Origin of the sequence: Acinetobacter venetianus RAG-1 = CIP 110063 (assembly GCF_000368585.1) — a bacterium.
GTDB classification, from domain to species: Bacteria; Pseudomonadota; Gammaproteobacteria; order Pseudomonadales; family Moraxellaceae; genus Acinetobacter; species Acinetobacter venetianus.
This window is the reverse complement of the sequence record NZ_KB849558.1, coordinates 1-57,671: the sequence shown is the minus strand read 5'-3', so window position 1 is coordinate 57,671 and position 57,671 is coordinate 1. Positions and strand designations below refer to the sequence as shown.

47 protein-coding genes, 1 tRNA gene and 1 pseudogene (1 of these 49 running past the window's edge) are annotated in these 57,671 nt (G+C 37.9%); 22 read left to right on the top strand and 27 right to left on the bottom strand.

What is annotated here, in order from left to right:
- From F959_RS05730 to F959_RS05700, 6 genes are all read right to left on the bottom strand, one after another.
- A protein-coding gene (locus F959_RS05730; protein WP_004878321.1) for a type II and III secretion system protein family protein crosses the window boundary here: on the bottom strand, positions 1-872 show its 5' portion. The gene continues 478 nt to the left of window position 1, outside the view; only the first 872 of its 1,350 coding nucleotides appear in the window; it begins with the start codon at positions 870-872; its stop codon lies beyond the left edge, outside the window.
- Complete coding sequence (cpaB, locus tag F959_RS05725; RefSeq protein WP_004878320.1) at positions 865-1,701, bottom strand: Flp pilus assembly protein CpaB; 837 nt, start codon at positions 1,699-1,701, stop codon at positions 865-867. The genes F959_RS05730 and cpaB overlap by 8 nt, the downstream gene beginning before the upstream one ends.
- A gap of 196 nt (positions 1,702-1,897) precedes the next feature.
- Positions 1,898-2,530, bottom strand: a complete 633-nt coding sequence (locus F959_RS05715; RefSeq protein WP_004878318.1) for a hypothetical protein — start codon at positions 2,528-2,530, stop codon at positions 1,898-1,900.
- Positions 2,527-3,258 carry a hypothetical protein gene (locus F959_RS05710; RefSeq protein WP_004878317.1) on the bottom strand — a complete coding sequence of 244 codons (732 nt, stop codon included), beginning with the start codon at positions 3,256-3,258 and terminating at the stop codon, positions 2,527-2,529. Before F959_RS05710 ends, F959_RS05715 begins: the two co-directional genes overlap by 4 nt.
- 2 nt (positions 3,259-3,260) lie before the next feature.
- Positions 3,261-4,625, bottom strand: a complete 1,365-nt coding sequence (locus F959_RS05705) for a Tad domain-containing protein (RefSeq protein WP_004878316.1) — start codon at positions 4,623-4,625, stop codon at positions 3,261-3,263.
- Between the two features lie 93 nt (positions 4,626-4,718).
- On the bottom strand, positions 4,719-4,982 hold the full coding sequence (locus F959_RS05700) for a Flp family type IVb pilin (protein WP_004878315.1): 264 nt from the start codon (positions 4,980-4,982) through the stop codon (positions 4,719-4,721).
- 150 nt (positions 4,983-5,132) lie between these two features.
- Here F959_RS05700 and F959_RS05695 point away from each other — a divergent pair, with 150 nt between their 5' ends.
- Genes F959_RS05695 through F959_RS05680 form a run of 4 tightly spaced genes read left to right on the top strand, consistent with a single transcriptional unit; the run spans position 5,133 to position 11,518 of the window.
- A complete protein-coding gene (locus F959_RS05695) occupies positions 5,133-6,197 on the top strand; it encodes a TadE family protein (protein ID WP_004878314.1) in 1,065 nt (354 codons plus the stop codon).
- A gap of 22 nt (positions 6,198-6,219) precedes the next feature.
- A complete protein-coding gene (locus F959_RS05690; protein WP_004878313.1) occupies positions 6,220-11,004 on the top strand; it encodes a glycohydrolase toxin TNT-related protein in 4,785 nt (1,594 codons plus the stop codon).
- Between the two features lie 16 nt (positions 11,005-11,020).
- Entirely contained in the window at positions 11,021-11,254 is a 234-nt protein-coding gene (locus F959_RS05685) for a hypothetical protein (RefSeq protein ID WP_004878312.1), read from the top strand.
- A gap of 12 nt (positions 11,255-11,266) precedes the next feature.
- A complete protein-coding gene (locus tag F959_RS05680) occupies positions 11,267-11,518 on the top strand; it encodes a hypothetical protein (RefSeq protein ID WP_004878311.1) in 252 nt (83 codons plus the stop codon).
- A 233-nt stretch (positions 11,519-11,751) separates the two neighbouring features.
- On the opposite strand, the pseudogene F959_RS05675 reads toward F959_RS05680, so the two are convergent.
- Positions 11,752-12,622: pseudogene (locus F959_RS05675) on the bottom strand (IS982 family transposase).
- Between the two features lie 355 nt (positions 12,623-12,977).
- Here F959_RS05675 and F959_RS16990 point away from each other — a divergent pair.
- The 3 genes from F959_RS16990 to F959_RS16700 all read left to right on the top strand — a co-directional run bounded on the left by F959_RS16990 (position 12,978) and on the right by F959_RS16700 (position 13,904).
- Positions 12,978-13,232: a transposase gene (locus tag F959_RS16990; protein ID WP_373278715.1), complete on the top strand. Its 255-nt coding sequence runs from the start codon at positions 12,978-12,980 to the stop codon at positions 13,230-13,232.
- Between the two features lie 27 nt (positions 13,233-13,259).
- Positions 13,260-13,511 (top strand): hypothetical protein, encoded by a 252-nt coding sequence (locus tag F959_RS16985; RefSeq protein ID WP_373278714.1) that lies wholly within the window; start codon positions 13,260-13,262, stop codon positions 13,509-13,511.
- Between the two features lie 216 nt (positions 13,512-13,727).
- Positions 13,728-13,904, top strand: coding sequence for a hypothetical protein (locus F959_RS16700; RefSeq protein ID WP_004878308.1), 177 nt, complete (start codon positions 13,728-13,730; stop codon positions 13,902-13,904).
- 313 nt (positions 13,905-14,217) lie between these two features.
- On the opposite strand, the gene F959_RS05665 is transcribed toward F959_RS16700, so the two are convergent.
- Both F959_RS05665 and greB read right to left on the bottom strand, forming a co-directional pair.
- Positions 14,218-14,307, bottom strand: a tRNA-Ser gene (locus tag F959_RS05665).
- A 90-nt stretch (positions 14,308-14,397) separates the two neighbouring features.
- Positions 14,398-14,892, bottom strand: coding sequence for a transcription elongation factor GreB (gene greB, locus F959_RS05660; protein WP_004878307.1), 495 nt, complete (start codon positions 14,890-14,892; stop codon positions 14,398-14,400).
- Positions 14,893-15,264: 372 nt separating this feature from the next.
- On the opposite strand from greB, the gene F959_RS05655 reads away from it, so the two are divergent.
- A complete protein-coding gene (locus F959_RS05655; protein WP_004878306.1) occupies positions 15,265-16,374 on the top strand; it encodes a transglycosylase SLT domain-containing protein in 1,110 nt (369 codons plus the stop codon).
- 57 nt (positions 16,375-16,431) lie between these two features.
- Here the strand turns inward: F959_RS05655 and F959_RS05650 are convergent, their stop codons facing one another.
- Positions 16,432-16,815, bottom strand: a complete 384-nt coding sequence (locus tag F959_RS05650; protein WP_004651955.1) for an SCP2 sterol-binding domain-containing protein — start codon at positions 16,813-16,815, stop codon at positions 16,432-16,434.
- Between the two features lie 196 nt (positions 16,816-17,011).
- Positions 17,012-17,917: a tRNA 2-thiocytidine(32) synthetase TtcA gene (ttcA, locus tag F959_RS05645; protein WP_004878305.1), complete on the bottom strand. Its 906-nt coding sequence runs from the start codon at positions 17,915-17,917 to the stop codon at positions 17,012-17,014.
- A 496-nt stretch (positions 17,918-18,413) separates the two neighbouring features.
- On the opposite strand from ttcA, the gene F959_RS05640 reads away from it, so the two are divergent.
- Both F959_RS05640 and htpX read left to right on the top strand, forming a co-directional pair.
- Positions 18,414-19,295, top strand: a complete 882-nt coding sequence (locus tag F959_RS05640; protein WP_004878304.1) for a lytic transglycosylase domain-containing protein — start codon at positions 18,414-18,416, stop codon at positions 19,293-19,295.
- 214 nt (positions 19,296-19,509) lie between these two features.
- A complete protein-coding gene (gene htpX, locus F959_RS05635; protein WP_004878303.1) occupies positions 19,510-20,415 on the top strand; it encodes a protease HtpX in 906 nt (301 codons plus the stop codon).
- A 62-nt stretch (positions 20,416-20,477) separates the two neighbouring features.
- Here htpX and F959_RS05630 read toward each other — a convergent pair whose 3' ends face one another.
- The 3 genes from F959_RS05630 to F959_RS05620 all read right to left on the bottom strand — a co-directional run bounded on the left by F959_RS05630 (position 20,478) and on the right by F959_RS05620 (position 25,895).
- Positions 20,478-21,071, bottom strand: coding sequence for a DUF4112 domain-containing protein (locus tag F959_RS05630; RefSeq protein ID WP_004878301.1), 594 nt, complete (start codon positions 21,069-21,071; stop codon positions 20,478-20,480).
- A 78-nt stretch (positions 21,072-21,149) separates the two neighbouring features.
- Positions 21,150-22,487 carry a magnesium transporter gene (gene mgtE / locus F959_RS05625; protein ID WP_004878299.1) on the bottom strand — a complete coding sequence of 446 codons (1,338 nt, stop codon included), beginning with the start codon at positions 22,485-22,487 and terminating at the stop codon, positions 21,150-21,152.
- A 303-nt stretch (positions 22,488-22,790) separates the two neighbouring features.
- A complete protein-coding gene (locus F959_RS05620; RefSeq protein ID WP_004878298.1) occupies positions 22,791-25,895 on the bottom strand; it encodes an efflux RND transporter permease subunit in 3,105 nt (1,034 codons plus the stop codon).
- Positions 25,896-26,221: 326 nt separating this feature from the next.
- Between F959_RS05620 and F959_RS05615 the strand changes: the two genes are divergently transcribed.
- Positions 26,222-27,835 (top strand): phosphoethanolamine transferase, encoded by a 1,614-nt coding sequence (locus F959_RS05615; protein WP_004878297.1) that lies wholly within the window; start codon positions 26,222-26,224, stop codon positions 27,833-27,835.
- A 171-nt stretch (positions 27,836-28,006) separates the two neighbouring features.
- Positions 28,007-29,143, top strand: a complete 1,137-nt coding sequence (locus tag F959_RS05610; protein ID WP_004878296.1) for a glycerophosphodiester phosphodiesterase — start codon at positions 28,007-28,009, stop codon at positions 29,141-29,143.
- A 35-nt stretch (positions 29,144-29,178) separates the two neighbouring features.
- On the opposite strand, the gene pnuC is transcribed toward F959_RS05610, so the two are convergent.
- The gene (pnuC, locus tag F959_RS05605; RefSeq protein ID WP_017196857.1) at positions 29,179-29,757 is read right to left on the bottom strand and encodes a nicotinamide riboside transporter PnuC; all 579 of its coding nucleotides are present in this window, start codon (positions 29,755-29,757) and stop codon (positions 29,179-29,181) included.
- A 405-nt stretch (positions 29,758-30,162) separates the two neighbouring features.
- Between pnuC and F959_RS05600 the strand changes: the two genes are divergently transcribed.
- Together F959_RS05600 and F959_RS05595 are read left to right on the top strand one after the other, a co-directional pair.
- Entirely contained in the window at positions 30,163-31,113 is a 951-nt protein-coding gene (locus tag F959_RS05600) for a DMT family transporter (protein WP_004878294.1), read from the top strand.
- Between the two features lie 113 nt (positions 31,114-31,226).
- A complete protein-coding gene (locus F959_RS05595) occupies positions 31,227-32,810 on the top strand; it encodes an alpha/beta hydrolase family protein (protein ID WP_004878292.1) in 1,584 nt (527 codons plus the stop codon).
- Positions 32,811-32,846: 36 nt separating this feature from the next.
- Here F959_RS05595 and F959_RS05590 read toward each other — a convergent pair whose 3' ends face one another.
- The 6 genes from F959_RS05590 to rlmE all read right to left on the bottom strand — a co-directional run bounded on the left by F959_RS05590 (position 32,847) and on the right by rlmE (position 39,745).
- Positions 32,847-33,161 carry a DUF5713 family protein gene (locus tag F959_RS05590; RefSeq protein WP_004878291.1) on the bottom strand — a complete coding sequence of 105 codons (315 nt, stop codon included), beginning with the start codon at positions 33,159-33,161 and terminating at the stop codon, positions 32,847-32,849.
- 167 nt (positions 33,162-33,328) lie between these two features.
- Complete coding sequence (locus tag F959_RS05585) at positions 33,329-34,237, bottom strand: pyridoxal-phosphate dependent enzyme (protein WP_227499185.1); 909 nt, start codon at positions 34,235-34,237, stop codon at positions 33,329-33,331.
- A gap of 85 nt (positions 34,238-34,322) precedes the next feature.
- Entirely contained in the window at positions 34,323-35,948 is a 1,626-nt protein-coding gene (locus tag F959_RS05580; RefSeq protein ID WP_004878289.1) for a vWA domain-containing protein, read from the bottom strand.
- A gap of 125 nt (positions 35,949-36,073) precedes the next feature.
- Entirely contained in the window at positions 36,074-36,928 is an 855-nt protein-coding gene (folP, locus tag F959_RS05575) for a dihydropteroate synthase (RefSeq protein ID WP_004878288.1), read from the bottom strand.
- 133 nt (positions 36,929-37,061) lie between these two features.
- Positions 37,062-38,957: an ATP-dependent zinc metalloprotease FtsH gene (gene ftsH / locus F959_RS05570; RefSeq protein WP_004878287.1), complete on the bottom strand. Its 1,896-nt coding sequence runs from the start codon at positions 38,955-38,957 to the stop codon at positions 37,062-37,064.
- A 137-nt stretch (positions 38,958-39,094) separates the two neighbouring features.
- The gene (gene rlmE / locus F959_RS05565; protein ID WP_004878286.1) at positions 39,095-39,745 is read right to left on the bottom strand and encodes a 23S rRNA (uridine(2552)-2'-O)-methyltransferase RlmE; all 651 of its coding nucleotides are present in this window, start codon (positions 39,743-39,745) and stop codon (positions 39,095-39,097) included.
- A gap of 230 nt (positions 39,746-39,975) precedes the next feature.
- Between rlmE and yhbY the strand changes: the two genes are divergently transcribed.
- Together yhbY and F959_RS05555 are read left to right on the top strand one after the other, a co-directional pair.
- Positions 39,976-40,302, top strand: a complete 327-nt coding sequence (gene yhbY / locus F959_RS05560; RefSeq protein WP_004878285.1) for a ribosome assembly RNA-binding protein YhbY — start codon at positions 39,976-39,978, stop codon at positions 40,300-40,302.
- 5 nt (positions 40,303-40,307) lie between these two features.
- Positions 40,308-40,844 carry a DOMON-like domain-containing protein gene (locus tag F959_RS05555; RefSeq protein ID WP_004878284.1) on the top strand — a complete coding sequence of 179 codons (537 nt, stop codon included), beginning with the start codon at positions 40,308-40,310 and terminating at the stop codon, positions 40,842-40,844.
- A 58-nt stretch (positions 40,845-40,902) separates the two neighbouring features.
- On the opposite strand, the gene F959_RS05550 is transcribed toward F959_RS05555, so the two are convergent.
- The gene (locus tag F959_RS05550) at positions 40,903-41,514 is read right to left on the bottom strand and encodes a hypothetical protein (RefSeq protein ID WP_004878283.1); all 612 of its coding nucleotides are present in this window, start codon (positions 41,512-41,514) and stop codon (positions 40,903-40,905) included.
- 360 nt (positions 41,515-41,874) lie between these two features.
- Between F959_RS05550 and carA the strand changes: the two genes are divergently transcribed.
- From carA to F959_RS05525, 5 genes are all read left to right on the top strand, one after another.
- Positions 41,875-43,014, top strand: coding sequence for a glutamine-hydrolyzing carbamoyl-phosphate synthase small subunit (carA, locus tag F959_RS05545; RefSeq protein ID WP_004878282.1), 1,140 nt, complete (start codon positions 41,875-41,877; stop codon positions 43,012-43,014).
- A 14-nt stretch (positions 43,015-43,028) separates the two neighbouring features.
- A complete protein-coding gene (carB, locus tag F959_RS05540) occupies positions 43,029-46,262 on the top strand; it encodes a carbamoyl-phosphate synthase large subunit (RefSeq protein WP_004878281.1) in 3,234 nt (1,077 codons plus the stop codon).
- Positions 46,263-46,354: 92 nt separating this feature from the next.
- Entirely contained in the window at positions 46,355-46,831 is a 477-nt protein-coding gene (greA, locus tag F959_RS05535; protein ID WP_004878279.1) for a transcription elongation factor GreA, read from the top strand.
- Between the two features lie 62 nt (positions 46,832-46,893).
- A complete protein-coding gene (locus tag F959_RS05530; RefSeq protein WP_004878278.1) occupies positions 46,894-47,517 on the top strand; it encodes a CatB-related O-acetyltransferase in 624 nt (207 codons plus the stop codon).
- Between the two features lie 228 nt (positions 47,518-47,745).
- Positions 47,746-48,183 (top strand): universal stress protein, encoded by a 438-nt coding sequence (locus F959_RS05525; RefSeq protein WP_004878276.1) that lies wholly within the window; start codon positions 47,746-47,748, stop codon positions 48,181-48,183.
- A gap of 89 nt (positions 48,184-48,272) precedes the next feature.
- Here F959_RS05525 and F959_RS05520 read toward each other — a convergent pair whose 3' ends face one another.
- Both F959_RS05520 and F959_RS05515 read right to left on the bottom strand, forming a co-directional pair.
- Positions 48,273-48,785: a hypothetical protein gene (locus F959_RS05520; RefSeq protein WP_004878275.1), complete on the bottom strand. Its 513-nt coding sequence runs from the start codon at positions 48,783-48,785 to the stop codon at positions 48,273-48,275.
- Between the two features lie 106 nt (positions 48,786-48,891).
- Entirely contained in the window at positions 48,892-49,209 is a 318-nt protein-coding gene (locus F959_RS05515; RefSeq protein WP_004878274.1) for an MGMT family protein, read from the bottom strand.
- Between the two features lie 92 nt (positions 49,210-49,301).
- Here F959_RS05515 and F959_RS05510 point away from each other — a divergent pair, with 92 nt between their 5' ends.
- A complete protein-coding gene (locus F959_RS05510; protein WP_004878273.1) occupies positions 49,302-50,030 on the top strand; it encodes a zinc metalloprotease in 729 nt (242 codons plus the stop codon).
- Here the strand turns inward: F959_RS05510 and F959_RS05505 are convergent.
- The 3 genes from F959_RS05505 to F959_RS05495 form a co-directional block, all read right to left on the bottom strand.
- Complete coding sequence (locus F959_RS05505) at positions 50,027-51,733, bottom strand: CapA family protein (protein ID WP_004878272.1); 1,707 nt, start codon at positions 51,731-51,733, stop codon at positions 50,027-50,029. The genes F959_RS05510 and F959_RS05505 overlap by 4 nt on opposite strands.
- 16 nt (positions 51,734-51,749) lie before the next feature.
- The gene (locus F959_RS05500) at positions 51,750-53,417 is read right to left on the bottom strand and encodes a glycoside hydrolase family protein (RefSeq protein ID WP_004878271.1); all 1,668 of its coding nucleotides are present in this window, start codon (positions 53,415-53,417) and stop codon (positions 51,750-51,752) included.
- Positions 53,418-53,528: 111 nt separating this feature from the next.
- On the bottom strand, positions 53,529-57,671 hold a 4,143-nt coding region (locus tag F959_RS05495; RefSeq protein ID WP_154649193.1), incomplete at its 5' end, for a beta strand repeat-containing protein.

The following is a 57,671-nucleotide window of genomic DNA, read 5'->3' as shown; positions in this document are numbered from 1 at the left end:
ATAGATGGCGTACCTGTTGCACCAGAAGACTGGTAAGGGATTTGACCTCCTGAAAGGAATGTCGCATTCCCACCATTTTTACAAGACAGTAACGGACGCGCGATAATTTTAGCGGTGCCATTTTCCTGCAACAAATTGATTTTACTATCAATAAAACTAGCTAAACCGAAATATGTTTGAAAAGGACTAATCTTTGCTAAAGGTGCAATCTGCTCTGCCAAAGGATGATTTGAACCAGTGAAAATATCACTCCGTTTAAAATCACCAAGCACTCCAAACTTTGGTCCGTCGACTGATGCAGTGTTCCACTTAATCCCTATTTCTTTGGTCGAAGATGTTGATATCTCAACAATTCGAACATCCAAGTAAATCATTTTTTGTTTTTCTTGGAGGTTATTTTCCTTTGTCTTCGCAAAGTTAACGACATTTTTAAAAAGATGAGCATAGCCATCTACCCTTTCTTTTTCTTCAAGCGTTAAGTCTTTACCCTGTAATAGGACATTATCCCCCACTAACTGTATAGATAATTTTGGTATATCTCTTAACGCAGTCTGCAAATCTTCAAGCGTTTTCTTTACATTACTTGGATAAACATGAATTTCCGATGTGAAATAACGATTACCGTTCCAAACCTTTAACGTTGTGTCCCCGGCAGCTACTCCAGTTAAGGCAATACCTTTGTTTCCTACTTTTTTAGCTTTGACAATTTGATCATTTCCAATTACTACATCGGTAACAGTTGGATCATTCAAATAAATCGTTTCACCAATGTAAAGCTGATCTGACATTGCATGTGAGTTGACTGCTATTAAGCACATAAGCAAAGGTAGATAAGCACTTTTAAAATTTTGATAACCAACAAATTTATTCATCTTTATTTCCATAGATAATATTAAAATCTGAACGACTGCTATTTGTTTTAATCTCAGACCTTATTTCTGGTCTAATTGTTGGTATCGAAATTGGTTGCACATTTTTACTGGCTTGCTCTTTTTGAGTATTAATAAGCTGTATAAAACCACTGGTATCGCTCATGACTTGATCATCAGGATTTCTTAATATCGCCGAAATTCGCCCCATGCTTGTAGCTAAGGTAATATTTTTCGCATCATCAGCACTTACATCTAAAGTGATATTGGTATAACCCGTAGTCCCGCTAACTTCATCACTTACATCTGTTTGCTTACCCGTCGCTAAGATCTTTACACCTTGCATTAAAGGCACTGTCGCTGTTTTCTCCGCACTTTGCAGTGTCACCATTAAATCAATTAAGTCTCCTGGTTTAAGCATTGTTGAAATTGAGCTTTCATCATCAACAGGAATCGTTAATGCTCTTCTTCCAAGAGGAATAAGTTTGGCTATATCTTTCTTAGTATCGACCATCGAATACATAATGATGTCACCAGGTTTTAGATCTACCTTTAATGGTAATCCATCAATTGAACCAAAATCAGTAGCCAAAACTGCATTAGACTGCTGATAATCCGATGGAATATTCCTTTGCGAAACGGTATCTGTCGAAATCAGACCTCCAGCTAAAAGCTCTTTACTTGCAACAACATATGCAACTCCTGGACCCTTTTGCGTCATACTTTCTACTTTATTGTCGAAAGCTGTCTTAAACCCCCAGATACTTAATACTCCAACTAAAATTGAAACAAGAAGTGCTACAAACTTTTTATTAATATTCGGTAAATTCATTATGGGATTGCATCCATATTCAAAATTGTTGCATTAAATTTATTCATAAATAATTCGTATGCATTCTTAAAAATTAGAAATATACTTTTGTCTCCAAAAATACCATTCCCAAGTAATAGCGGCCCTACTAGTATAATAAAGACAAAGGTCAAACAGATTAAATACTCTATTGATGTATTACCATTTAATTTATTTCTCATTTAAATGATCCTTTTTTAATATTAACAAAAACCAATGTGCTGATTGACTTACGAGCATCAAAAATCAAGTTAATCTCATTACCTTCACCTAAATCAAAATATGAAAATGCATCATTTACATCACTAACTTTTGATTTTTTTTGCAACTGAGTAATTAAATTTTGGTAGTCCATTCGCTTGAATCTTTTGAATACCATCGTTCTATTTACTTCACCATAATCTTCACTTTGAAAGTCCGTGGTTGCTTTGGGAAGTTTTATATAATCTGGTGATTGTAATAACTTATACTTAGTTTGTGATGGACAGACAACCCTGCCAGAAAATGATTGTTGATTCGCTGAAAAAATTTGAATTGTAGTTCCGCCATTTTCTACAATATAGAAAAGAGAACCTTGTTTAGAAAATCTAATATTTTTTTTATCCAAAAAATTCATATAACATTCCAAGCTACAAGAACGTGATATTAAGTCATACATTTGAATAGATGATCCATTCAAAATAGTGTTTTTACCAATCTGAATTAGATGCATATGTTTTTCTTTAAAATTATTAACAAGACAAGCATTCACACTTGAAGCTTGCATTAATAAAAGAATAAAAAATAATAAAAAATAATTTCTCTTCATCATTTTAAAGTCGCTTTACGATCATTAGGAACGACTTCCATTTTATAAATACCGTCTTTTTGAATCTTTTTTTCAAACCCCATAGAAGCAACAGCGGCATTATAAACCTTATTAATATTCACCTGTACCAGCTCATAAGGTTTCAAATATACAGAATTTTTTACGGTTGTTTTTATCTCTGCCGAATTATTAGCTGCCCAATTATTTCTTAACGTTCCTGCCGAACTTTTAATATCAAATGACTGTGCAAGTGGAAAATCACGAATACCTGTTACAAAATTTACAGGGACTGCCACTTCAACGGTATATTGACCATTGGACTTTATACTCTTAAATGGTTTAGCAACTACATCCAAAGGATCAGCACCTAAGGTTTTGGTATATTTTTCCTTTGTTTGCCTTGCTGTAACCCTGACTGAATCCCAATGAACCAAAGAGTTTCCAGACATATCCTGATCTGCTGCATCATCACAATCTGCATTACGATCACTCAAAATGTCCGCACCCGTTCGTGCAAAGAAACGTTGTCCAACTTCTCGTGAAAGCGTCTCTTGATCGTTGATATTAATCCCTTTATTAACACGCCATGCAACATAATCTGCTGCCTGCTCAGATTTTAACTTAACAGTTGCAAGCTTCGAAACCATAGGGATTGCAATTAACAGCATACTCAAAACGACTGCTGCGATCGCAAATTCAGCAATAGATTGTCCTTGTTGATTTTTAATCATACTCAATTCACCAATGCTGATTCTGTGTTGACTAATGCTCTCTGTGCAGCATTCATATCATCTGATAATCTTGTTTTCCAATACGGACTAAACAAAGAACCATGCTCATGATTGATTTGATTACCCGAAACTTCTAATTCCCATGGCCGCTGGAAATATACTTCTGCTTGAGTAATTGCTTGCATATCACCATTACTCAGTGTGCCCCGCTCTAAGGTGTCGTAATTATCTAAAACAGTAAAATCTTTACCCATTTTCAGGTTTGAATTTCGATTTGTAGTTGCCAGTTTATTGCGTGATTTTCTTACAGAAACTACTAATGGGAATATATTTTCTTTATTATTTAGGTCTTTTAACTCATAAAATTTAGGAATACCCGCACCAGTAATGGCACCGCCATAGTTTCTGACATCCCATTGCGGTGTATTTCTTTCAGCATACCCTCTAGATTTAGGATTGGTTGAGCTTGCACCACCATAACTACCCGACTTTGAGGCTTTATCTCGCCCTAATTGACTACCTAATGCACTCCCCCAACCAATTGGAATTTCATCATGCTTCTTTCGAATTTTAAACCTTTTAATAGTCTTATAGTAATGATGAATAGCTAAGGTATCGACCCCTTTCCATTCATCTAATTGTACTAACTCGGTCCCACCTGCTTTATGAATACGATACTCATTCCACCCTCCAGGAGCTAAAACTAGTTTAGGGAAAATATCATTTTTACTACGATTAGTAATAAATGGATCAGCAGAACTAAGAACAACTTCCGCCATCCTCTGCCGCTCTTGGGCTGTATATTTTTTAATAATTTGTGCTGGAAATTTAGAAGCGCTTACGATAAGACGAATATCGTAATCTGAACTATTGGCCTTTGCCAAACTACCAAATTCTTGAGGTGAATTCAAAATTGTTGCATTACTCACAAGATTTAAACTGTCCTGTGCTACTTCTAAAGCTTTAACTTCAATACCGTACCCCTCAATATAGATACCTAAAGAATCAGCAAAATAGTTTAAGCCTGTACCAATATTAGAGAATACTGCACTTACAGGAGGAAACCATGAAGTTGCACGACTAATATTTGTAGAAGTTTGCGCTGCATATTTTGACCATGAAGCAGTACTTACTCCTTGAGCGATTGCTAATTGATTCGCAATTTGTGTTCGATTTATATAAGCATTAAGATTTAAAAGGCGTGCCTGTCGTGTTGCTGTTGCATACGCAGACTGGTCAGCAAGCATTTTGGCTTGCTGTCGTTCTGATAATAATTGAGAAGTATTAAATATAAAAACAATGGTCAGCATCAATATCAAAGACATGACCAGCATTAACAAAGTTGACTGTCCAGATTGATGCTTCATTTCAACCTCTTATAATAAAAAACATGACTACTTTTAAGTTAAAAATAAAAAGTAGTCATTTTTTAGAAATTAAATAATTAATTCTTTTATTTGTTATTTTTGTTGCTCATATGTGCCTAACTTTTTATCAACTGTTCCTTCTTGTGTTGCTTTATTAGCATTTGCAGTAGCTTGAGTACGACCAGTTGCTGAAGATTGCCCACCTAATTCTGCGGCAGCAACTGCAACTTGAGAACGTGCAGTATTGCCATAATAGCGAAATACACCAATTGCTGCGACGGCAATTAATGCAACAATAATAATGTATTCAGTCATGCCTTGACCTTGAATACGTTTTGGTTTCAACAGTATAGACATATTTATAACACTCATAATAGACCCTATAAATAAAATGAATTTATTTTGCAACTTTAGTAACACTGTGTATTTTTTGTGTACCCATGTATACTATACTGTTCAGTATATGAAAAACAACTATCTTCTAAAAAAAAAGGATTAGTGGTAAAAATGAGAAAATTTAAGCAAATAGGGGTTTCTCTTACTGAATTTATCATTATTGCGCCTTTGCTTTTATTTATTGGTCTTGTCGGTATTCAATATGGACTGATTTATGTGGCACGTTTAAATGTGACTTATGCAGCTTATGAAGCCGCTAGAGCTGGCGCAATCTATAATGCTGATCCAGCAAGGATTCAAAATGCTTTTTTTAAAGGTTTAGTCCCATATTTCGCAACCCCTGGAATTTATTTACCAGGAAATAATCATGTTAAAAGTACAATCACAAGTAAAGATCCTAATTTGGCACAAGTTGCATTACAAGGTCTAGCATTAAAAGAAATAATTAAAAAAACAGAATCTGCTTTTGTTCATATTCATATGATTAATCCATCTAAAGCCTCATTTGACGATTGGAATGATGTCACCTTAGCAAAAGCCTATCGTATTAAAACTGGGCAAAATGTACGTATTATTTCAAATGATAATTTAGATACTAGAGCAACGACCGTTAAAGAAAAATCTAAACAGAATATTCAAGATGCCAATGTACTAAAGCTCCGTTTTATTTATGGGTATGAACCAAGAATTCCTTTGATGAAAAATGTTTTTAGTTCTTTAACCTCATTTTTTACCAGTAACCGTGATGCCGCCAACTTAAGAATGTTAGCTGCGGGTCGAATTCCTATTGTTGTCGATATTTCTGCACAAATGTTGAGTCCTGCAATTGAAGGTGGCTTACTAACAAATACAGTAAACAGAAATGGTTATCTTGTTGGTGAAGACTTAATCAATCGTTTTCAGGAAAATCAAGCCATGCAATGGCAAGTAGGACAAAAGAAAAATAATCTTTTAGAAGGCATTCAAGATTCAGCTGAACAGTCCGCAATTTCTCAGTTTGAAAAGGATGCAACTAATCTCAACGCAATTGGTGATATTGGTTCTGCCCTAGTTGGGGGATTGGCGGGTAATAACTCGCCAACAGGTCATACAGGCTCCACAACAAATAGCATTATTGGGGATACAAATAACCTCATCAGCTGCAGTTCTGGTCAAACCATCACTAACTTTTATTAATTTAAAATTTATAGAACTTAATATGAAAAATACGATTCTCAAAGCAGGGTTATTTAACCTTGGACTTTCCGTTTTAGGATTAAATTCAACATTAACTCAGGCTGGGGTTGTAGATTTTAGCAAATGTGGTGTTAGCTCCTCCTTCGCAGTTATCACTCAAAGCGAAGGACCAACCTATGCCTGTGGCGGTATCAATAATGGTGTCGGAAACCCAATCAATGTACTCAATGGTAATAAGTTTGAAGCTGTTGAAGATTTTAAAGAACTGCCTGCCTTTAAAGGGCTCTCTTTCTCTCGTTTTTATAATAGCCAGAGCAATGCCAATACCTCTCTTGGTTATGGATGGTATAGTTCTTTTGATATCAAACTCTATGAGCAACCTGAGATTATCCAGATTCGTCTTGAATCAGGACAGCGTATCAATTTCAAAAAAAATAAGATCAGTTTAGGTAATAATCAGTTTGTGATTCGGGCCTTACCCCTTAATCCTGCCGATGGCTGGATTGAAAAGAAGATTGATGGCTCCGGATGGGTCTGGCATAAAACCCAATCCAATCAGGATTATTTGTTTCAGTATTTAGGCGGTAAAGACCCTAGTCTGGCGCATATCACTAAAATCTCTGCTTTATCTGATTTGGATAAAAGTAACCCTGCTCTTAATTTTTCTTTTATATATAATTCACAGCAACGCCTTGCTGTGGTGAAGAATGGGCAAGGTCAGCAGCTTTCTTTTGCTTATTTAACCACTCGATTTGGGTTACCCCAAATGACTTTAACCACGCCTCTCGGAAAATATTATTATTTTCTTGATCGTAATAACAATCTGGCTCAGGTTGTTTATCCTGATGGGCGTCGCTTTAAGTATAGTTACGATCCTAAGTTTCAAGGGGGGGATATTCATAATCTGACAGCAAAGTCTGTGTTCGATCCAGATCAAAAGAAATACAGGTTAATTTCCCAGTGGCAGTATGATCAGCAAGATCGGGCTATCCTCAGTCAACATGCCAAAGGTATGGAAAAAGTCACCATTCAATTTGATCCACGTACCCATAAAGATATGCCTGCAAACTACGCTGCCAATAAACCTGTGTTTAAAAATGTGGTCACCAACAGTTTGGGGCAGAAAACGACTTATTCCTATCAGGTTGTCGGTACACAGTTTCAGTTATTGGAAAGCTTTGGGGCAGGTTGTGCTAGTTGTGGTGAAGTCAATAAACGTTATCGCTTTAATGCTCAAGGTTTGGTCTCTTATGCCGCTGATTTAGATTCTTCAGGGAAAGTGATTCGTGCCATTGCGTTGAAATATAATGATCTGGGTGAAGTGATTGCTAGAACTGTATCAGGTATCGGTATTCAGTCTCAGACCACGGCCTATACCTATGAATCTTATCGGGTTCAACAAGGGAATGTGGCTGATGACTTGGCGAATGCATCCTCTCCTCTACTGGTACAGCTTAATCAACAGAATTATCGTCGGTTAAAGGCGGAGTCTCGTGCCAGTGTAATCACAGGTAAACAGTATCGTAAACATTATCTTTATAATCAAAACCATCAACTGATCTCTGTTAAGGAAACTGGATTCTCCCCCCTCGGTGACACCCTAGTTCGGGAAACCAGATATGGTTATGACCAACAGGGACGTTTGAGCTGGGAAGATGGTCCTCTGCCAAATGGTCCAACTAACTCTCCTCAGGATAGTGATATTACACAATATATTTATAATGCTACAAATCCTGAGTTAATCGATCACATCGTATACCCTCAAGGTTTATCAGCAAAGTTTCAATATGATCAACATGGTCGTTTAATTAAATATACCGGAATAGACCATCTCCAAGCTGAATTAATTTATAACGCCCAAGGCGAAATAAGCCAGTTTAAATATGCTGGGGTATCAACTCATCTTGACTATACCCATAACGGAAAGTTAAAGGCCATTCTTAACCAGTTAGGTCAAAGAATGAATTTTAATTATGATGAAACTGGACAGTTATTATCCTTGTACGATGGACAAAATAATCAGATTAAGCTCATTAAAAATTCTGAAAATCAGGTCAGTCAAGCTCAACTACTAAATCCAGATGGATCAATCGCACAAGAACGTAAGTATGACTTAAATGATCATCAAGTGAATGATCCTGTTCTCTCTGCATTAAAGAATACGTCAACTACAATGAATGACACGGTAGGCAATATCGCTCGTCCTGACCCACAAGGAATGTCTGCGTTTAGACTCAATAATTTATTAGCCTCACCCCAGCATTTAAATTGGTCTGTACCCGTTCAGGCTAAAAATACAGATCAGGATTCTCAGAATCGTTCAACCTATTATTTCTACAATGACTTTGGTGAGATTGTTAAACTTCAGAGTCCTGTTACGGGAATCACCACCTATCAATATAATGCAAGTGGCTTGATCATTGGTCAACAGCGTCAAGATGGAAGCTCAGCCCGTTATATTCGAGATGCTGCCCAACGTGTGATTGAGATCAAATCATTGAATGCTCAAAAGCAGCTAGATGAACAGGGTAAAATTGTTTGGGGAAAATATAACAAGCCAAGTCGTATTCAATTTAAGGCTGGTGAAGAGCGCTTTTTTTATAATGAAAACGCTCAACTGTTAAAACATGAACTCATTGTTGATGGTCAACATTTTAGTGTCAGCTATGAGTTTAATCAGAATGCACAATTAATTGGACGAACTTTACCTAATGGGCAACAGCTAGAATATCGTTATCGATCAGAAAATGCAGCTCGTGCTGGTCTATTGGAGTCGATTCAACTTAAACGTGGTCCGTTAGGCATTGTTTCTCAGTCTGTTATTGAGAATCTAAATAGTGCAACAGACACATCCGTTAATTATGGTTATCAATTTGGCAATGGTCTAGAGCATCGTGAAAAACTTGATAAACAAGGCCGTATTGTTAGTTCAGGTAACGTCTACACGGGTGAAACCGCTCTGGATTATCTCAATCAGGAACCCTCCCCAAATAAAGTCAATTATCATTATAAATCTGAAGTAGGTTCTCAAGCACCGCAACAATTTAGTCCAGGGTTTTCAGATCGTTTGCTTCAACTCGATCTATTTAGAAAGCAATCAGAAATCCAACTTTTACCTGTCACTGCATCTTCTTCTCAACACTTCAACCATAGCTTTAAAGTGACTGCACAGTATGGCAGTGAATATGATCAGCTTGGTCGTAAGCGTTGGGCAATTGAGAACGATAAGGTCCTGTTCTTTAGTTATGACAGTGTTGATCGTCTAGTTAAAGTGGAATATCTCAAGCCGAATGAACAGGTTAAAACAGTTAGTGATTATGTTACTCAAGATACTCAACTGAATAAACAAACCTTGGCTGAGTATAAATATAATCTATTTGGTCAACGTATCCAGAAAACAGTAGCCTCAACGACAGGGAAAGGCACCAAGACCACTTATTATTTTTACGATGGCAGTCAGCTTCTTGCAGAAGCCGATGACCAAGGCAAAGTAGATAAATCCTATATCTGGATGAATCAAACGCCTGTTGGCATGATTGCCAATAATGAGTTGTACTACATTCATGTCGACCATCGTCAGGCGCCTATTTCTCTCACCAACGCCCAACGTAAAGTGGTTTGGCAAGCTGAACTCAGTGACAACTTATATGCTTCTCCCCTTGCCTATAATCATGGTCGATTCGGTTTTATTGAGTTTAATTTACGAGGTTCTAATCAGTACTTTGATGCTGAGACCAATTTACATTACAACACCAATCGTTATTTCGATGCCAAGAATGAAAAGTACATTACACCTGACCCATTAGGTTTAGCCGTTGGTCCTGATCTGTATGCTTTTGCACTAGAGCAACCCCACTCATTTAATGATCCGCTGGGATTGGCTCCTAATTTAGTTACAGATAATCAAGTTAAAAATGCCTCATTTAATCAGAAAGTACAGGACATTATTCTAAGAGCAGCTCCTCAATTACCTAGTATCATAGGTAATGCATTGCTGGAAATGGTCCAACCAGCAAATTTAGCAACAATGGGAATCATATTGGGAGTTTGGGCAGTAGCCCAAGCAACTCCTGCAGGATGGCTTGCAGATCTCGCATTGCTTGGTTATTCAATCTATACATTAGGATCTGGAATTATAGATCTTTATAAAATGTTTGTTAATTTGAATAATGATGCTAAATGTGCAAAAAATATAAGTGATCTAAATAAAGCTGCAAATAGACTAGCTCATTCCTTAGTAACCAGTACAGGCGAAATTGTAGGTGGACTAACAGGAATGTGGGGAATTAAAGCTACAGGTGGCTTTGAAAGAATTGCTAAAGGGCTTAAAGCTGTTTTTGCATATGGGAAGAGACAAGTTGCAAAAGTATCTATCAATATACTTAAACTGACAATCAAGAGACCAGACACAAATAATGTTAAGTATCCTGATAGCGTTCTAAAAAATATGTCTGATCCAAGTAAAGTAGTTTGGCCTCCACAGTCACTATATCCAAATGGAGCTGTTAAGGGCTCAGCCAAAGATATAACTTTACCTGTTGGAACCATATTAGATAGATTTGGCAGTCCTAGAGGTAGGTTTTTAGGAGTGTATGGCACTCCATATGAAATGAGATCATTACCTCCAACATCATTAGATGATATCTATTATGTATATAGAGTTCTTAAACCATTACCAGTAGAGTCTGGTACAATTGCACCATGGTTTGGTATGAAAGGTGGAGGTATTCAATATTTTAGCAAGACCAATGTCGAAACACTTGTCAAACAAGGTTATCTAGAAATTGTAGCTGGACCTATTAAATAATTTTGGAATAAAACATATGACTTTTAAGTTTTTGCAAGCATGTTATGGTTCACAACCAGTAATTTATCAAGATATAGATTTATGGAAAGTTGACTGGGAAGAATCTAATGAACCACAAATCTTACTAGAACCACGACTAGGAGAAAAATATTTATTCGATATTTACTATACAAATATTAATAAAATGAAAGTTAAATTCGCATTTCAAGAGGTCACAAATAATGTTTATGTTTTTTTTATCGATGAATAGTCTAAAATAAATATGAAATTTAAATTCTTACAAAGTTCGTTTGAGAATCAACCAACCTATTATAAAGGTTATGATTTATGGAAAATTCAATGGAAAAATAAAGATGGTATTAATCAATGTGAAGAAGTATGGCTTGATTCAGCAAGTCAAAAATATTCTTTAAATGTGTACGAGGCAATTTTACCCAATAATGCCAAAATAGTTTTTTTAGCTGGAGAACTATCAAATGGAGTATATGGTTTTTTCGTCCCCAATGACGAATAGAACCTACTGTAATTTTTATTTATTAGCTCATATATTTTACTAAAAAATTAATTATTTTATCCTATCTAGAATAGCTCTAGATAGGACAGGTATTAAAATTTTAAATTAGTTAAAAAAACATTGACTCTATTAAATATGGCTAGGATCAGCATCTTTCAAATGCTGTCCAGTAGGACATGGAGTACATAAAAGAAAAAGCTAACCTTTAGAAACTTAATTAACCTGAATCCTGTTTAAGCTAGCGCTTCACTCACTTGAACCGTTGGCTTATTTTGATGGCAAAGCTGATAAGCACATAATGATGCATAAATCCCTGCAAAATATCATGTGACACTTCGAGCTTTGCTTGTTACTAGATTGTATGTTCCTTTGAGCAAGCTAAATAAAGTTTCTATTTTATTCCGTTGTTTTAAGTGATATTCATCTTCTTTTGATAATTGAACCAACTGCATGTTTCTACAATGATATGTAATCAAATCAATGTATTGATCCTTCAGTTTTAATTTTAGTTCTTGACTGATATATCCACGATCAGCATAGAGTTTTGCTTTTAGTCCTTCGACTAACTGCTCAACCATTTTGATATCTGCTGTATGCCCATTCGATAAAGCTGTACTCACAATGTCACCGGACTGATTCATCATTATTAAATGTAACTTACAACCAAAGAACCAGCCCATTGAACTTTTACCACGCGTTGCAATCGATATCATAGATTTATGTCTTTGAATCCGCTGATTTTTGCAAACAGGTAATGTTGTTGAATCAATCCATAGATAATGACTTTTATGCTTTTTCATCAAAGCATAATGCAAGGCATGTGAAGCCAATTGATGTGTATTGATTAGATGAATCATACGTTGGTAACAAGGTAGGCTTTTGAATAAATGGGAATAATTATGCTTCAGCGCTGTAAAGAATGCTTTGAAGTTATTGAAGTGAGAATTTATACCAAATTGCAATAAAGACAATTTCAGAAATACTGAGCCGTGCGGAGCGAATTCTTAAGCATCTAAAGTTCTGCTTTAAGAATTTCCAATAAATTGGTTCAAATTTTAGAAAGAAATCATCAATTAGACAGAATAATTGCGTACTATCGAACATAAGGACTAGGGTTGTTAGTTTTGTGTGGTAACTCAACTGATGGCTCTAGTCCTCTTTTTTTCAAGTCAATTTATTATCCGCGATTCGGGTTAATTATAAAAATAATTAGTCGATAGTTACTATCCTTATCTACCAAGTATACAATTAAATTTAGATTAGGCTTAAGATTTATTACCCGAGTATTCAATCAACTAACACTATGAATTGGCTTTGTTGCATAAAAGGAATTCACCCCCATACACTTTAGATGAATACAGAATCAAAAAGCCGATACAAAACAACCAACTGGGCTGAGTACAATCAAGCTTCACGCCAACGGTCGTGTTATCACTATTTGGTTTGATCACCAAATGCAATGGTATGCAATGCCTACAGGCAAAAAAGATGTCAACCGACCTACTCTGATACTGCCATTCAGTTTACCCTGACCATACGAAACCTATTCCAACTGGCTTTACGTCAAACACAGGGTTTTATTCAAAACCTCTTTCAACTAGCTCACCTCAATTGGAATGTTCCAGATTTCTCAACATTGAGTCAGCGAGCAAATATACTCCAAACACTTCTACATAGATCAGAAAAAAACCACAGGAAGCCCTGCATATTTTAGTTGATAGCATAGGGATCAAAGTCACAGGTGATGGAGAGTGGGAGAGCAACGAATCATGCGGTAAAAGAGTATTGGACCAAGGGTCGAAAGCAGTGGAAAAGAGAGATTGGTTACCATCAACGCTCACATATAGAAGCCAAGATGTTTGCATTTAAACGGCTTGAACAAGGTGTGTCTAGTCGATGCTTTACTCGTCAGGTAGTCGACTTGCAACTAAGAGTCGATATTTTGAATAAATTTACTCAACTCGGTACAGCTCAAATAGTGGCTGTTGCATAAATATCGGGAAGATAGACAGACTCATCTTTATTTTTATTTATGCAACAAAGCCGATGCAGCAGGAAATGGAACACCAGGATGAATAGTTACCAATTTTATAGACACCTTGAAGTTAGATAAAATGACTAATAAACGAGGTGCTTATAAGCAGTAAAAGATACCCAGAAAATCCACTCTTTATAGAGATTACATGTTGTCTTAGGAACGATCCCATCAATGAATACAGGGATATTACTCTTGTACCAGTCTCAGGAGCATAACTATTACGATCTCAATCAACTCTATGTCGGAGAACGATTGAAAGTGTTAAAAGCTCAACTCATTGGTTCTGATTTTTGGACTCGAATTGATGACCATAATCCAACAGTCAGTATCGAACGTAAACTTTATTAAAAAAACAGTGACTCTACTAAGTTGAATCGACCCTCAGTCTCTCGTAGAGACTGAAGGTCATTTTTATGTAGAGCAATAAGAATAATCTATATTTTTCATATAAGCACAAAATAAAATTTTCAGGGTCTTTCATCTTAATTTTTGTTCTATTATTTTTGGATGGAATTACCAACTGTTTAATTCACTTTCCAATTCTGTCCTTACTAATCCAAATTTGTTGAATTTAATCCAACATTTGATGTGGGGTAAGTTGAGGGGTAAAAGTACAGATAAAAAATAAGCCCTTGTAAAAACAAGGGCTTATTTAGGTATTTGGCGGAAGCGGTGAGATTCGAACTCACGGAGGACTCACACCCTCGTCGGTTTTCAAGACCGGTGCATTAAACCGCTCTGCCACGCTTCCAATGGCGGCTATCATATAAATAAAAATTCAACTTGGCAAATCTTTTATTTAAAAAATCACATCGAACGCTCAAAATAAAAACAAAAACAGCTAATTTGATGAATTTTCGTGCTTTTCATATCGAATTGAATTGATATACCAAAGTTTTTTTCCTAATGGCGTATAAACTTCGACCTCATCATCGACTTGTTTACTGAGTAAAGCTTTAGCCATTGGAGACTCAATTGAGATATGCTGTGGATGATGGTCATAAATTTCATCAACTCCAACAATTCTGAGTGTTTTCTGCTCACCCTGATCATTTTCTATTTCAACCCAAGCCCCAAAATATACTTTTCCGTCCTGTTCGGGCACATAATCGACAATTTTTAATTCTTCTAAGCGCTTACCTAGATATCTAACACGTCGATCAATTTTCCTAAGCAACTGTTTATTATACTGATAATCTGCATTTTCCGATCGATCGCCTAAACTTGCTGCCCAATTTACTTTTTTGGTAATTTCAGGTCGCTCGTCATGCCAAAGTTTTTTTAGCTCAGCAACTAATAAATCATGTCCAGTGCGAGTAATTAAATTCGATTTCATAGTTAAAAATACGCTAATACAACATTTTACTTACAAGTTTTTGCATTGTATTCCTTATTTAACCATCGCTAAAGTGTATAAATTTTATTCTTTTTCAAATCAGATATTTGTGATGTATTTCTCTCTTTTTTATTGTTCAAAATTTGACAATCACTTTTTTGACGCTTATTATGCGCCCCTAAGTTAGTTTTTGTTTATTTTTTATACTTTTTGTAAATGTTGTGAAACATTTACATTGCGTCCCTTTAACTCAATGTCATTTTGAATGACGTTCATGACTTGCCCACCCCTTATTGAATTTATCAACTTTAAAAAGCTAAAGCCGTGTTTTGCTGAGCTTTTAGGGCATAAATTACCTGTAGCGGAGACAACATGCACAGTAATTCAAGTTCTGGGTCTAGGCCTAGCCTTAACTCTTTATCTTCCAAACGTCCATTTCAAGCTCTAGCCTTAGGTGTTGCGATTCTACCTTTTAATAGCTTGAATGCAGAAAAATCGCATCAATACAACACTGTTGTAAACACAAATGTTTTAACTGTCGTTGCAGTTGAAAATCCAACCACAGTTTTTAAAGAAGGTCAGTTCTTACATGGTTTTGGTTATGACTTAGCACGTAACTACGCACAAAGCCTGAATGTAAAACTTGATTTTAAAACCGTACCTGATAATACCACCGCATTAAAATGGGTAGCACAAGGTAAAGCAAATCTTGCGATGACTACAGCGAACCTTGCTTCGATTGAGGCTAAACAGCTTGTTTCATTTTCAGCGAGTTGTGGCGATCAAGGTACTTTAAGTAAAAATGGTTTAAATCCTCAATTGAATTGGGTCTTTAAACAAGCAGATGATCCTCTTACTTTAACAGCAAGTGGTTTTGTTTGCCAAAGTAAGCAAGCTGGTACTACACAACAGTTAGCATCTTTTTATAATCGAAATGTGGTAAAACCAGAGTCATGGTCAACGATTCAGAAAGATTTAAATCAGCGTTTACCGATTTATAAAGCCAGCTTTAAGCAAAGTGCTGCAAAGTATGATTTGGATTGGCATCTCTTAGCCGCGATTGGTTATCAAGAGTCTTATCTAAAACCTACATCGGTGTCTCCCACGGGTGTACGAGGCCTAATGATGCTAACGAGCGGTACTGCTCGAGCAATGGGTGTGACTAATCGTACTGATCCGGTACAGAGTATCCAAGGTGGTGCTAAGTATTATGATTTGATGTTAGATCAATACGATGACATCCCTTTTCCGGATCGTAACTGGTATGCCCTAGTCGCTTATAATATGGGGCCTGGTGCAGTGAACCAGATTCAGAAACGTATCAAAGCACAAGGCAAAGATCCGAAGCAGTGGGTCAACTTATATGACTATTTAGAGCGTAACAAAGCGCGTAATGGTCGTTATAAGCAAGCTTTACAATATGTCACGCGTATCCGTACTTATTTAGAGCACATGAAAACCAATAATCGTATTGAGATCTAACCCAATAGGCATAAAAAAAGCTTACCATTTAGTAAGCTTTTTTTATGCGAAAATAAATTAAGCAGTTTGCTCAAGTACTTTCTTGAATAAATCTTTTTGCTCTTGGCTTGGCTTAGCAGTTTGTAAAGCCATAAGCTGAGACATGTCGCCTTGTACTTTGATTTTGCCAGTCATGAATGCTTGCATCGCAGCAGCCATATCAAACTCAAGAAAAACTTTACGCAAAGTTTCAGCATCCATATTTAGAGTTGTTTTAGCATTTGAAGACAAACCCTTTTGGATTTTACCTGCATCTAAAGCTAATTCGGTGTTACCAGCTGCATCTGTTACAACTAAGTTAATCGCTAAATTCGCAAGCGCTGGTGGTAAGTTTAAATCACCCGCTTCAGCAGTAAGTTTTTCAACAGTTGCAAACCAATCATCAGTTAAAAATGCAGCCATGATTATTCCTCAAATGTATTTGTTCAATTTCTTGTGCCGGCTATCCAGACGACATCTCATGAAGCAATTTGCTCGTGCCCTGTTATAGCATGTAATTTTTATTTTAGGCTATGATTTTTTGTACGCACTATTCAATTTTTAAAAAAATTATAAAAAAAAGACACTTAATAAAGTGCCTTTTAAAAAATTTTACATTTTACTCAGCTGCAAAACTCAGATTTACCACATCAAGACGGTTTTTCATCTCTTCTGGATCTTTCATATCAAACTCACGTTGACCATCCAATGCCTCAAAATCGAATAAATCACGATCCGCTAATTGCGACGGTGAAACGTTCTGTAAAGCGCCGAAGATACTGTGTAAACGTTTTGGATGCTGCTTATCCCATTCACGTAACATATCATTGATAATCGCACGCTGTAAGTTCTCTTGGGAACCACATAAGTTACAAGGAATGATTGGGAACTGACGTAATTCAGCATATTTAATGATGTCCTTTTCTTCTACATACGCTAAAGGACGAATCAAGATATTCTTTTTATCCGATGAAAGAAGTTTTGGCGGCATCGCTTTTAAACTTCCTCCATGGAATAGGTTCAAGAAGAAAGTCGCCATGATGTCGTCACGGTGATGGCCTAATGCAACTTTAGTTGCACCAATCTCTTGAGCAAAGCCATAAAGCGAACCACGACGTAAACGCGAGCACACAGCACAATATGTTTTGCCTTCAGGTGTTAAACGTTTAGTAATGGTATAGGTATCTTTTTCAAGAATGTAATATGGAATCTTGTTCTCTTCCATATAACGTGGCAAAACGTCCTCAGGAAAACCTGGTTGCTTTTGGTCAAGGTTTACCGCAACAATGTCAAAATTGATTGGTGCAATACGTTTGAACTGCAACAAAATATCGAGCAAGGTATAACTGTCTTTCCCGCCAGATACGCAAACCATGACTTTATCGCCATCTTCGATCATGTTGTAATCACGAATTGCATGCCCTACTTGACGACGAAGCTTTTTCAACAAACGATAATACGCTGAACTTGTCGGAAGTTCTGGCTTGAAATTAAATCCTTGGTTGGACTCCACTGGCGCGTACATAGACGTGATTTACTCATAAACAAAATAACCGACAGATTTTATCTCATTCCGAAAAATTGCGCATCTAAAGAATTTTTCAATTTCTTTCAATCGTCATATTTCGATTTCATACTAGATAAATTGTGATCAAAATAAGTACAAATTGTCTGGATTGCTTATATTTCAAACTTTTCCACAGTTTTCCACAAAAGCTGTGGATAAAATTGTGGATTTCTTAGCTATTGACAAAGTGCTTTTATCTTAAAATAAGGCTTCGCATTAAATTGATCATTTTTTAACCAATGTTTTTATTAAAATAAAATCAATAACTTAAATAAGTCAATAGTTACTTTTCAAAAAAAATATTTAATTTTTTTTTGCTGAACATTCGAACAAAATGACTTGCTTTTTGTTAGACAGTGAAAAATAAAAAAATTGTAGTCAAAGTACTTTTTATGATTTTTTTTGTTAAACTGCTGTGAAGAACTTAAGCATATGTTTTGTGAATATTATAACGATGGATAAAACAACTTATTTTTTTGCCCTTTGCTTGGGGACAATCGGTTTTCTAAATAGTTCAGTGTCAGCTTACGCTGGGCAGACGATTTATCAATTTAAAGATACCAATGGCACAACCCTACTCACAAACAAGAAGAAAGCTGAATATAGTCATTTAAAAGTTGTCAAAGCAACTTACTACCCTGATAGTAATATTCATAGCTATTCAAATTGGGGAGCAAGTGAAGCATCTGTATTGCCTAGTTATAGCCGCAATAAAAATGCTTTTGATCAGCTGATTCGACAAGCCGCACAACAACATGGTGTTTCAGAAGGCCTCATTAAAGCCGTTATGCATACTGAGTCTGGTTTTAATATCAAGGCACGTTCGCCTGTAGGTGCTCAAGGATTGATGCAATTAATGCCTGCCACTGCGCGTCGTTTTAATGTCAGCAATGCTTATGATCCGCAACAAAATATCTTTGCAGGGGCCAAATACCTTAGTTGGCTTCTCAAGCGTTTTAATGGTGATACACGTCTTGCAATCGCAGCGTATAACGCAGGTGAAGGCAATGTTGATAAATACGGCGGGATTCCCCCTTTCCGTGAAACACAGGATTACGTCCGTCGCGTTACCAGTAGATACCAAAATCTTTATGCTTCAGGTTTAGGCAATAATCTTTCAGAATCAAGTAATAATAATCAGACAGGGCAAGTATTAGCGCAATCAGCTAACTACACGAGTTCTAACAATTCCAGCTCTCCAACCACCACTCCACCACCTAAACAATATAATCGTCAAATTATCACACTTGCTGATGGTACTTTTACAGATGCACCTGCTGGAACCTATACCACAGCAAATGCCGTCGCTTCCGCGCACATCCGTTTGAGTGATTAAGAATCTATAACCAATTCTCATGTGATGATTTTGTTATCTATTTTTGTTCAAAATGACTTTTAAGTAACTGTTTCTCTGCTAATTCATTATTTTATTAGCTAAATGTATCTGCACATAATTTTTGCTTGAATTTTTAGGGTTCACCCTGCATATTAACGTTATGATTTATAATTTGTAAATCAGATCACTTTTTCTCTATAAGAGGGTTTTCTCAATGATGCGGATTGGTTTGTTCTTGCTTACCAACCTCGCGGTACTGGTTGTAGCTGGCATTATTTTGTCACTCTTCGGTGTCGGTAGTTACCATGGCGCGGGTGGCTTAAACCTAGGCAACCTATTAGTCGTCTGTTTTGTGTTTGGTATGGTGGGTTCGATTATTTCCCTACTCATGTCAAAGTGGATGGCTAAAAAAACCACTGGAACTGAATTAATCGACCCTAATGCACCTCGTAATCAGGCTGAAGCGTGGTTATTACAAGAAGTTGCTCAACTCTCTCAACGTGCAGGTATTAACATGCCTGAGGTTGGTATATTCCCATCTTATCAGTCAAATGCATTTGCGACTGGTTGGAATAAAAATGATGCGCTGGTAGCTGTTTCGACAGGCTTATTAGAGCGTATGAATAAAGATGAGCTTCGTGCAGTACTTGCACATGAGATTGGTCACGTTGCTAACGGCGATATGGTGACACTTGCTTTGATTCAAGGTGTTGTAAACGCCTTCGTCATGTTCTTTGCACGTATTGCTGGTGACTTTATTGATCGTAATGTGTTTGGTCGTGAAGATGGTGAAGCACCCGGTCTTGCATATTTTGCGATTACCATCGTACTTGATATCGTATTTGGTATTTTGGCGTCTGCGATTGTGATGTGGTTCTCTCGTCAACGTGAATATCGCGCAGATGAAGCTGGCGCACGCTTAGCAGGTAAACAGGCAATGATTTCTGCATTACTTCGCTTACAAGCAGAATCTGAAATGCCTGATCAAATGCCTAAAGAAATGAAAGCATTTGCAATTGCGGAAGGTAAGGAACAAGGTTTTAGCTTAGCAGCTTTATTCCAAACCCACCCAACAATTGAACAACGTGTTGCTGCGTTACAGCAATTAAATGTTCAATAATCAAAAATAGATGAAAAATAAAGCCTCCATTTGGAGGCTTTATTGTTTTAATCACAAATTCGTTAACTAGCTTTGAAAGATTGATAGAGCTGCCATGCATAGCTAAAACCAGCCCATAGTGCAATCAGTAATAACAAAACAACGGCTATGCCTAATAAGTCTGGAATACGTAACCAAATCCAGCTTACGATAGGATTTCGCCAAAAAGCTGAATTTTTTTGCTTTTGCTCTAAAGACTCATGTAAGAATGGATGTACCACATGAATATCATTGTCAACCTGATATTCCTCACGAATATGATCATGTACGATTTCTAATGTCTTGCGACTTGGGCGAATAAATACATCAAATAACGTTCCAACGATTGGTACAAATCCAACCAACATATCCATGATGGCTAATTTAACCACCCCATTTAATTTATGTTGAGGAACTCCAACCTCTCGTGCTTTTTTAAAAGCATAAAGTGTCAAAATAAATCCAGCGATATCACCTGCAAAAGGAACTGTACTTAACGCAGCATCGGCGCCCACACCTTGCTTAGTAAATGGGATACGCACCAAACTATCCATCGTATTTGCAAATTTAGCTAAGTCCCGTTCAACAGCAACTGCTTGCTGTTGAGTTAATTTTTTTTGTTGGGTCTGATTAGACATTCATTTAACCTAAACAACGTTTATGTATTGAGAATAAAGTAGTTTTTTAGTTTTGTCGGTACAAAAATTATTACTTACTTAGAATAAAATCATCGAAGCAATAAATAAGTACACGATGACGCCTGTTGCATCACAAATCGATGTCACCAAAGGTGCAGATGCACTAGCAGGATCAAGCCCGACCTTATTTAAAATAAACGGTAGGCTCATGCCAATTAAACAGCCCATTAACACAATACCCATCATGCTAAGAGCCAATACCAACGCGACCATTTCATCCCCTCGGAAATATCCAAGTAATGATACGGCGACTGCCATTGTACCGCCCAAACATAATGCAACAAGGCTCTCGCGTCCGAGTAGATTAAACCAATCTTTGAATTGAACATCACCTGTTGCTAAAGCTCTAACCATGAGTGTAGAGGATTGTGAACCTGCATTTCCGCCGCTACCAACTAACAAAGGTAAGAAAAAGACCAGTACTAAGTTCTGTGCAATGACATCTTCATAATGTGCAATCCCGATACCAGAAAGTAAGCTACCAAACACTAAGAATACCAACCAAAACACACGTTTTTGGTATAGCTGCAAAATCGGCGCAGATTTGATGCTTAATTTAGTAGATGCATTGACCGCTCCCACCTTTAAGAAGTCTTCTGTAGCTTCCTCACTTGCGACATCCATTGCATCATCATAGGTCACGATTCCCACCATCATGCCTTGTCGATCAATAATTGGCAGCGCCAATAAATCATAACGAGCAATAGTCTTTGCAACCTCATCTTGATCCGTATCCACATAAGCAGTTAAAACATCAGTGACCATAAGCTCATTGATGTTTTGTTCTTCGGCAGCAAGAATGAGCTGTTTTAATGACAAAACACCTAAAATTTTTCGTGCTTCATCTAAGACATAAGCAAAGTAAATGGTCTCTGTGTCAGGTGCTTCTAATCGCAACATCTTAATCGCATCTTTCACCATCATCTGCGGTTTTAAGGTTGCATATTCAGAGCTCATGATCGCCCCTGCCGTACCTTCCATGTAAGAAGACAACTGGCGGATATCTTCACGTTCGGCTTGAGCTAAAGCTGGAAGCAATGCATTTTGTTGCTCTTCGTCTAAACACTTAAAAACATCGGCACGTTTATCAGAAGACATTTCACCAATAATTTCTGCCAAGGTATTTCTAGGCATAACTTTGGCTAATTTCACTTGCTCATTTGGGGGAAGATAGGAAAAAACATAAGCACGTTCAGGCAAATGTTTGAGTAACAACTGACTTTGATCAATAGATAACTGTGTCAATACATCAGCAATATCTACGGCCTTGAACGTTTTAATTGATTCAAGGGCAAGTTCAATGTGATTATTCTTTAATGCATCACTTAATAAATATAAAAAATTGTTGTAGCTCATGTCTGCCTCTTCACTACAAATCATCAGTAATGAAGATTTAAAGACAGATTATTATTGTACTGTCGTTAAGCGCTCTTCATTCTGACTTTGATCAATATAAAAATATGTAATTTTAGAAAAACTACAACTCTGCGTGTCCATTTAGGGAATTAATCCTCATTTAACCGCTTATACGGCACGGCAATACTACAAATATTTCTTTTTATTCTCAACTTAGACAACAAAAATGAACAATTCAAATTGTGAAAAGGCAGATGACCTTCCATTTGAACTGTTCATTGATGAGTAATACAATTCATTTGACTAGATCGTTTCAGTTTTTATTTTCGGTTTAAACAAAGTGGTGACGAATACATACATAAACGGAATAAAGATCAGTACTAAAATCGTTCCGAATACCACACCACCAAATACACTATAACCAATTGCTTGTCGGCTTAACGCGCCTGCGCCGCTTGAGAACATAAGTGGAATCACACCAGCGCCAAAAGCAATCGATGTCATCAGAATTGGACGAAGGCGCAAACCTGCTGCCTCGAGTGCAGCATCCAAGCTACTTCTTCCTTGTTGTTGCAGACTTGCAGCGAATTCCACCATTAAAATGGCATTTTTACATGACAAACCAATTGTGGTGAGTAATGCGATCTGAAAATAGATATCGTTGGCAAAACCAAACAAATAACTAAAAATAATCGTTCCACCAACACCAAGAGGAATTGCAGCCATCACCACCGATGGAATTGACCAACTCTCATAGAGCGCAGCCAAGCATAAGAAAATAAAGGCGACAGAGATGAGATACAACCAAATTGCTTGATTGCTAGACTGTTGTTCTTGATAAGACAATCCACTCCAAGCCAAGCCAACATCTGGCATTTGATCAACCAAACCTTGAATTGCCTGCATTCCCTGTCCACTACTAAAACCGTTCGCTGCGTCAGCATCTAAACTAATTGCAGGATACCCCATAAAACGCTCAAGCATCGGTGGCGCACCTTGCCAATCAATCTGACTAAACTGATTAAATGGCACCATTTGTCCATTGGCGTTTTTTACATACCAAGCACTTAGATCTTCAGGTTTTGAACGATATGGAGCATCACCTTGTAAATAAACACGCTTGATTCGACCACGATCAATAAAATCATTGATATAACTACCGCTCCATGCAGTCGATAAAGTTCTATTGATTTCACTAACATTCAGACCATGGATCATTGCTGCTTTATGGTCAATTTTGATATTTAAAACAGCTTGGTCATCATTGCCTTTTTTATCTAGATTTTCGACAGAATCAATTGCATTACTTTGCTGCTGCAATTCTTTAAAAGAATCGACCAAACTGTCGCGTCCTGAGCCTTTGATATCTTGCAACCAAAAGTCAATTTTATCTGAATTACCTAGACCACGAATCACTGAGGGCATCACAACCATGATGCGAGCTTGATTATTTTTAGAGAAATATTTCATAGCTCTGGCACGAATTTGCTGTGCGCTGTTTTCAGTTCCCTTGCGATCGTCCCAATGTTTTAACGATATAAAAGCTTGCCCTAAATTTTGACCCGTTCCTGAAAAATTTCTTCCGTGAATGACCATCACACCATTTAAATTTGCTTTCTCATGTTCAAGGAAATAGTCTGAAACAACCTTACCGACTTCTTCTGTCTTAGTCATCGGCGAACCTTGCGGGAGGCTAAACTGCACACCTAATAAGCCTTGGTCCTCTTGAGGTAAAAAACTGGTTGGCAAATCACGATAAATCCAAATAAAACTACAGATTAATAAAGACATCACAATCAAAGCGATCGCTTTAATACCAATCACCTTACTAGCAACATTGAGATAGCATGCTTTAATATAATCTAAACTTTTATTAAACCAGACAGCCCAGCGTGCTTGTTTTTGTTGTGGTTGCAATAGAATTGCACACAAAGCAGGAGTCAAAATCAAAGCCACTAACAGGGACAATCCCATCGCAACAACCAGCGTAATCGAAAACTGTCGATAGATGATCCCCGTCGCACCACTAAAAAACGACATGGGAATAAAGACAGCCGTTAATACCAACGTAATGCCCACCAATGCCCCACTGATTTCTTGCATCGACTGAATTGCAGCTTGTTTCGCTGTTAGCTGCTGTTCATGCATTAAACGCTCTACATTCTCCACCACGACAATCGCATCATCGACCAATAAGCCAATCGCTAATACCATGGCGAATAAAGTCAGTGTGTTAATGCTCATACCAAGAACAGCAAGAACTGCGCAAGTTCCCAAAATTACAACGGGTACAGTCACTGCTGGAACTAATGTAGCTCGCCAGTTTTGTAAGAAAATAAACATCACAAGCACAACCAGCCCTATTGCCTCAACTAATGTTGAAACGACTTGTGACATTGACTCTTTTACAAAAGGTGTATCATCTCGTGGATAAACAACAAAATATCCTTCTGGTAAAGTTTTCTCTAAGCGTGCTACTTCTTTATATACAGCATCGGCAACTTGCATCACATTTGCACCGACTGTTAATGATAAAGATAGACCAGAAGCAGGATAGCCATTTAAGCGGTTAAAGACTTGGTAATTTTCAGCACCAACTTCAACCCGCGCTACATCTTTGAGATAAACAAAACTGCCATCTGTATTGGCTTTTATAACAATATTTTCAAACTGTTCAGGGGCACGTAATAGTGAACCTGAGGTTACTTTAGCATTGAGATATTGATTATCTATCGTTGGTAAATCACCAACCGCACCAGCAGCAACTTGTGTATTTTGATTTTCAATCGCAGTGCGAACATCACTGACCTGTAATTGATAGCTTTGTAATTTTTGAGGATTAAGCCAAATCCGCATTGCATATTGCGAACCAAAAACATTGACCTCGCCAATTCCTTCAATACGGCTGAGATTTAACTCAAAATTATTGGTTAAGTAATCAGAAATATCGATATTTGTTGATCGGCCAGATTTATCTCCAAGACCGATGACCATGAAAGAGTCACTTAATGACTTTCTAACATTCACGCCTTGACGTTGTACATCTTCTGGTAAACGATTAATTGCACCATTAACTGCGTTTTGCACTTGAACTTGTGCTTGATCAGGATCAGTACCTTGCTTAAAGTACAAACTGATTCTGCTATTTCCGCTCGCATCACTACTGGAACTAAAATACAGTAAATGATCAATCCCTTTAATCTGCTGTTCAAGCACCTGTGTCACGCTATCTTCAACCGCTTGTGCATCAGCACCACTATAAGTCGCAGCAACGGTAATTCGAGGAGGGGCAATATCGGGATAACGTTCAACAGGGAGATTGAGTGTCGAAAAAATACCAAATGCCATCACCAAAATCGCTAGCACGGTTGCAAAGATCGGACGCTCAATAAAAAACTTAGATAGCATGGCTGTTCATTCCATATGCTGAAACAGTCAATTTTTCAAATGATAATCATTTTGGGAGTTGCGTTTGTGATCATTACCGAGCAATCAAGTAAACGCTATCTCTTTTAACATATCATTTCAAAATACAAGGAAATGAGGAGAAATAATGGATTTTAAAATAACAACATTTATAAAACACGATGCCCAAAATATTGAGTCATCAAAATCATGCGATATAAATTAATTTACAGTCTAATCAAATACTTCATAAATTAAGATTGACACCATATCAACTAAAACAGATATTAGCACGCCTAACTCTCTCCTCCCCATTTTACTAGGCATTTATGAAGGCCAGCTTAAAAAGTTTTAATATTCTGCTACTTATTCTACTTCCAGCACTCATCACTGGTGGTTTGCTCATTTTTGCAGGAAATTTATCAGACGGTTTACGTCTAGGCTTTTTATCCTTACCTGGCGTGCTTTTTATTTATCTAGCCATTTCACGCAAAAAAAGATACTGGTTGTGTTTTTCATTGATCTGGTGGTTCATATTTCTACTTGATTCACTCTTAAGATCAAGCACTTGGTTTTTATTTAGTAGTGATAATGAAGCGTACTTCATAATCGAAGCGATTGCCAATACTAATCAGCAGGAAATTTGGGAGTTTCTACAACTTCATCGAGTAGCCGTAATCGGTGTACTCACTGGCTTAGTGCTTCTGATTGCTTTCTATAGTTACGCAATTTATAAAGTTGTAAAACCAGAACATTTTCAGCAGCTTTGGCAAAGTCGTTTATTCCGTAGCCTGATTATTTTCTTGACTTTACTCTGCTTGACAAGCCATATCATGAAACCGTCTCGAAAAGTACATCCATTCGTCTTTTGGAGTGATTATCAGACTAAAATTCAGGATTTTAGAGGTCGTATAAAACAGCATAAAAATGTTCATAAACAATGGGATGTCAGTGCACATAAAAACCTAATACAAACAAGACAATCTCAAGGTAAACAAACCCATGTTTTGGTTGTTTCTGAAAGCTTAACCAGTTTAAATCTCGGTGTTTGTGGATATTCTCGTGACACGACTCCAGAGTTAAAAAAACGGCTATCAGAAATCAAAGTATTTTGTAATGCGTTTTCTCCATCACCATCGACCATTAATGCTTTACGTGTTTTACTTACTGAAAGTCCCGCTGCTGAACATGACAAATATTCACCTGAAAGTGTTTTAGCATATGCCCGTGCAGCAGGTTATAAAATTTATTGGTTAAGTAACCAAGATGATAGTTACCTTTCATCATTGTTCGGTTCTTATGCAGACCAAGCAATTTATAAGAATAAACGTTCAGGTCGTAGCAGCACCTCATTAGATGAAAATCTCATTCCAATTTACCAACAAGCTTTAGCCGATCCAGCACCTAAAAAGCTCATCATTCTTCATTTAATTGGTGCACATCCTAATTATCAAGAGCGTTATCCAGTCGCTTTTAATAAATTTACCAGTGATAGTAATGATCTAGTTGAAACTGATCTAAAAAATAGAAATATTGATCCTTGGATTCGTGCATTAAGAAATGATTATGACAATGCCGTGCTATACGAAGATTCTTTGTTAGCTAAATTTCTGGATACATTACAAGCTGATCATATTCCTGACTTTAGATCATTTACCGTGGTTTCAGATCACGGTAATGAGGTTGGACATGAAATCGACTATGCAGGTCATAGTCCCAACACCAAAGCAGGTTATCAAGTTCCTGTCATTATGTGGTCAGATAGACAACGTATCGCAGGTGTAAATAATACCAAAACATTAAACACCGCCGAATTAGATAATAACCTGATGCACATTATGGGCTTAAAAGATAAATCATCCAGCCATCAATCCTATTGGCAAGATGATAATTATCATTTTACTCCAGAAGCAAATTGGCCTTACTGGCAAAATAAATCTTAAAAGATTTAGTTCATCAATCAGCTTTATTTTTTGGTAAAACTGATTGGCTCGGTTTTTATTTATTCGCCTTAGAAATCCTATAGATTTCACAAAACTATCATCTTTTTGTCATCCGTTTGATAAAAAACACTTGCAAACTAGTTGCTTTGATAAAAACGCATGAGCTTACTTATGTTAAAAAAAGCAGTCATTTGTCTTAGCCTAATTAGCCTTGTAGGTTGTAATGACGATAACAACGATCACTCAAACTCAAAGCAACCTACTTATGAATTTCCCCAAATATTAGTGGTTGGTCATCGTGGTGCAAGCGCTCTTCGACCTGAACATACACTTGAGTCTTACCAGAAAGCAATTGATGATGGTGCTGACTTCATCGAACCAGATTTAGTATCGACTAAAGATGGCTTATTAGTAGCACGTCATGAAAATGAAATCAGTGGAACAACTAATGTCGCAGATGTACCTGAATTTGCTGATCGTAAGAAAACCAAAGTGATTGATGGTGTCACACTTACTGGTTGGTTCACTGAAGACTTTACACTAAAAGAATTACAGCAATTAAAAGCGCGTGAACGTATCCCACAGTACCGTCCTCAAAACACGCAATATAATGATTTATATGACATTCCAACATTGGATCAAATCATTGACCTTGCAAATACAAACTATAAGAAAACTGGAAAAATCATTGGTTTGTATATTGAGACCAAACACCCTACTTATTTCCAAAATCAAAATTTAGCCATGGAAGATAAGTTGCTGCAAACACTGGCAAAGTATCAATATACTCGAGACATTGCACCAATTTACTTACAGTCATTTGAAGTGGGCAATTTAAAATATCTAAAACAGCAGCTTGATCTCCATAAAAGTGTGAAACATGCGCAACTCATTCAGCTTTATGATGAACAAACTGCGCGCCCAGCGGATTATGTAGCTACTCAAAACCCAACAACTTACGGCGATATGGCAACGGCTCAAGGCTTAAAAGATGTATCAAGCTACGCCAATGGCGTTGGGCCATGGAAAGTCTATGTCTTTAAAGATGCGGCGATGACCGAAACCACATCATTTATTAAAGATGCTCATGATGTTGGGCTAAAAGTTCACCCTTATACTTTCCGCCCAGAAAACAACTTCTTACCTGAATCAGTTAAATGTAGTTCAAAAGCAGATGAACGTTGTGAAACAGGCTCAATCAAAGAAATGCACCTTTACTTTAAAGCTGGTGTAGATGGCTTCTTTACGGATGATCCTGCGATTGGTCGTAAAGCAGTTCAAAACTATCTATCAACTCAGAAACAATAATCTTGACTTAAAAGGGCAGTTAAACTGCCCTTTTCTTATTGGTGTGAAGCCGCGAATTGCTTTTGTTTTACTTGTTCCCATTGCCACCAACCATAAGCAGCTAATCCAACAAAAACTGCATACAAGGCCGCTGTTAAAAACAAATCCTTATAAATAAACATGCCCACATAAATAATATCGACAAAGACCCACAACACCCACGTTGCAATATGTTTTCGGCTCGTCCAATAAGTTGCGAGTAAGCTAAAAGCAGCAAGTTGAGAGTCTAACATCGGCACTGCCGCATCAGTAAAATGCTTTAATACCAAGCCAAAGATTAAACCACCAGTTGCAGCGATCAACATTTGAATGATTACCGTTTGTGGAGCAATCGCTTCAATTCGAATTTCGTGATCTTCACGTTTCCCTTTCAACCAATAATAAAAACCGTAGAAATTTATCACCATGAAGAAAAATTGCAGAATGGTCTCGCCATAAAGTTTATACGTATAAAAAAGATAACCATAGAGAACGAATGCCACGAAGTTAAACCACCAACACCACATATTACGTCTCACCGTCAATGCGACACCAATGATACTGATTACAACAGCAATAATTTCTAAAGGAGACAAAACAAAACTTCTATCTAAATCACATCACCACATTATGAAAAAAACCAAAAATTAAGCAATCCTAAAATTTATCTTCTGAATCATTCTATTTTTAACTTTATTCTCAAACACGACTATTTTTCAACCAAAGCTTGTGCTATAAAAATCTAAATTCATTTTAAATATCACACATGTTGATCCATAGAGTTTCTTCTCAATATCCGACTCAATTCACCAATTGCATTTCAATCCATGCAATGTGGCGACGTGTCTGCATTTTTATGCGAGGAGACTTTGCAAACATGAATATGATGACAATTTAAATAAAACATCAATTGCAAAAAGGTCGCCTCAGTAGCGACCTTTTTTATTGCCTAAACATCTATTTTTTATAGTAAATCACTTTTTTAATACAGGAGAATTTCCATGTCACAATTCCAGCAGAAGAACTTTATTCAAGCAACACAGGGACAACCGACTGTAGTATCTACTCACCCTCGCCTTGCTACAGTCGGTCAATTTCTTGCAGTCGTATTCATTTGGTCATTTACACCATTAGCCGCGGTATTGACTGTGCAAGAACTTCATTGGGCGTGGGGGTTATTCCTACGATTTAGTCTCGCGATCCCTCTTGCATTGATTTGTCTATTTTATTTTCGACTTAAATTGATTGTGACTAAACAAGCGATGATCAGCTATGCAGCAGGTGCATTGGGCTTATTTGGTTCGATGTCTTTTTGCTATCTGGGTGCAACAAAAGTTTCATCAGGAATGATTTCTATTATTTATGGCACTGCGCCTTTGTGGACAGGCTTAATTTCTGTATTGATTTTAAAACGTGAGCATTTTTTACAACGTCAATGGTATGGATTAACACTGGCAATTGTAGGTTTATCTTTTACATTAGGAATTGGAACTGATGATATTCAACTCGATATGTTAGGCATTGGGTATGAAATTATCGCTGTTTTACTCTATGTTTTATCTATGTTTGCTGTGGCAAAGATTGGTGCTGAGATTCATCCTATTATTCAAACGACAGGTTCAACGCTGATGTCGTGGTTAGGTTATTTATGTCTGTTGCCTCTATTTATCTCAGAAGCACCAACTCATTTTCCGAGTATTCAGACAAGCTTAGCCGTATTGTACAGTGCCCTATTTTCCTCAGTTTTGGCCATGATTTGCTATTTTCATTTAATTCAAAAGCTCAATCCAACAACAGTGATGCTCATTACAATTCTTACACCTGTTTTGGCAACCATTTGGGGCATATATTTCAATAACGAACGATTAAGCTCACATCTGGTTATAGGATTAGTCTTGCTTTGCTTGGGATTATTCTTATATGCATTTCGGAACAGGCCAAAGTATCTTTAACTCTTCTAAAACTGGTAGGTCAGCAGAATGATCTATCAGTTGGTAGTATCTCTCACCCTGACACAGTAAACTAAATTGGCTTTTTCGAGATTTGCTCAAGGATGAAAGAATCTATGCGTCGTTATTTTTTATGGATTTGGTTTAGCTTATTTTTGGCTTTACAAGGTTGTGTTCATGCAACAATCCAACCAAAGGCAAATCAAAAACAAACAACTGAATTAAAACAACGCTATTATCAAGCCAAAACAACGACACCTGATGGTACAGTTATAGCTTTTACTGTATACCAACCTCAGTTAAAAGCGGGTCAAGATGCCCCTTTAATTATTCATACACATGGTTTTGGTCTATCTCGCATGAAACGACCAGAAATGAGTTTATATGGATTCTTACTTCCAACAGGACAAATCGCCAAGAAAGCATGGAAAGAAGGCTATTGGGTGATTAGCTATGATCAACGTGGACATGGTAATAGTCAGGGCAAAATCCGTTTAACAGATCCTAAAAAAGAAGCTCAAGACGTTATTAGCATCATGAATTGGGCGGAAAACAACCTTCCTCAATTAGCAAAAAATCAAAATGGCGTTCGTGCAGGTATGATCGGCGAATCTTATGCTGGCGGCGTGCAATACCTTGCGTCCGCTCTTGACCCTCGCCTACAAGCGATCGTCCCGATTACGACATGGTATGACATCGTCAATAGCCTTGCACCAAATGGTACTCCCAAAAGTAATTGGATTAGCTTTCTTAATTTAATTGGTGATTGGTGGAACTGGAATAAATTTGACCCAGATTTAAAACAAGCTTATCTCGATACCCAACAAGGTCAGTTAAAAGCTTCGACCTATGACTTTTTAAAAACACATCAGGCCAGTTGGTTCTGTAGCCATAATCAAGTGCCTCAAGCAGATGCACTAATTATCCAAGGATTTAGAGATGTGTTGTTCCCCTTTAATGAAGGCGTTAAAGCAGCGCAATGTATGCAACAAGCTCATCATGAAGTTCATTTAATTGGTGTACAAGGCGGTCATTTACAACCATTCGCACAAAGCTCTCCTTCAGGTAACACACCATTTTGGTATATTGGAAAATCTGTCAGCTGTGGCAATAAGCAAAAATACGATCTACAAAAAACAGTGCTGGATTGGTTCAATCAAAAGCTGAAAGATCAAAATACAAATACAACTCTTCCTGAACTATGTGTAGATGATAGCCCCATTCAACATCTCGCTGATTTAGCTGCAACAGAGCAATACACTTTAACCAAAACTTGGATTGAACCCACCACAACTCAAGCCGTGTTTATTCCCATTCATACTGCGACTGAATCATCTCAACTTACTGGCTCACCTCAACTCAAATTAAATGTGCAAACTACAGATCAAAGTACGCCGACATTGTTCATTTCGGTTGCTATCAAATCAAAAGCATCTGGAAAATATGACATTTTAAATGAACAAACAGCACCATTTAACTCCTCAAAAAAACAGGCTTATGATCAAATCGTATTAGGTACGACAACAGAACAAGAAATTGAATTGCCGAGCGTCAATGGACAGCTTAATCAAGGAGATACTCTAGGTCTGTTAATCAATACTGAAAGTATTTATTATCAAAGCATTCAACAGCCTAAAATTGAGGCATGGATTTCTGGAAAAATTATAATGCCTAAGCTTTGGAAATTAGAAAGCCCATAGTAAGTAATTATTATATTAAAAAATCGAGAGTGACATTTACCACTCTCGATTTGCAATCAACTCTTCCATTTCAATTTCTAGATAACCTGATTCCTGCACAACCATCATCATTGCCTCAGCAATATAGTCAGCAGCAGTATCATCTAAGCTTGAATCTAAGTCTTCAAATTGTGGTTTCATCTCATTGATTTCAATCATCGCCTGATGGGCAAAACGATAGATTTCTGATTCAGATAAATCAGCGCGACTCACTTTTTTTGAAAACTGGTGAATATGTTGTTTGACTTCAGCAACCAGAATATCGGGATAATATTCATCGTCAAACATTGGGAGAAGTAAACTTTCAAACATAACAAATAATATGTCAATAAAACGCCATGCTTATATCACAATCTCGTACAAATCACGATATTTAGACATAAAAAAAGCGATAGTTTCCGACCACCTTTATTATCGTATATGGAATGGATACATCTTCCGCTCAAATAGATAGATGAATTTATGAAATAAATCAAAAATTAAACTGATAATTCAACAGTATATTTTGATAATTGATCAAAAGTAATTGAAGCACCCCCACAAACAATCACCAGTACATCATCTGTTTCAGTGAACGCTATTTTCTGATCATAAAGCACTGATAAAGTAGCACCGCATGCTGGTTCAACCAGTGTCCGATGGTCATCTAAAAACTTTAGGCAAGCGCGTACAGTTTCCCCATCTGAAACTGTAAGTCCACGCACATCATTATTTTGAGAAACACGAAAAGCTTGTTCACACACTTTTTTTGCAGCGAGTGTCGTTGCAATACCTGTAACTTGATCTAGTGTGACATGCTCACCCAGTTGAATGGATGTGTTCAATGAAGCTGTTCCGACTGTTTCTATGGCGTAAATTGGAATATCCAGATGATGCTTTTGCAAGCCTTGTGAAATACCAGAAATTAGACTGCCACCACCAACGGACAACACAACGGCTGTAGGACGAATGCCTTCAGCAATCACCTCATCAACAATTTCAGCAACACCATCCCAAAGATACTGATGATCAAAAGGATGGATATAAACTGCATGATCATTTACAAAAGAAAGCGCAAGTTCATTGGCATCTACCCATGAATCACCATGAACAATAACCTCAGCACCCTCACTCAACATCAAGTCAATCGCTCTTTGAGATGTGGTTTTAGGCACAACAACCGTTACAGGAATATTTAAAACTTTTCCCATGTAAGCAACTGAAATACCAGCATTGCCACCAGATGAACTAATGAATTTTATAGCCCCCTGTTCGACATATTTTTGGCAAGCATTTCCAATGCTTCGTTGTTTAAATGAACCCGTTGATTGTGAAGACTCCATTTTCAACCAAACATTGCAGTTATTTAATTCACTTAACTTACTGGATTTAATCAACGGTGTTTTCATATCAAATATCATTTCATGGTTATTAAATTAAAAATCATTTATGGTCGGTCTCAAAAGGAATCGACCATGTTGTATGACCAAAATATTAGTTTTGTTTGGCACTGAGACTCTTAGCAATTTTTGCAAGATCAATAAACTCTTCACGCATTTGATAAGGATCAGGTTTTGCTGATTGTTGGGCTAACTGGATGATTTGATCCCAGCCCATCGCACCATTGTACTGACCACCTTTTAATTGCTGAGCGTATGATGCAACTGCGATTGCAAAACGGGTGTCATTATTGGCTTGGGCGAGTGTTTTACTTTTCACATTAACCGCTTGACTCAATAAAATACTTTTTTCTTGATTTGGCAATTTATAACGTAAATTCACGAAAGCATATTCAGATTTCTTAGCAGTATCCGATTTTATAGGTGCTTGATAACGTGAGTCATTTAGCCAGCCTTGCTGACCGACAGGAATAATTTCATAGATCGCAGTGACATTATGCCCAGCGCCGATATCACCAGCATCAACCTTATCGTTATTAAAATCCTCTTGTTTCAACATACGATTTTCATAACCAACTAAACGATATTCTTTGACAGTTGCTGGATTAAACTCTACTTGTATTTTGACATCTTGGGCAACCGTTGCCAGCGTAGAAGACAACTGACGTTGTACCACTTTTTTCGCTTCATTTTTGTTATCGATATAGCTGTAATTACCATCACCAGCATCAGCGATTTGTTCCATTAGCTCTTCATTGTAATTACCTGTGCCATAGCCGAGCGTTGTCAATGAAATACCACTTTTTCGCTTCTCCGCGACCATGCCTTTTAAGGTATTAAAATCAGTAATACCTACATTAAAGTCACCATCAGTCGCTAACAAAATGCGATTAATCCCATTTTTAACAAACGCTTTCTCTGCTTCTTTATATGCCAGTTGAATCGCCTGCTCACCAGCCGTTGCACCACCAGCTTGCAACTGATTAATCACACGTAAAATCTTGTCTTTTTGCTCACCTGATGTCGGCTCAAGCACTAATTTTTCCCCACTCGCATAAGTGATAATCGTCACTTTGTCCTGTGGGCGTAATTGTTCAGTCAATATTCTTAAGGTTTGTTTAACCAATGGCAACTTATCTTCAGCACTCATACTGCCTGAAACATCGACAAGAAAAACTAAATTAGCAGGTGGTAATTGTTTCGTGCTTAAATCTTTGGCTTGAATCCCAATTTTGATCAACTTAGCACGCTCTTTCCACGGCGAATCAACTGTTTCAGTGGTTACAGAAAAAGGATGTACGCTATTTGGTTGCGGATATTGATAATCAAAATAATTAATCATTTCTTCAGCACGAATCGCATCAACTGGCGGTAACCTCCCATCATTCAAATAACGGCGAGTATTGGTATAACTCCCCGTATCAACATCAATGCTGAAAGTAGATATTGCATCATCAGCAACTCGATGAACTGGATTGACCTCATTCTTCTGGTACTTCTCAGTATTCTGTTCTAATCGCGGTCGCTCAATACTTGGCATTACAGCAACATAAGCTGTTGGAGCGATTAATTTACGGAAGCGATCTGCTCCAAAATTTGCAGTTGATACTGGTGCGGGTGCAAGCTCAGTAGCAATCCCACTATATTTAGCTGGGTTACTACATGCCACAACCATACAACTCAGTAGCGTTAAACCAAATACTTTTGTTGATTTTTGCATCTCTTATTTCCCCTAATTTTATTTTGTATTTTCAAATAAATAGTCATATTGAGAGCATTGTAAGCAAAAAAATAAAGATACACCGTGTCCGTATGTATCTTTATCTACATCATTTCTCTTTAATTTTATTTAGCAACGAGCATCGCTTGCCAAACTTTTATTGCATCAACAGTCGCTTTAACATCATGTGCTCTTACAATGCTTGCACCTTGCTGAATACTCAATATATGTCCCATCACACTCCCCACAGCACGTTCCTGAGCAGGGATACCATTTAGCGCCTCACCAATAAACCGCTTACGAGACAAACCCGATAAAATCGGGTACCCCATTCGATTAAGTTTCCAAAATTCATTGAGTAATTGAAAATTTTGTTGAGCATTTTTAGCAAAGCCAAAACCTGGATCGATAATAATATTTTCAGATTTAACTCCAATAGCAATCGCTTGGCTTAAACGTTGCTGAAGCTCATTAATCACATCTTCAGTCACATCTTGATATTGATCCAACTGATTCATATTGGTGGGTTCACCACGCATGTGCATCAGCACGACAGGAATATTCAATTCTGCTGCTGTTTCTAAAGCCAGTGGTCGAGTTAATGCCCGTACATCATTCCAAATATGCGCACCAGCATCAACAGCCGCTCGGATAACCTCTGGTTGACTGGTATCAATTGACATCACCACATCGTATTTTGAAAGTGCTTCTACGACAGGAATGACACGGCGTATCTCTTCTTCAACTTCAACAGGTGATGCATTGGGGCGTGTTGACTCTCCACCAATATCAATAATAGTTGCACCATCAGCCATCATCTGCAAAGCATGTTTAACAGCTTGGTCTTTTTGATGATGCTGCCCGCCATCACTAAATGAATCAGGCGTTACATTCAAGATTCCCATAACACGAGGTTGCGATAAATCTAATGTAAAACGACTACCTTGTAATTGTCGTTGTGGTAATGGCATCAACTGCATCAAAACTCTCCACACTTTAATGATGGTATTTTAACAACAGATAATGCCTGTCATGACTGATTTATTTTCAACTTAGTCTAAAATCCAAACAAAAAAAGAGCGACCGAAGCCGCTCTTTTTATTACAACGAATATTAGCCCATTGCTGGCAATGGTGGTGGTGTAGATGGACCATCTTTAGGTGGTTCAAATTCAGCCACAGGGTTCTCAGCAACATACACTTTCGGTGGTTGTGGTTCACGACCTTCCATGATGTCTCGGATTTGGTCACGATCAATCGTTTCCCATTCCATCAACGCTTTTACCATTGCATGTGCGATATCTTTATTATTTTCCAAGATATCACGTGCAACCTTATACTGTTCATCTAATATGCGACGAACTTCTTCATCAACTTTTTGTTGCGTTGCTTCAGAAATCGTACGGCTACCAACATTACCGAAGAAACCATTTTGGTTTTCATCTTCATAAACCATTACGCCAAGTTTATCTGACATACCGTATTTAGTAACCATTGCACGCGCCATTTTCGTTGCACGTTCAAAGTCATTCGATGCGCCAGTCGACATTTGATTGATGAAGACTTCTTCAGCAATACGACCACCAAACAAGATTGAAAGTTCATTCAACATCTTATCTTTATAGTGGCTCGTTTGATCTTGTTCTGGAAGCTGCCATGTCACACCAAGCGCCCAACCACGTGGCATAATAGTAACTTTATGCACAGGGTCTGTACCCGGTAAAATTTCAGCAACAATCGCATGTCCCGCTTCATGGTAAGCCGTCGCACGACGTTCTTCTTCACGGATGACCATCGACTTACGTTCTGGACCCATGTAGATTTTGTCTTTAGCATCTTCAAAGTCATGCATATCAACCGTGTTTTTATTACGGCGAGCAGCAAACAATGCAGCTTCGTTCACCAAGTTTGCTAGTTGTGCACCAGAAAAACCAGGTGTACCACGGGCAAGGACTTTAACATCAACACCAGTTACAGACGGAAGCTTCTTCAAGTGAACATTTAAAATCTGCTCACGACCACGAATGTCTGGTAAACCAACCATCACTTGACGGTCAAAACGACCTGGACGAAGTAACGCTTTATCAAGAACATCTACGCGGTTCGTCGCAGCAATAACGATAACACCTTCATTGCCTTCAAAACCATCCATCTCAACAAGCATTTGGTTTAAGGTTTGCTCACGCTCATCATGACCACCACCTGTACCTGAACCACGATGACGACCAACAGCATCAATCTCATCAATAAAGATGATACAAGGCGCGTGGCGTTTCGCTTGTTCAAACATATCACGAACACGCGATGCACCCACACCAACGAACATTTCGACAAAGTCAGAACCAGAGATACTGAAGAAAGGTACTTTAGCTTCACCAGCAATTGCTTTTGCTAATAATGTTTTACCTGTACCTGGAGGACCAACCATCAATACACCACGAGGAATGGTCGCACCAAGACGTTTAAATTTGGCAGGGTCTTTTAAGAAATCAACGATTTCAACCACTTCTTGTTTTGCTTCATCACAACCAGCAACATCACTAAACGTTAACTTAATTTGATCTTCAGATAACATTTTTGCTTTTGATTTACCAAAACTCATAGGGCCATTTTTGCCGCCAGCACCACCACCCATATTACGCATGAAGAACATGAATAATAGGATAATAAGTAAGACTGGGAAGCTCGCAATGAGAAGTTGCATCAAAATGCCTTGACGTTGCGGCGCTGTACCCTCAACCACTACATTTTGTTTATTCAAGCTTGGTAGCAATTCAGTGTCTTCTACTTGTGGACGAACCGTTTCGAAAGAAGAACCATTGGATTTTTCACCACTAATATTTAAACCGTCAATTGTGACTTGTTTAATCTGCCCAGCATTCACCGCTGCCACGAAATCTGAGTATTTCATCGCTGCAGGTTTATTGCGGTCACTGACGTTGCTAAAAATCAAAATCAGAACACCGAGTATGATGAGCCACAATACGGCATTCTTGAAGTAATCGCTCAAGGCTTTATTCCCATATCAATCTAATTTGATCATACCTAATCTTGGCTGACCTTCACAAAAACAGCAATGAATTTGCGTTGCAAAAAACTTAAAAGGTACAAAATGCACAATTTTTAACAACTTGGCAAGTACACTTTTTATTGCAATGCCTTTTTACGACCTTGCCCAATCAAAAAAACCTCTTTTGATCGCGCACGCGAAGCCGCAGGTTTGGCTGTTTTTAATACATCAAAACTATCGACCACTTGTTTTCTGAACTCATCAAAACCAGAGCCTTGGAACACTTTAACCACAAACTGTCCGTTTGGTCCTAATACTTTCTGAGCAAAATCCAAAGCCAATTCACATAAGTAAATTTGACGAGGTTGATCAACAGCCCTATTACCTGATGTATTGGGGGCCATATCAGAAATTACAATGTCTACTTGGCGCCCATTTAAAATATTTAACAATTTTTCAAAAACTTCTTCTTCTCGGAAGTCACCTTGTAAAAAGGTCACATCTGGAAGTGCATCCATTGCTAAAATATCAGAGGCAATGACTAAGCCATTTGCACCGACTAATTTACCAGCGATTTGAGACCAACTTCCTGGTGCTGCGCCTAAGTCAACCACCGTCATACCAGGTTTGATCATTCTATATTTTTCTTGGATTTCGAGTAGCTTATACGCTGCCCGAGCACGATAGCCCTCCTTTTGTGCCTTTTTCACAAACGGGTCATCTAAGTGCTCTCTCATCCATGCACGACTGCTTTTAGACAATTTTTGATTGGTAATGCGTGTCGCCATAACTCACTAAATTAAAAAAACTTCTGATAAGTCATTGTACGTGAAAATTACTCTCATTACAGTACGGATGTACTTCATTCACACGAAGTTTTACAGATTTTTTCCGATAAGTATAATTGATGATTCCAAGTGTGTTTTCACACAATTTATTCTACATGCTGGCATGCTAAATCTATCTAAGATTCGGGATGCAAGTTATACTAAGTCGTTTTTCCAATCAGGTATTTTTAATGGCGGCTTTATCTATCCATGAACGTAAACGTTTACGTCAAATTGGTCATGCACTTAACCCAGTTGTAATGATTGGCAGCCAAGGTCTTACAGAAAGCGTCATTGAAGAGACAAATCGTGCACTTAATGATCATGAATTAATCAAGGTGAAAATTGCTGGTGAAGATCGTGATGCTCGCGCCGCTGTTATTGATGCGATTGTTGAAGCAACTGGTGCAGAATCGGTACAGAAAATCGGTAAAATTGTTTTGCTTTATAAAAAAGCTGCAAAACAAAACCAACATCTTTCTAACTTAGTTCGCTTTGCTCATTTAAGTAATAAGTAAGATCAATGGCAAGTTATGAACTTTCCGCTTTCGATCGCTTCAGTGCCATTACTGTCGTTGGAGCAATTGAGCAAGAGACCCCAGCCACGTTAAATATTGGCTTTTGGGTTCGAGATCCCAATCAGTTTTTAATTTACCCAGAACAAGTTACAGCGCATCCACGTAAAGACTATTTATGGGAACAAACTTGCTTTGAAATTTTTATTGGTGTGAAAGATCAAGATTTTTATCGTGAAATTAATCTTTCCCCTTCTCAAGCTTGGCAAGTTTATCAATTTGAAGAATATCGTTTTCCAGAAGAGATGCCGCCCCTCGCAGCATATGACATTGAATTAAATCATTTACAACGTACCCATTATGGGTTGAATGTAAGTTTAGATTTATCTCAATTTATGCGACAGCACCAATTAAAGTGGGCTGATCTCTATCTTGGTTTAAATGCTGTATTGAATACCACACAAGGTATGCATTATTTTGCAATGCAACATAGCAGCCCTCAAGCTGATTTCCATAATAAGCGAGATTGGTTACATCAATTTTAAAAATAAAAAAGCGAGAAATGAATTTCTCGCTTTTTTAACTTTCTACAAAAGTGCAAGATTAGCTCGCGCGAACTTTATTCCAAGCTTCGACCGCTTGCTCTTTAGTACGTTTAAAGCTGCCAACCAAAGTATCTTTATGTTTCACAGAGATTTGGCTGATGTCATCTTTTAATTCTTTACTTACTTTAGTTAAATCTTCGATTAAAGCATTTAACTCAGTTTTTAATGCATTTGTTAATTCAACCAAGTTACCTTGTGAAGAATTAAGTTGAGTTTTAATCACTTCAATACGCTCTAACAGATCTTGCTTGATTTGAGCAAGTTGACCTTGAATATTTTGATTTAACTCTTTAGCTTCCGCCTCAATTTTCTCTTGAGTTTCAGCAAGTGCTTCTTTTACCTGCTCTTGAGTTTCTGTGATCACTTCCTTTGCTTGTTCTTGAGTTTCAGCAATCACTTCTTTTGCCTTAGCAGTTTTTTCAGCAACAACTTCTTTTGCTTTTGCTGTTTTTTCTGCAACCGCTTCTTTCACCTCAGCAGTCTTTTCAGCGACAACTTCTTTCACTTCAGCTGTTTTCGCAGCAACAGTTTCTTTAGCCTTTGTTGTTTTTTCAACAACAGCTTCTTTCACTTCTTCGGTTGCAGCTACAGTAGTTTGATTCTCAGCCATGTTGGTTCCCCTCATTATTGATTGTTGATTTTTTGGCTTAATATAAGATAAAGCTCTTTCATTTTGGACCAATAAAAAATTGTTAGACAATTTGCATAATATCTCACGATATCGATAAAGGAATGAGTTATTTGGCAATAGACAGGTTTGTACTTAAACTTTTAAGAGAATTCGACCAATTCCTGATTTTATAAATAAAACACATAGACTTTTCACGTTCTCATGCGTATAATGCGCTGTTAAGTTACAAGCGAGCAGACTGGAAGGAGGGGCATGTTTTTTATAGACAGCCTGCCTTTTTTTATGTCTTCTCGCTTTTTTACAGCCTTATTTTTGTGGTTTTAGTTCAGGAGCTTTGGTTTGAGCACCCCCGCCATTTTAGCCCTCGCAGATGGAACGGTCTTTAAAGGAACGTCTATCGGTGCATCGGGATGTACGACTGGTGAAGTCGTTTTTAATACTGCAATGACTGGTTATCAAGAAATCTTGACTGACCCTAGTTATGCGCAACAAATTGTGACGTTGACTTATCCTCATATTGGAAATACAGGCTGTAATAGCGAAGACGTTGAATCAGGTCGCATCCATAAAGTATGGGCGAATGGTTTGATTATTCGTGATCTTCCTTTATTACATAGCAACTTCCGTTCTGAACAATCATTAAGCGAATATTTAGAGCAACACAATGTTGTTGCTATCGCTGACATCGACACACGTAAGTTGACTCGTATTTTACGCGACAAAGGTGCACAAAATGGTTGCATCCTTGCTGGTGAAAATATCACAGAAGAAGAAGCAATTGCGAAAGCACGTGAATTCGGTGGTTTAACTGGTTTAGATCTTGCGAAAGAATGTTGTGATCCTGAAGGCTTTGAATGGACTGAAGGTTCATGGACTTTAGGGAATGGCTTCACTCAACCAGAATTAAAATACCATGTAGTTGCATACGATTATGGTGTCAAAACCAACATCTTACGTATGCTTGCAGACCGTGGTTGTAAATTAACAGTTGTTCCTGCACAGACACCAATTGAAAAAGTTTTGGCTTTAAATCCAGACGGTGTGTTCTTGTCAAATGGTCCTGGTGATCCAGCAGCATGTGACTATGCAATTGAAGCAGTTAAAACACTGGTTGATACAACAAACTTACCTGTATTCGGTATTTGTTTAGGTCACCAAATCCTAGCACTTGCTTCTGGTGCTAAGACGATGAAAATGAATCATGGTCACCACGGCGCTAACCATCCTGTACAAAACCTTGAGAATGGTACAGTGATGATTACTTCTCAAAACCATGGCTTTGCTGTCGATGAGAGTACTTTACCTGCAAACTTAAAAGTGACACATCGCTCACTGTTTGATGGTACAAACCAAGGTATTCATCGCACTGACAAACCAGCATTCAGCTTCCAAGGTCATCCTGAAGCAAGCCCTGGTCCACATGACTGTGCCCCATTGTTCGATCATTTCATCGAACTTATCGAAGCAGCTAAGAAGTAATTAAGGAGCGAATAATGCCTAAACGTACGGATATTAAAAGCATCTTAATTATTGGTGCTGGTCCGATTGTCATTGGTCAGGCGTGTGAGTTTGACTATTCAGGTGCGCAAGCATGTAAAGCGCTTCGTGAAGAAGGTTACCGCGTTATTTTGGTAAACTCTAACCCAGCGACCATCATGACTGACCCTTCAATGGCGGATGCAACTTATATCGAGCCAATCACTTGGCAGACTGTTGCTCAAATCATCGAAAAAGAGCGTCCAGATGCAGTCCTTCCTACTATGGGTGGTCAAACTGCATTGAACTGTGCGCTTGCATTAGATGAGCACGGTATTTTAGAAAAATACAATGTTGAATTGATCGGCGCGAGTAAAGATGCAATCGAAAAAGCGGAAGACCGTAAACTTTTCGATATCGCAATGCGCAAAATCGGTTTGGAATGTCCAAAAGCTGCTATCGCTGAAACAATGGAAGAAGCTTTAGCTATCCAAGCTGGTTTCGGTTTCCCTGTCATCATTCGTCCATCATTTACGATGGGTGGTTCTGGTGGTGGTATTGCTTATAACCGCGAAGAATTCCTTGAAATCTGTGAACGTGGTTTTGACCTCTCTCCTACTCACCAATTATTGATCGATGAATCATTGATTGGTTGGAAAGAATACGAAATGGAAGTTGTTCGTGATAAAAACGACAACTGTATCATCGTATGTGCGATCGAAAACTTTGACCCAATGGGCGTTCACACAGGTGACTCAATCACTGTAGCTCCTGCGCAAACATTGACAGACAAAGAATATCAATTGATGCGTAATGCATCTGTTGCAGTTCTTCGTGAAATCGGTGTTGAAACAGGTGGTTCAAACGTTCAATTCGGTATTAACCCGAAAGACGGTCGTATGGTCGTGATTGAGATGAACCCACGTGTATCACGTTCATCTGCGCTTGCATCTAAAGCAACAGGTTTCCCAATCGCAAAAATCGCGGCGAAACTTGCAGTCGGTTACACCCTTGATGAATTGAAAAATGACATCACTGGCGGCGTAACACCAGCATCTTTCGAACCATCGATTGACTATGTTGTAACGAAGATTCCACGTTTCAACTTCGAAAAGTTCCCACAAGCTGAGCCAGTATTAACCACTCAGATGAAATCTGTGGGTGAAGTAATGGCGATTGGTCGTAACTTCCAAGAATCTGTACAAAAAGCACTTCGCGGTCTTGAAGTTGGTGTATGTGGCTTTGATGAAAAAGTTGAAGCAGGTACAGCCAATGCCAAAGACATCATCTTAAAAGAACTTAAAGTGCCTGGCCCAGAGCGTATTTGGTACGTTGCTGATGCATTCCGCCACGGTTTCTCTTTAGATGACGTATTTGAAGCAACAAAAATTGACCGTTGGTTCTTAATTCAAATCGAAGACATCATTAAAACAGAAGCTCAAGTAAAAGCTTTAGGTTTTGGTGACTTGAATGCTGACAATATCCGTTCATTCAAACGTAAAGGTTTATCGGACCTTCGCATTGCGAACTTAATGGGTATTTCACAAAAGCAATTCCGTAAACAACGTTGGAACTTGGGTGTATATCCTGTTTACAAACGTGTTGATACATGTGCTGCTGAATTTGAATCAGGTACAGCATATATGTATTCAACTTACGATGAAGAATGTGAAGCAAATCCATCTAATCGTGACAAGATCATGGTGATTGGTGGTGGTCCTAACCGTATTGGTCAAGGTATTGAGTTTGACTACTGCTGTGTACACGCTGCGCTTGCAATGCGTGATGACGGTTACGAAACTATCATGGTGAACTGTAACCCTGAAACAGTTTCTACCGATTATGATACATCTGATCGTTTATACTTCGAACCTGTAACACTAGAAGATGTACTTGAAATCGTACGTACTGAGAAGCCTAAGGGCGTAATCGTACAGTATGGTGGTCAGACTCCATTGAAATTGGCTCGTGCTTTAGAAGAAGCTGGTACGCCAATCATTGGTACATCACCAGATGCGATTGACCGTGCTGAAGACCGTGAACGTTTCCAACAGATGATTCAACGTTTACAGCTCCGTCAACCAAATAACAGCATCGTAAAATCTGCTGAAGAAGGTATTTCAGAAGCGGCGAAAGTGGGCTATCCACTGGTTGTTCGTCCATCTTATGTATTAGGTGGTCGTGCAATGGAAATCGTATATAACGAAGAAGAGCTTAAACGCTACCTTCGTGAAGCAGTACAAGCATCTAATGAAGCACCTGTCCTACTTGACCGTTTCCTAGATGATGCGACTGAAGTTGACGTAGACTGCGTATCTGACGGTAAAGATGTTGTAATCGGCGGTATCATGCAACACATTGAACAAGCAGGTATTCACTCAGGTGACTCGGCATGTTCGATTCCTCCTTACTCTCTTTCACAAGAAGTTCAGGATGAAATGCGTCGTCAAACGGTAGCAATGGCTAAAGAACTTGGCGTTGTTGGTTTAATGAACGTTCAGTTTGCTGTAAAAGGCAACGACATTTACGTACTCGAAGTAAACCCACGTGCATCACGTACGGTTCCATTCGTGTCTAAATGTATTGGTGAATCTTTGGCAAAAGTTGCAGCTCGTTGTATGGCGGGTCAATCACTTGAATCTCAAGGTTTCACTAAAGAAATTATCCCAACACGTTTTGCAGTGAAAGAAGCGGTGTTCCCATTCGCTAAATTCCCTGGTGTTGACCCAATGCTTGGCCCTGAGATGAAATCGACAGGTGAAGTAATGGGTGTTGGTCATACATTTGGTGAAGCATTCTATAAAGCAGTATTGGGTTCAAATGAACGTTTGCCTGGCTTACCAACTGAAGGCGAAGTTAAACATGCATTCTTGTCTGTTCGCGAATCAGATAAGAAATACATTACTGATATTGCTCAAAAGTTAATTGCTTATGGTTTCAAACTTGTTGCAACTAATGGTACTTACCAAGTACTTCAAGCAGCTGGTTTAGAGTGCGAAGCAGTAAATAAAGTCACTGAAGGTCGCCCTCATATTGTTGACCGCTTGAAAAATGGTGAAATTCATCTTATTGTCAACACAACTGAAGGCAAACAAGCTCAGTATGATTCAGCGATGATTCGTCGTGCTGCCCTCCAAGGCAAAGTGTATTACACAACGACAATCAACGGTGCTGAAGCAGTTTGCCAAGCATTTGCTGTGAAATTGCCAATGGATGTATACCGCTTGCAAGATTTACAAACTGTAGGTTAATTCTCTACCGATAAGTCCCGTCACCTTATCGGTGGCGGGCTTTTTCTTTTTTTTAATCCTGTATTTTCCCAACCAATTTAGAGGGGACTAAAATGCAACGTTATCCTATGACTCCCGAAGGCAAGGTTGCCTTAGAGAAAGAATTACAACAGCTAAAAACAGTGGATCGCCCTCGTATCACGCAGGCAATTGCTGAGGCACGTGAACACGGTGACCTCAAAGAAAATGCTGAATATCATGCTGCTCGTGAGCAACAAGGTTTCTGTGAGGGCCGCATCCAAGATATCGAAGGTAAGCTTGGCGCATGCCAAGTGATCGATGTAAAAGACCTTGAGCAAAATGGTCGTGTTGTGTTCGGGGTAACAGTTACTATTGAAAACCTTGATACTGAAGAACGCAAAACTTACAAAATCGTAGGTGATGACGAAGCAGATTTTAAAATTAATAAAATCTCAGTGAACTCTCCAATTGCACGTGGTCTTTTAGGTAAGAGTGAAGGCGACGAAGCGAAAATTCAGACACCACAAGGTGAAGTTGAATATGAAATCGTAAGTGTGGAATATCTCTAATTCCAAATCATCAACCCCTCTTCTGAGGGGTTTTTCTTCTCAAGATACACTGTGGAAATTCAATGGACTCATCTTTGATCAACTCTCCTGTTAAACATTGGTGTGAGTTCGAATTTATTTCCAAAACAGTGAAAAATCCGAATATCCATATTAAAGGTAATTATTCTTATTACTCAGCCTATTGGGATCAGGGTTTTGAACGTTGTGTTGTCCGTTATTTACATGACAAACCATCTTTGCCTGAGAAGCCAATCGATCAACTCCATATCGGTAACTTTGTTTGTTTTGGTGCTGAATGCGTGATTATGATGGGTGGCAATCAACTCCATCGCCCAGATTGGATTTCGACCTTCCCTTTTGATACACGCAGCTTTCTACCCGCTGGTGATACTGTGATTGCTGATGGTTGTTGGATTGGCAGTCGAGCAATGATCATGCAAGGGGTTAAATTAGGTGAAGGTGCTGTGGTCGCCACAGGTGCTGTGGTCACTCAAGATGTGCCGCCTTATGCTGTTGTTGGCGGAGTTCCTGCCAAAATTATCAAATACCGTTTCTCCGAATCTGATATTGAAAAATTGCTCTCGATCAAACTCTATGACTTTGATGAAAAGCAGATTTTAAGAATGCGTGAAACATTGCAGACGGATGATGTGGAAACCCTTCTCAAGCATCTAAGGAAAGATTAATCAAACTTTTTACAAATAAATCATGTGTATACCTACACTGTATTTTTATGGAAATTTCATATATTTAAAATACCGTAATGGCTTAACCATACTCCTATAAATAATAACTATCCCTATAAATTTACTAGGTTTTATTCATCTCATAATCAGTTTAATATAAAACCATAGACAGTATTTTAAACAAAAATTTCACAAGCAATTAGACAGTAATAATAAGGAGCAATCACCATGACTTATCAAAAAATCCTCGTTGCCATAGATGATTCAGAAATTGCAGTAAATGTGATCCAAGAAGCTGCACAACTCGCTAAAGCACTGAATAGTGAAATCACAGTCGTTGAAGTGATGACCTTAGACCCTTACCTAGCTGATGCCTATCTTAAGCTTGGTCAAAGCAATGAACTGATCGAACGCGTACGCAGTTATGTACAAGAAAACTTAGATAAAGCAGAGAAAAAGTTTGAAGAGCTTGGCTTAACCGTTGGAACACAAATACTTGAAGGCTTTTCAATACATGAAGAAATTATCGGTGCAGCACAGAATTTAGGCTCTGATCTTATTATTATGGGATCACATGGTCGTACAGGCATTAAAAAATTTATATTAGGTAGCGTTGCCCAAAAAGTATTAGGAGAAAGTCATATTCCTGTTTTAATCGTGCGTTAATTATATTTATGAAGATTTAACCATCGAATCTTATTAATTTAAAAATCAAAGCCAGTACAAGAGTAATCTTGATACTGGCTTTTTTATATTTATTCTGATGCTAATTGAATTGGTTTTGCCTTTTCTAATACATCTTTTGGTAATTCAGTCGTAGAAACGATAGTTAATGACTGCGTATTTGCTTGAAGATTTTCTTTTTTAAGATCATTCAGAACAACATTCGTATCTTTTGTACTTAGGCTATACATTGCACCTGTCGCAGGATCAATGATCAATAAACCAAGTAAGCCACCAAAAACAATATTTCCAACATACCAACCATTTACGTGTGCTGAAACATTCACAGTTTTAGTTTCGTAGCCTTCTTTTTCAAAGATTACAGTATATTTTTCAGGTACAAAGAAACCTGAGCTTCTTTTCAAACTTACAGTCACAGGTGCTTGTCCTACATGAACTTTTTTACCTGCTTTATTTAAAATCGTAATATTACTGAGTTCTGGCGTACTCTCAAATGTCATTGTCTGAGTTCTACCAGACATAATGCTCGCACATCCAGATAAACTAAGCGCAGCGATCCCACAAATAACAGCTAATTTTTTCATTTAATTACCAAATATACATATGTATTCTTTATGTACAATTATTGTAATTAAAAAATAAAATAACGGCAATATCCTTTTATACAAATCAGTCTATTTATTTTTAGCTTTATGGAATCCAACTAAAAACCTTTAAATTAATTTTATTATTTAAAAGATAAATCCCCTCATCGGCCAATAATTGTTGTTGAATATTCCCTCCTTTTTCATTTATACGCATCACACTTATTTTTCCTTGTGAATTAATAACGCGATGCCAAGGAATACTACTCTCCTGATCCAAATGCTTGAGAACATAGCCAACCAATCGCGCATGCTTAGGAATACCCGCTAACTTTGCAATCTGCCCATAAGTTGCTACTTTCCCATAGGGAATTAAAGCAATAACCTCTAAAATCTGTCGATGCAACTCATTACTATCTTTCACAATTTCCTCTCAAAAAATCTGTTAGCATATTGAAAATCAGAACGAATTTCCTAAAGAACAATTAAAAAATTGATGGACAGAGGAACATAAAAATGCGATCAAAACTGATATTGCTTACAGCCTTATGTCTGACCTTTACAGCTTCGTGTACCACAAAAAAACCACCTGTGAAAATTACACCATATAAATACAAAATTGACGCAGCAAGCCATCTTCCCGTCGTCTATGTAAGCTTTGTCTACACGACCAATCGTCCTGAAGCAAAAGTATTTGATACACGTTTGCAAATGTACAAAGAGTTAGAAATTTTAAACCGCTACTTCCTTAATGAAGATAATCAAAAAATCTTTAAGTTTAAAATCAATCACTACTATTCGTATCAAGACTTCAGCAAACGAAAATGTGAATTGGCAAATCGTTTGAATCAGCCCACTGCCCTCATTCCCGACAACATTCCCGGCGCTGTGAAAAGCTGTTTCCCAAAACGTAAAAGCAAAGAAGTGTTTTTTATTATTTATGACGCATACAATCAAAAACTCAAGTACAACGATATTACCAGTTGGGGGTTTAGAAATCAGGGACAGCCTTTTATCTTGATCGATTGGGAACGACTCAACTATCAAACACAAGCCGCAAGTATCCATGAAATGGGACATGCTTTTGGCTTAGGACATGTTTGTGCACCGAGAGCAAAGAAAAGTACACCAACCAATATTATGACAAGCTACGACTGTAAATTAGGTAGCGGAGGTCTACGTAACTTAGGTTTTACCTCAGAACAATTAAATACTATTTTGCAAAATTATGCCAAATACCCTTAGATTTTCAGCTCAATAAAACAACCTAATGCATTCTTTTTAAATTGATAATGACTTTGATCCAAATGTTGCGTTAGATAGTCACTTGCCTGCTTAAATTGTTTTTCATTCACAGGATATGGCTGCCAAAAAGTTTCTAAATTGTCTGTAAAAATTGGATACAGTTGCACAATTTCTTCATTAACATTAATACGAGCAATCATGCCATAAGGTAAAGCCTGATGCTTTTTATATTCACCATTGCTATTAAACACCCCATTACCTATTCCAAAAACTACTGGTTTATCATGAATATATTGAATCGGCTGAATCGTATGCGCGCCATGTCCAATGATCAGATCAACACCGATTTGGGTAAATAATTTAGCAAGACTTTCTTGCTCTGGATGAGTTGTTTTGAAATCAATACCCCAATGACAAATCAAGATGACCTTATGGTTAGGATGACGTGTTTTATAATGGATAATCTGTTCAAATAAAATCGTATTTAGACAAGCAACTCCAGCACTCTTCCCTAATGCATAAAAATCATAATCTTGATAGGCAATGTCCCGATGCCAATAACCATTAAAAATCGCAAAGGTTTTTTGCGCTGTTCTAATCTCAAAAAACTGATGTGCTTGTTGTTGATCTAATCCAGCACCAATGTACTTGATATTCGCCTCATCAAACTGCTGTAAGGTGTATCGTAAACTGGCAGCGCCATAATCCTTTAAATGATTATTGCCGAGGCAAACTGTATTGAGATGAACTCTTTTAAATTCTTGGATCGTTTCTTTCGCTTCGGCACCCAATATGAATGCTTTCTTGTCTTGTAGAGGAGAATCTTTTTCTGAGTTAAATACTGCCTCAAAATTCGCAATATTCAGATCATTTTCATTAAAAAAGGCTTTGATTTTTTCAAATGAATGTTGATAACCATAGCGTTGTAATGCGTCATCATTGCCTTTGCTTTTACGAATCTCAGTGTAAAACTCACCGAAGTAAGTATCGCCAATGATATTGATCCATTCGCTTTTTGCTTGGATCGACTTTGATGGAATCAATCCCTCTGTAAAATAATGATAATAAGGAATAATGTGATCAATGCGTTGAATTGAATCAAATAAACAAAAGATACCAATGGTTTGATTTTCTGCTCGATAGGAAAAATAAATCTGTTTATTCGCATATTCCAAATACAACACGGCATCTAGTTGAGAGCACGTTAATATCGAGCTGATCGGTGTCAGCGTATTGCCTTTGAAGCTTAGCTGCTTCTGAAAGACTTGTTGAATGATCTCAATTGGCATTAAAAAAATTGCTTCTGCCAATTGATAAAGCTCTCTAATGGTTTGAACTTGTGTATCAAGTTTAAATTTTTTTAATTCGTTCTGTAATGCAATCTGTGTCTGCTCACGACCACCCAATAATTGATTCAATAATTGCAAAGCTAGTTCTGGAGGTTGGGCAAATGCGATGTACTGTAATAGCTCTAAAACAGTATAAGCTTGTTTTTTTGAACGTCCGAAAAGGTTGTTTTGTCGACTTCCCTCTAATTCAATCCTTTGATCCAATTTTAATTTTTCAGCTTGAATCATTTGCATCGCAAGGTACAAAACGATCCAGTTATTACAATCCACCGAGAGCGATGTTTGCCAAATCGAATGCTGAAAGTCTTCAGATTTAATCTGCGTTATTATTTTAATTTCTTGAGATAAATCCATTTATTTAAACCTCAATTTATTCATTTTCAAAATGCTGAACATAAGCAATATATCCAGACAAATTATGTTCCTGATCATCTATTCGAACGCGAAAACGATCATGTCTGACATAGAATGCATGTAAAATTTTATCTGGCCGCGCCATATACATTGCAACTTCAGGGTAAAAGAAACCTGTCCGTTGGAACTCAGTCCGAAACTCGATAAGCTTTTTCAAATCATCAAAATGTGATTGCTTGAACAGTTCTGCTAAACCAAGCTTCTTCATTCTCTCAATCATTTGATACGCAGCCATCATTAACTCTAATAAGGTGGCATAACTGGTCTTTCGATTGCGAATAAAAATCATATGTCTCAGGTAGTTTTTCATACCAAATAGAAAATACTTTTCCTCTGGGAAAATTTTCGTTAGTTCATTGGTACAGTAACTAAGCCAATGATCATGATAGCGCTCATATCTTTCAGAAATAAAACGTTCAAACATGAGCTTTACTGTACTTAATAATTTTTCTTCTGGTTTGAGTTGATACAGCCGCAATAAGGCCAAAGCAGCTTCACCGTCATAATAAACAATGCGAAACTTTTGCTTTAATTCCATATTTGGATAATGCAGTACATGAGTCGTTTCACCTTCTGAATTTACCATTGATAAAATGCCATTGGCTAACTTTTTAGCATAATCCAGAAATTGATTATCTCCTGTAAGCTCTTGATATTTAGTGAGCATTAAGATTGCAGCGGCATTTGCGCCTAACTTAATTTCATCTAATTTTTCTGGTTCACTTGCATCTAACATATAAGCAAGCTGAGGTTCTTGCTCGAAATAAAAATGAGCCAAGGCATAATCAATTGCTGACCTTATTTTCTTTAAATGCCCTTCATGATTATCGATCATTAAGGTTTCGATTAGAGCGTAGTTCGTGGTGCAATGCCGAATCGTATTGTAATTTCGAATACCTCGATCAAAGGCAGGAAAACATCCATAAATAAATCTGCCATCTTCTTGAATCTGTGAAGTGATGAATGCTGCATTTTGCTTAATCATTTTTATAAAATGTTGCTTCTTTGGTTCCATCAAGTATCGAACACCATTTTCGGTGAACTGGCTTTGCAACTGAATCAATTGATTGTTTTCATAGAACACAGCATAGGTATCAAACGTCCATACTTGTTGCTGTTGTTTAAGATTTATTATTTTTTTTGAATCATCGTATTTTCGTAAGATACTCGTATTAAGATTATCCTCATCAAAAAAGTTAGGTTTATCATAGCTTAACCCCCGAATGATTGCTCGGCCATAAAGTTCTTGCTCTAAGAAGCAACATTCAAAATTTTCATCGAAACTAATGCCTTTTCTATAGTGATTATTGTGAAATTGGTTTCTCACTGTTTGCTCAACATCATCCCATTGCTCTTTTTGAATATTGAAAACAAAATCAAATTTTAAAAATTCAGGTAAAGACTGTTGTGCTTCATATCGCTGATCTAAAAAACTAAATAATTGTGCTTTGGCAGTAGAAAAACTCGAATACGCTGAATTCCAAACTTTGCAACGTTCCTCTCTTTCTCCATATGAAAAAAACAAGACTGTTTTCTCTACTTGCGTATAGAGTTGTACTTTTTCTAGGTAATCGAGTAATTGACTTTTTAACTGATCAATTCCTGAAATCAAAGTTGTTGTCATATTTTAAGTTTCTATAATTTATAAATATTTTAGACAAGATAGCATAATTCTTTATCAATGAAATCAAACAAAAAAGAGAACCCGAAGGTTCTCTTTTTTTCATATCAATAATTAGAACAGATTAAGTTGGTTGTTATTGATGAGATCATTTAATGTCGTATCAACATCAATCGTAAGTAATGTCACGCTGTCATGTGTTCCACCAGCACCATCACGGTCAATACTAATTGTGGTTGATGTTCCATCAGAACTTACGCTCACATATCCAGCTAATGATGCTGCGCTTCCATCTCCAGCATAACCCACTAAGAGATTAGAAATATCAATCACATCAGCATTTGGATCAGTTGCTGTATCACCCACATGGAAGTCATTCCATGTGTCGTGACCATTACCTCCTGCATCATCAGCATTGTTTAAGACGTTGAAGATGAGAGTATCAGATCCTCCAGCAGCACTTTCAATGATGTCATTTCCAGCAGTACTGGTTACGATGTCATCAGCAGAACTCAAGTTGAAGTGCTGTCCTAAAGAGATCGTAAGCGTTGAGGTCACCTCAGTTCCATCAAACGATACTAATTTATAATCAATCACATCTGTTGCTGATGAAACCACCATGTCACGTTGATAGTAATAAGAACCATCGTTATATAGATACAACGTACCTTCTGCTGTGTCTATAGATTGACCAGCGGCTAACTCATACTGACCTGTTACAGGATTCATGACATAAAGCTGTGTTCCAGTTGTTGTATCAGCAACACCACCTAATGTATCACCTTCCAAGATATTGCCATGGATCCAATCCGCTGTTGGACTAGTCGCGGTGTATTGATCTACATAAGTGATGTTCACATCAGCATTTGTACCAACTGTCATGATTACACCACCAATCAACGGAGTTTGAACAGTTGTGACAACGCGATAAGTACCTGCTGCAAGATCAAGTGTCGATAGATCAATTGAGGCGATTTGGCCTATTGCGAGGACAATTCCTGAATGTAAATCAGAAGCAACTGTTGTCCATGTCGTTGGCCCTGTTTGAAGTTGTAGTGCTAAGGTGACGTTAGCATTACCTAGACCTAATGCATTTGCTGTTAATGATCCAAACTGAGCCATACTATCGTTAATGCTAAATGTTCCACTGGTATAAGTTTGGGTAGTACCTAAAATACCGAGTGTCGATCCGTTAGCATTGAAATAGTTATTATCCACTACATTTTGCACATCGACTAATGAATCTGCAGTATCTGCATTTGCAACAGGTGCTGGGATAACCGCATCTAATGATGGATCAACAGGGTCCCAAGTGAAGCTAACATCATTCGATCCAATTTGGATATGTAATGATGCAGTACTATCAGCTAAGCCATTTGTAGGATCAGACAATGTGTAAGTGAAGCTATCCACTTTACCAATATTTGCTGGATTTACATCTGGTTGATAGCTATAGCTACCATCGGAATTGATCGTTAACGTACCGTAGTTGCCCACGATTACTGTAGGAACACCTGCAACAACAGCCTCAACGTTGGTATTGCCTGGCTCTGCTGACGCGATATTAGTTACTGTCGTTGATGATGTTATGAAATCATGATCATAATTTGCACCATAAAGCGCTGAATTATCATCAGAAATCACATTTCCAGTAATCGCATCACCAGTTAATGTAGGTGTTTGGCTAATATCACCATGGTTCAGTGTAATATCGGCCGTTACGTTACCAAGAGCTGTAAGCAACGTATTACTTTCCATGAACAATGTGTATGTTCCAGCAGCTAAGTTTTTAACTTCGAACTGGATCGTTGAGCCGAAGATACCTAATACATCGAGTAAACCTGTGCTAGCACTATCTTCGATTACAGTAGTTGTACCATCTGGGTTAGTACGAGATAGAACAACATGTAAGCCATCGATCAAAGTACCGAGTGAACCAAAATCAACTGAAATTACTGCATCAGTGAGATTTCCAGGGTCTACTGTAAAGTTAGCAGAACCACTAGAGCTACCAATCACAACACCGCCTACACCTAATAACCAATTATAGCTAATTGCATTATCTAGATTTTCAACTGTAACTGGATACTCGTAATCAATCGAAGCGATATCAACATTGCTAAATGCATCAATTGGCAATGGATCATTAATCACAGCTGGTTGTGATGGATCTGCTGCATTCCATGTCATATCAATCGTATTACTATCTAGATGAACATAGAATGTAGCTTCTGAAGTGTCTCCGCTCATTGGGTCAAATAAAGTGTACGTAAATTGATCTACTTGACCAAGCCCAGACATACTCGCATTAGGTGTATATGTATAATCACCATTTGGATAGATAACTAACTCACCATATGTTCCTGTAATAGTAGTACCAGCTGGATCAATCGACACCCCATTCACTTCACTAATCACGGTGTTTGTTGTTGCGATATCTACATCACCATTTGTATTTGGATCAGAGATTAGATTTCCGTGAACTGCTGTTGCTTCATAGCTGTCGATAATATGTGGATTATATACATCCATCGTACCAGTCAGAGTACCACCTAAGCCAACTCCGATCAGTCCATCATATGCCATGAATGCACGGTAAGAACCTTCCGTTAATCCACCGACTTGAGCAACTGGTGTAGAGCCTAACAATGTTAAATCTATCAGTGATGCATCTGTACCACCTGTAATAGACTCCCATTGTCCTGTTGTTTCATTGAATTTTTGGACTACTAAGTTATAGTCCCCCAAAGCCGCAGCACCTATTAATGTACTGAAACTAAAGGTCGCAACACCTTCCAAATTATCTGCTACAGAAAACTCAATTGCATCTGTACCTAATAATTGGAAGTCCAATCCAGCCAATGAAACTAGAGCAACATAAGTGGAAGAACCTAATGCAGCATCATCTTCTACTAATAATGGTTGAGGATCGAGTTTAGCATCGACTAGGTTATCGGCAGCTCTGATTGATCCAAGATCAATATAAAGCGTTGCTTGAGCCATATCTCCAGTCGCAGAATCAAGTAATGTGTAATTAAACTGTTCTACTTGACCAATGCCTGCACCATCAGGAAGTGGCGTGTAAACATAACTACCATCTTGATAGAAGGTAATTGAACCATAATCACCAGTGATGGTTGTACCACCAACACCAATTGCAACTCCATCTACACTAGCTACATAAGTTGTTGGGGTAACAATATCAACTTCACCACTTTCGTTAACATCAGTAATTACATTACCTTCAGCATCACCAAGCTCATAACCACCAACTTGTGTTAAATCATAGGTATCCATCGTTCCAGATAAAGTACCTAAAACACTTGCACCCAAGAGACCATCGAAAGTCATAAATGCACGATAAGTACCTTCTTCTAGACCTTCTAACGTAGCGCCAGGAGTTGCACCAATACCTAGAAGACTTAAACTAATCAGTGATGCTTCACTATCACCATGTATAGATTCCCATTGACCAGTTGTTGAGTTGAATTTTTGGACAACCAGTAAATAGTCGGACAGTACATCTGCATCAATTAAAGAACTGTATGTAAATGTCGCAGTTCCTTCCTCATTTGCACCAACACTAAAGTTAACTGAGTTCGCGCCAAGTTGTAAATCTAGTCCGGCCAATGAGGTCAGAATTAGATATGTAGCGCTACCTAGAGCAGCATCATCACTGATTAATAATGGCTGTGGACTTATCACTGCATTGTCATAATTATCAAAGGCTGCTAAAGGATTCGCATCAATGTCTAATGTTCCTGTATCAGTACCAATATTTCCTGCTTGGTCTGTCGCAGTAACAGTTACGATGTAACCTCCATCAGCTAATGATGGCAAAGTATTGTCCGCTAAGGTCCAAGTGCCATCACCATTATTTGTTGCGTTATAGTCTATTCCATTTACTGTTACAACGATTAAGGCTGTTGGATCATCAGTTGTACCAGTTAATTCAGGTGTATCGTCATTTGTTGCTAAATCGTCAAATGTTACACTCGGTGCAGTGACATCAATTGTAAGCGTAGCAGCATCTGTACCTACGTTGCCTGCTGCATCAGTTGCCGTTACCGTGATTGGATAAGCAGCTATAATTAAAGCTGGTAAAGTGTTATCCGCCAATGTCCATGTACCATCGCCATTGTTGGTCGCTGGGTAATCGATACCATTCACATTAACAACAATCGTTGCCGTTGGGTCATCAATCGTACCAGTTAACTCTGGGGTTTGGTCATTGGTGTCTAGATCGTTCAAGCTCAC

Coding starts and splice junctions, on each gene's coding strand:
- cpaB (WP_004878320.1), bottom strand. CDS start 1,701: ATGAATTTACCGAATATTAATAAAAAGTTTGTAGCACTTCTTGTTTCA.
- F959_RS05715 (WP_004878318.1), bottom strand. CDS start 2,530: ATGATGAAGAGAAATTATTTTTTATTATTTTTTATTCTTTTATTAATG.
- F959_RS05710 (WP_004878317.1), bottom strand. CDS start 3,258: ATGATTAAAAATCAACAAGGACAATCTATTGCTGAATTTGCGATCGCA.
- F959_RS05705 (WP_004878316.1), bottom strand. CDS start 4,625: ATGAAGCATCAATCTGGACAGTCAACTTTGTTAATGCTGGTCATGTCT.
- F959_RS05700 (WP_004878315.1), bottom strand. CDS start 4,982: ATGTCTATACTGTTGAAACCAAAACGTATTCAAGGTCAAGGCATGACT.
- F959_RS05695 (WP_004878314.1), top strand. CDS start 5,133: ATGAGAAAATTTAAGCAAATAGGGGTTTCTCTTACTGAATTTATCATT.
- F959_RS05690 (WP_004878313.1), top strand. CDS start 6,220: ATGAAAAATACGATTCTCAAAGCAGGGTTATTTAACCTTGGACTTTCC.
- F959_RS05685 (WP_004878312.1), top strand. CDS start 11,021: ATGACTTTTAAGTTTTTGCAAGCATGTTATGGTTCACAACCAGTAATT.
- F959_RS05680 (WP_004878311.1), top strand. CDS start 11,267: ATGAAATTTAAATTCTTACAAAGTTCGTTTGAGAATCAACCAACCTAT.
- F959_RS16990 (WP_373278715.1), top strand. CDS start 12,978: ATGGTATGCAATGCCTACAGGCAAAAAAGATGTCAACCGACCTACTCT.
- F959_RS16700 (WP_004878308.1), top strand. CDS start 13,728: ATGAATACAGGGATATTACTCTTGTACCAGTCTCAGGAGCATAACTAT.
- greB (WP_004878307.1), bottom strand. CDS start 14,892: ATGAAATCGAATTTAATTACTCGCACTGGACATGATTTATTAGTTGCT.
- F959_RS05655 (WP_004878306.1), top strand. CDS start 15,265: ATGCACAGTAATTCAAGTTCTGGGTCTAGGCCTAGCCTTAACTCTTTA.
- F959_RS05650 (WP_004651955.1), bottom strand. CDS start 16,815: ATGGCTGCATTTTTAACTGATGATTGGTTTGCAACTGTTGAAAAACTT.
- ttcA (WP_004878305.1), bottom strand. CDS start 17,917: ATGTACGCGCCAGTGGAGTCCAACCAAGGATTTAATTTCAAGCCAGAA.
- F959_RS05640 (WP_004878304.1), top strand. CDS start 18,414: ATGGATAAAACAACTTATTTTTTTGCCCTTTGCTTGGGGACAATCGGT.
- htpX (WP_004878303.1), top strand. CDS start 19,510: ATGATGCGGATTGGTTTGTTCTTGCTTACCAACCTCGCGGTACTGGTT.
- F959_RS05630 (WP_004878301.1), bottom strand. CDS start 21,071: ATGTCTAATCAGACCCAACAAAAAAAATTAACTCAACAGCAAGCAGTT.
- mgtE (WP_004878299.1), bottom strand. CDS start 22,487: ATGAGCTACAACAATTTTTTATATTTATTAAGTGATGCATTAAAGAAT.
- F959_RS05620 (WP_004878298.1), bottom strand. CDS start 25,895: ATGCTATCTAAGTTTTTTATTGAGCGTCCGATCTTTGCAACCGTGCTA.
- F959_RS05615 (WP_004878297.1), top strand. CDS start 26,222: ATGAAGGCCAGCTTAAAAAGTTTTAATATTCTGCTACTTATTCTACTT.
- F959_RS05610 (WP_004878296.1), top strand. CDS start 28,007: ATGTTAAAAAAAGCAGTCATTTGTCTTAGCCTAATTAGCCTTGTAGGT.
- F959_RS05600 (WP_004878294.1), top strand. CDS start 30,163: ATGTCACAATTCCAGCAGAAGAACTTTATTCAAGCAACACAGGGACAA.
- F959_RS05595 (WP_004878292.1), top strand. CDS start 31,227: ATGCGTCGTTATTTTTTATGGATTTGGTTTAGCTTATTTTTGGCTTTA.
- F959_RS05590 (WP_004878291.1), bottom strand. CDS start 33,161: ATGTTTGAAAGTTTACTTCTCCCAATGTTTGACGATGAATATTATCCC.
- F959_RS05585 (WP_227499185.1), bottom strand. CDS start 34,237: ATGAAAACACCGTTGATTAAATCCAGTAAGTTAAGTGAATTAAATAAC.
- F959_RS05580 (WP_004878289.1), bottom strand. CDS start 35,948: ATGCAAAAATCAACAAAAGTATTTGGTTTAACGCTACTGAGTTGTATG.
- folP (WP_004878288.1), bottom strand. CDS start 36,928: ATGCAGTTGATGCCATTACCACAACGACAATTACAAGGTAGTCGTTTT.
- rlmE (WP_004878286.1), bottom strand. CDS start 39,745: ATGGCGACACGCATTACCAATCAAAAATTGTCTAAAAGCAGTCGTGCA.
- yhbY (WP_004878285.1), top strand. CDS start 39,976: ATGGCGGCTTTATCTATCCATGAACGTAAACGTTTACGTCAAATTGGT.
- F959_RS05555 (WP_004878284.1), top strand. CDS start 40,308: ATGGCAAGTTATGAACTTTCCGCTTTCGATCGCTTCAGTGCCATTACT.
- F959_RS05550 (WP_004878283.1), bottom strand. CDS start 41,514: ATGGCTGAGAATCAAACTACTGTAGCTGCAACCGAAGAAGTGAAAGAA.
- carB (WP_004878281.1), top strand. CDS start 43,029: ATGCCTAAACGTACGGATATTAAAAGCATCTTAATTATTGGTGCTGGT.
- greA (WP_004878279.1), top strand. CDS start 46,355: ATGCAACGTTATCCTATGACTCCCGAAGGCAAGGTTGCCTTAGAGAAA.
- F959_RS05530 (WP_004878278.1), top strand. CDS start 46,894: ATGGACTCATCTTTGATCAACTCTCCTGTTAAACATTGGTGTGAGTTC.
- F959_RS05525 (WP_004878276.1), top strand. CDS start 47,746: ATGACTTATCAAAAAATCCTCGTTGCCATAGATGATTCAGAAATTGCA.
- F959_RS05520 (WP_004878275.1), bottom strand. CDS start 48,785: ATGAAAAAATTAGCTGTTATTTGTGGGATCGCTGCGCTTAGTTTATCT.
- F959_RS05510 (WP_004878273.1), top strand. CDS start 49,302: ATGCGATCAAAACTGATATTGCTTACAGCCTTATGTCTGACCTTTACA.
- F959_RS05505 (WP_004878272.1), bottom strand. CDS start 51,733: ATGGATTTATCTCAAGAAATTAAAATAATAACGCAGATTAAATCTGAA.
- F959_RS05500 (WP_004878271.1), bottom strand. CDS start 53,417: ATGACAACAACTTTGATTTCAGGAATTGATCAGTTAAAAAGTCAATTA.